Annotated in this window: 48 protein-coding genes (1 of these 48 running past the window's edge); 24 read left to right on the top strand and 24 right to left on the bottom strand. The window is 66.5% G+C overall.

Annotation, left to right across the window (positions count from 1 at the left end; genetic code table 11):
- From KHO22_RS16370 to KHO22_RS16385, 4 genes are all read left to right on the top strand, one after another.
- Positions 1–416, top strand: the end of a protein-coding gene (locus KHO22_RS16370; RefSeq protein WP_211948206.1) for an indolepyruvate ferredoxin oxidoreductase family protein. It extends 3,151 nt beyond the left edge of the window; only the last 416 of its 3,567 coding nucleotides appear in the window; the start codon falls outside the window, past its left edge; its stop codon occupies positions 414–416.
- A gap of 73 nt (positions 417–489) precedes the next feature.
- A complete protein-coding gene (locus KHO22_RS16375; RefSeq protein ID WP_211948207.1) occupies positions 490–1,470 on the top strand; it encodes a tripartite tricarboxylate transporter substrate binding protein in 981 nt (326 codons plus the stop codon).
- A gap of 55 nt (positions 1,471–1,525) precedes the next feature.
- Positions 1,526–2,506, top strand: coding sequence for a Bug family tripartite tricarboxylate transporter substrate binding protein (locus KHO22_RS16380; protein ID WP_211948208.1), 981 nt, complete (start codon positions 1,526–1,528; stop codon positions 2,504–2,506).
- Between the two features lie 116 nt (positions 2,507–2,622).
- Positions 2,623–3,951, top strand: a complete 1,329-nt coding sequence (locus KHO22_RS16385; protein ID WP_211948209.1) for an MFS transporter — start codon at positions 2,623–2,625, stop codon at positions 3,949–3,951.
- A gap of 62 nt (positions 3,952–4,013) precedes the next feature.
- Here the strand turns inward: KHO22_RS16385 and KHO22_RS16390 are convergent, their stop codons facing one another.
- On the bottom strand, positions 4,014–4,355 hold the full coding sequence (locus KHO22_RS16390) for a hypothetical protein (protein WP_211948210.1): 342 nt from the start codon (positions 4,353–4,355) through the stop codon (positions 4,014–4,016).
- A gap of 353 nt (positions 4,356–4,708) precedes the next feature.
- Between KHO22_RS16390 and hpnJ the strand changes: the two genes are divergently transcribed.
- The 4 genes from hpnJ to KHO22_RS16410 all read left to right on the top strand — a co-directional run bounded on the left by hpnJ (position 4,709) and on the right by KHO22_RS16410 (position 9,136).
- Positions 4,709–6,130, top strand: a complete 1,422-nt coding sequence (hpnJ, locus tag KHO22_RS16395) for a hopanoid biosynthesis associated radical SAM protein HpnJ (RefSeq protein WP_211948211.1) — start codon at positions 4,709–4,711, stop codon at positions 6,128–6,130.
- Between the two features lie 320 nt (positions 6,131–6,450).
- Positions 6,451–7,614, top strand: coding sequence for a porin (locus tag KHO22_RS16400; RefSeq protein WP_211948212.1), 1,164 nt, complete (start codon positions 6,451–6,453; stop codon positions 7,612–7,614).
- Between the two features lie 93 nt (positions 7,615–7,707).
- A complete protein-coding gene (locus KHO22_RS16405) occupies positions 7,708–8,175 on the top strand; it encodes a hypothetical protein (RefSeq protein WP_211948213.1) in 468 nt (155 codons plus the stop codon).
- A gap of 112 nt (positions 8,176–8,287) precedes the next feature.
- Positions 8,288–9,136 carry an IclR family transcriptional regulator domain-containing protein gene (locus tag KHO22_RS16410; RefSeq protein WP_211948348.1) on the top strand — a complete coding sequence of 283 codons (849 nt, stop codon included), beginning with the start codon at positions 8,288–8,290 and terminating at the stop codon, positions 9,134–9,136.
- Between the two features lie 134 nt (positions 9,137–9,270).
- Here the strand turns inward: KHO22_RS16410 and KHO22_RS16415 are convergent, their stop codons facing one another.
- The 4 genes from KHO22_RS16415 to KHO22_RS16430 form a co-directional block, all read right to left on the bottom strand.
- A complete protein-coding gene (locus KHO22_RS16415) occupies positions 9,271–10,053 on the bottom strand; it encodes a flagellar brake protein (RefSeq protein WP_420839609.1) in 783 nt (260 codons plus the stop codon).
- A 214-nt stretch (positions 10,054–10,267) separates the two neighbouring features.
- Positions 10,268–10,849: an RNA 2',3'-cyclic phosphodiesterase gene (gene thpR, locus KHO22_RS16420; RefSeq protein WP_211948215.1), complete on the bottom strand. Its 582-nt coding sequence runs from the start codon at positions 10,847–10,849 to the stop codon at positions 10,268–10,270.
- A 19-nt stretch (positions 10,850–10,868) separates the two neighbouring features.
- Positions 10,869–11,402, bottom strand: a complete 534-nt coding sequence (locus KHO22_RS16425) for a methylated-DNA--[protein]-cysteine S-methyltransferase (protein WP_211948216.1) — start codon at positions 11,400–11,402, stop codon at positions 10,869–10,871.
- The gene (locus KHO22_RS16430; RefSeq protein WP_211948217.1) at positions 11,399–12,940 is read right to left on the bottom strand and encodes a DNA-3-methyladenine glycosylase 2 family protein; all 1,542 of its coding nucleotides are present in this window, start codon (positions 12,938–12,940) and stop codon (positions 11,399–11,401) included. The genes KHO22_RS16425 and KHO22_RS16430 overlap by 4 nt, the downstream gene beginning before the upstream one ends.
- A 141-nt stretch (positions 12,941–13,081) precedes the next feature.
- On the opposite strand from KHO22_RS16430, the gene KHO22_RS16435 reads away from it, so the two are divergent.
- Positions 13,082–15,907: a M16 family metallopeptidase gene (locus tag KHO22_RS16435; protein ID WP_211948218.1), complete on the top strand. Its 2,826-nt coding sequence runs from the start codon at positions 13,082–13,084 to the stop codon at positions 15,905–15,907.
- 141 nt (positions 15,908–16,048) lie between these two features.
- Positions 16,049–16,426: a PHA-granule associated protein 4 gene (locus KHO22_RS16440; RefSeq protein WP_211948219.1), complete on the top strand. Its 378-nt coding sequence runs from the start codon at positions 16,049–16,051 to the stop codon at positions 16,424–16,426.
- Between the two features lie 92 nt (positions 16,427–16,518).
- Here KHO22_RS16440 and KHO22_RS16445 read toward each other — a convergent pair whose 3' ends face one another.
- The 3 genes from KHO22_RS16445 to KHO22_RS16455 form a co-directional block, all read right to left on the bottom strand.
- Positions 16,519–17,067, bottom strand: a complete 549-nt coding sequence (locus KHO22_RS16445; RefSeq protein WP_211948220.1) for a hypothetical protein — start codon at positions 17,065–17,067, stop codon at positions 16,519–16,521.
- The gene (locus KHO22_RS16450; protein WP_211948221.1) at positions 17,067–18,224 is read right to left on the bottom strand and encodes an acyl-CoA dehydrogenase family protein; all 1,158 of its coding nucleotides are present in this window, start codon (positions 18,222–18,224) and stop codon (positions 17,067–17,069) included. The genes KHO22_RS16445 and KHO22_RS16450 overlap by 1 nt, the downstream gene beginning before the upstream one ends.
- Positions 18,225–18,334: 110 nt before the next feature.
- Positions 18,335–20,116: an OPT/YSL family transporter gene (locus KHO22_RS16455; RefSeq protein ID WP_211948222.1), complete on the bottom strand. Its 1,782-nt coding sequence runs from the start codon at positions 20,114–20,116 to the stop codon at positions 18,335–18,337.
- 137 nt (positions 20,117–20,253) lie between these two features.
- On the opposite strand from KHO22_RS16455, the gene KHO22_RS16460 reads away from it, so the two are divergent.
- From KHO22_RS16460 to KHO22_RS16470, 3 genes are read left to right on the top strand one after another with little or no spacing between them, the layout of a single operon-like run.
- The gene (locus KHO22_RS16460; protein WP_211948223.1) at positions 20,254–21,939 is read left to right on the top strand and encodes an FAD-dependent oxidoreductase; all 1,686 of its coding nucleotides are present in this window, start codon (positions 20,254–20,256) and stop codon (positions 21,937–21,939) included.
- The gene (locus KHO22_RS16465) at positions 21,929–22,102 is read left to right on the top strand and encodes a hypothetical protein (RefSeq protein ID WP_211948224.1); all 174 of its coding nucleotides are present in this window, start codon (positions 21,929–21,931) and stop codon (positions 22,100–22,102) included. The genes KHO22_RS16460 and KHO22_RS16465 overlap by 11 nt, the downstream gene beginning before the upstream one ends.
- Positions 22,103–22,146: 44 nt before the next feature.
- On the top strand, positions 22,147–22,605 hold the full coding sequence (locus KHO22_RS16470; RefSeq protein WP_211948225.1) for a MarR family winged helix-turn-helix transcriptional regulator: 459 nt from the start codon (positions 22,147–22,149) through the stop codon (positions 22,603–22,605).
- Here the strand turns inward: KHO22_RS16470 and KHO22_RS16475 are convergent.
- Complete coding sequence (locus tag KHO22_RS16475) at positions 22,602–23,057, bottom strand: YccF domain-containing protein (protein ID WP_211948226.1); 456 nt, start codon at positions 23,055–23,057, stop codon at positions 22,602–22,604. The two genes, KHO22_RS16470 and KHO22_RS16475, sit on opposite strands and share 4 nt — an antisense overlap.
- A gap of 393 nt (positions 23,058–23,450) precedes the next feature.
- On the opposite strand from KHO22_RS16475, the gene KHO22_RS16480 reads away from it, so the two are divergent.
- A complete protein-coding gene (locus KHO22_RS16480; RefSeq protein WP_211948227.1) occupies positions 23,451–24,383 on the top strand; it encodes a 2-hydroxyacid dehydrogenase in 933 nt (310 codons plus the stop codon).
- Positions 24,384–24,408: 25 nt separating this feature from the next.
- On the opposite strand, the gene KHO22_RS16485 is transcribed toward KHO22_RS16480, so the two are convergent.
- The 5 genes from KHO22_RS16485 to zwf are packed head-to-tail and all read right to left on the bottom strand — an operon-like array spanning position 24,409 to position 29,692.
- Positions 24,409–25,779 carry a sensor histidine kinase gene (locus KHO22_RS16485; protein ID WP_211948228.1) on the bottom strand — a complete coding sequence of 457 codons (1,371 nt, stop codon included), beginning with the start codon at positions 25,777–25,779 and terminating at the stop codon, positions 24,409–24,411.
- On the bottom strand, positions 25,779–26,477 hold the full coding sequence (locus KHO22_RS16490) for a response regulator (RefSeq protein WP_211948229.1): 699 nt from the start codon (positions 26,475–26,477) through the stop codon (positions 25,779–25,781). The genes KHO22_RS16485 and KHO22_RS16490 overlap by 1 nt, the downstream gene beginning before the upstream one ends.
- 27 nt (positions 26,478–26,504) lie before the next feature.
- The gene (locus KHO22_RS16495; RefSeq protein WP_211948230.1) at positions 26,505–27,539 is read right to left on the bottom strand and encodes a glucokinase; all 1,035 of its coding nucleotides are present in this window, start codon (positions 27,537–27,539) and stop codon (positions 26,505–26,507) included.
- An 8-nt stretch (positions 27,540–27,547) separates the two neighbouring features.
- Positions 27,548–28,228, bottom strand: coding sequence for a 6-phosphogluconolactonase (gene pgl, locus KHO22_RS16500; RefSeq protein WP_211948231.1), 681 nt, complete (start codon positions 28,226–28,228; stop codon positions 27,548–27,550).
- A 15-nt stretch (positions 28,229–28,243) separates the two neighbouring features.
- Entirely contained in the window at positions 28,244–29,692 is a 1,449-nt protein-coding gene (gene zwf, locus KHO22_RS16505) for a glucose-6-phosphate dehydrogenase (RefSeq protein ID WP_211948232.1), read from the bottom strand.
- Between the two features lie 257 nt (positions 29,693–29,949).
- Here zwf and edd point away from each other — a divergent pair, with 257 nt between their 5' ends.
- The gene (gene edd / locus KHO22_RS16510; protein WP_211948233.1) at positions 29,950–31,785 is read left to right on the top strand and encodes a phosphogluconate dehydratase; all 1,836 of its coding nucleotides are present in this window, start codon (positions 29,950–29,952) and stop codon (positions 31,783–31,785) included.
- Here edd and KHO22_RS16515 read toward each other — a convergent pair.
- The 3 genes from KHO22_RS16515 to KHO22_RS16525 form a co-directional block, all read right to left on the bottom strand.
- Positions 31,782–31,955 (bottom strand): hypothetical protein, encoded by a 174-nt coding sequence (locus tag KHO22_RS16515; RefSeq protein WP_211948234.1) that lies wholly within the window; start codon positions 31,953–31,955, stop codon positions 31,782–31,784. The genes edd and KHO22_RS16515 overlap by 4 nt on opposite strands.
- A gap of 215 nt (positions 31,956–32,170) precedes the next feature.
- Positions 32,171–33,076: a helix-turn-helix domain-containing protein gene (locus KHO22_RS16520; RefSeq protein ID WP_230426898.1), complete on the bottom strand. Its 906-nt coding sequence runs from the start codon at positions 33,074–33,076 to the stop codon at positions 32,171–32,173.
- A 100-nt stretch (positions 33,077–33,176) separates the two neighbouring features.
- Entirely contained in the window at positions 33,177–34,424 is a 1,248-nt protein-coding gene (locus tag KHO22_RS16525) for an MFS transporter (protein WP_211948235.1), read from the bottom strand.
- A 299-nt stretch (positions 34,425–34,723) separates the two neighbouring features.
- Between KHO22_RS16525 and KHO22_RS16530 the strand changes: the two genes are divergently transcribed.
- A complete protein-coding gene (locus KHO22_RS16530) occupies positions 34,724–36,850 on the top strand; it encodes a TonB-dependent receptor family protein (protein ID WP_211948236.1) in 2,127 nt (708 codons plus the stop codon).
- Between the two features lie 70 nt (positions 36,851–36,920).
- Here KHO22_RS16530 and KHO22_RS16535 read toward each other — a convergent pair whose 3' ends face one another.
- Together KHO22_RS16535 and KHO22_RS16540 are read right to left on the bottom strand one after the other, a co-directional pair.
- Positions 36,921–38,522, bottom strand: coding sequence for a peptide chain release factor 3 (locus KHO22_RS16535; protein WP_211948237.1), 1,602 nt, complete (start codon positions 38,520–38,522; stop codon positions 36,921–36,923).
- A gap of 122 nt (positions 38,523–38,644) precedes the next feature.
- The gene (locus KHO22_RS16540) at positions 38,645–39,646 is read right to left on the bottom strand and encodes a YihY/virulence factor BrkB family protein (protein WP_230426899.1); all 1,002 of its coding nucleotides are present in this window, start codon (positions 39,644–39,646) and stop codon (positions 38,645–38,647) included.
- A 230-nt stretch (positions 39,647–39,876) separates the two neighbouring features.
- Here KHO22_RS16540 and KHO22_RS16545 point away from each other — a divergent pair, with 230 nt between their 5' ends.
- Together KHO22_RS16545 and KHO22_RS16550 are read left to right on the top strand one after the other, a co-directional pair.
- A complete protein-coding gene (locus tag KHO22_RS16545) occupies positions 39,877–40,050 on the top strand; it encodes a hypothetical protein (RefSeq protein WP_211948359.1) in 174 nt (57 codons plus the stop codon).
- Positions 40,051–40,758: 708 nt separating this feature from the next.
- Positions 40,759–41,157: a hypothetical protein gene (locus KHO22_RS16550; RefSeq protein WP_211948238.1), complete on the top strand. Its 399-nt coding sequence runs from the start codon at positions 40,759–40,761 to the stop codon at positions 41,155–41,157.
- A 120-nt stretch (positions 41,158–41,277) separates the two neighbouring features.
- Here the strand turns inward: KHO22_RS16550 and KHO22_RS16555 are convergent, their stop codons facing one another.
- From KHO22_RS16555 to KHO22_RS16565, 3 genes are all read right to left on the bottom strand, one after another.
- The gene (locus KHO22_RS16555) at positions 41,278–42,648 is read right to left on the bottom strand and encodes a sigma-54-dependent transcriptional regulator (protein ID WP_211948239.1); all 1,371 of its coding nucleotides are present in this window, start codon (positions 42,646–42,648) and stop codon (positions 41,278–41,280) included.
- A gap of 101 nt (positions 42,649–42,749) precedes the next feature.
- Entirely contained in the window at positions 42,750–43,211 is a 462-nt protein-coding gene (locus KHO22_RS16560; RefSeq protein WP_211948240.1) for a hypothetical protein, read from the bottom strand.
- A gap of 532 nt (positions 43,212–43,743) precedes the next feature.
- A complete protein-coding gene (locus KHO22_RS16565) occupies positions 43,744–45,102 on the bottom strand; it encodes an NCS2 family permease (protein ID WP_211948241.1) in 1,359 nt (452 codons plus the stop codon).
- Between the two features lie 413 nt (positions 45,103–45,515).
- Here KHO22_RS16565 and KHO22_RS16570 point away from each other — a divergent pair, with 413 nt between their 5' ends.
- Positions 45,516–45,719: a cold-shock protein gene (locus KHO22_RS16570; RefSeq protein ID WP_006159057.1), complete on the top strand. Its 204-nt coding sequence runs from the start codon at positions 45,516–45,518 to the stop codon at positions 45,717–45,719.
- A gap of 1,527 nt (positions 45,720–47,246) precedes the next feature.
- Positions 47,247–48,341, top strand: a complete 1,095-nt coding sequence (locus KHO22_RS16575; protein ID WP_211948242.1) for a replication protein RepA — start codon at positions 47,247–47,249, stop codon at positions 48,339–48,341.
- Positions 48,342–48,433: 92 nt separating this feature from the next.
- On the opposite strand, the gene KHO22_RS16580 is transcribed toward KHO22_RS16575, so the two are convergent.
- The gene (locus KHO22_RS16580) at positions 48,434–48,637 is read right to left on the bottom strand and encodes a cold-shock protein (protein WP_042880443.1); all 204 of its coding nucleotides are present in this window, start codon (positions 48,635–48,637) and stop codon (positions 48,434–48,436) included.
- Positions 48,638–49,014: 377 nt separating this feature from the next.
- On the opposite strand from KHO22_RS16580, the gene KHO22_RS16585 reads away from it, so the two are divergent.
- A complete protein-coding gene (locus tag KHO22_RS16585; RefSeq protein WP_211948351.1) occupies positions 49,015–49,674 on the top strand; it encodes an AAA family ATPase in 660 nt (219 codons plus the stop codon).
- Positions 49,675–49,677: 3 nt separating this feature from the next.
- The gene (locus KHO22_RS16590; RefSeq protein WP_211948243.1) at positions 49,678–50,688 is read left to right on the top strand and encodes a ParB/RepB/Spo0J family partition protein; all 1,011 of its coding nucleotides are present in this window, start codon (positions 49,678–49,680) and stop codon (positions 50,686–50,688) included.
- A gap of 64 nt (positions 50,689–50,752) precedes the next feature.
- Here the strand turns inward: KHO22_RS16590 and KHO22_RS16595 are convergent, their stop codons facing one another.
- Entirely contained in the window at positions 50,753–52,315 is a 1,563-nt protein-coding gene (locus tag KHO22_RS16595) for a phage integrase family protein (RefSeq protein ID WP_211948244.1), read from the bottom strand.
- Between the two features lie 599 nt (positions 52,316–52,914).
- On the opposite strand from KHO22_RS16595, the gene KHO22_RS16600 reads away from it, so the two are divergent.
- Both KHO22_RS16600 and KHO22_RS16605 read left to right on the top strand, forming a co-directional pair.
- A complete protein-coding gene (locus tag KHO22_RS16600; protein WP_211948245.1) occupies positions 52,915–56,118 on the top strand; it encodes a response regulator in 3,204 nt (1,067 codons plus the stop codon).
- Positions 56,111–57,334: an RtcB family protein gene (locus KHO22_RS16605; protein WP_211948246.1), complete on the top strand. Its 1,224-nt coding sequence runs from the start codon at positions 56,111–56,113 to the stop codon at positions 57,332–57,334. The genes KHO22_RS16600 and KHO22_RS16605 overlap by 8 nt, the downstream gene beginning before the upstream one ends.
- The last annotated feature ends 337 nt before the right edge of the window (positions 57,335–57,671 follow it).

Raw genomic sequence — 57,671 nt, forward strand, 5'->3', positions numbered from 1 at the left:
ACTTCCGCCTGGTGCACCACCTGGCGCCGCCGCTGTTCGCCAGGAAGAACCAGGACGGCGTGCCGCTCAAGGCTGCCTATGGTCCCTGGGTGCGCAAGGCGTTCGCGGTGCTGGCCCGCTTCAAGGGCCTGCGCGGCACCGCGCTCGACCCGTTCGGCTACACCGCCGAGCGCCGTGAAGAGCGCGCGCTGATCGCGGAGTACCGCGGCTGCATCGAGGCGCTGCTGCCGAAGCTTTCCGCGCAGAACCTGGAGCTGGCGCTGGAGATCGCGCGGCTGCCGATGGACATCCGCGGCTATGGCCACGTCAAGGCACGCAACCTCGCCGCCACCGGCGCGCGCTGGGAACGGCTCAAGGCGCAGTGGGACGGTAGCGACGTCCGCAACGAAGACATCAAGCCGACCGTGGCGGCCTGAACCAGACTGGTGTAGAGAGGCCCCCGCTGCAAGGCGGCGCGGGGACCATCCAACGATAACGAGGAGACAACCCATGAAATCCGTACTGCACCGCGCCGGCCGCACCCTTGGCGCCATTGCGCTTGCCGCCTGTGCCGCCAGCGCCCTGGCCCAGGGCGCCTACCCGAACCGCCCGGTGCGCATCATCGTGCCGTGGCCGGCAGGCGGTGGTGTCGACACCGTCACCCGCACCGTGGCCGAAAAGCTGACCGCGAGCCTGGGCCAGCAGTTCGTGGTCGACAACCGTCCCGGCGCGACCGGCAATATCGGCGCCGGCGCGGCTGCCAAGTCCGCGCCCGACGGCTACACGCTGCTGGTCGCCAGCGCGCCGATGGCCATCAACGCGAGCCTGCAGAAGAACCTGCCGTTCGACCTGGGCAAGGACTTCGCGCCGCTCGGGCTGATGGCGAGTTCGCCTTACATGCTGGTGGTCAATCCGTCCGTCGCGGGCTCGGTCAAGGATCTCGTCGCCCGGGCGAAGGCGGAGCCCGGCAAGCTCAGCTACGCATCGGTAGGCCCCGGCACGCAGCAGAACGTGGTCAGCGAAGTCTTCAAGGACATGGCCCGCGTCGATATCGTCCACGCGCCGTACAAGGGCGGCCCGCAGGCGCTCACCGACATGGTGGGCGGCCATATCCACATGATGTTCCACGGCGTGCCGGCGGTGATGCCGTTCGTGAAGGGCGGCCAGCTCAAGGGCATTGCAGTGGCCAGCAAGCAGCGCCTGCCCCTGTTCCCGGAGATCCCGACCATGGCCGAGGCCGGCTTCCCCGGCATCGAGGCGAGCGAATGGTACGGCCTGGTGGCTCCGGCCGGCACGCCGAAGGACATCGTCGCGCTGCTGGGCAAGGAGATCGAGAAGGCGCTCAATGCGCCCGGCGTGCGCCAGCAGCTGGCCAGCAAGGGGTATGAGCCGGCTGCCGGCGGCTCGCCCGACCAGTTCGCGACCTTCATGGCCGCCGAGCAGAAGAAATGGGCGCTGGCCATCAAGCAGACGGGATTCCGGCTGGAATAACGCACGGGTGTCCCGCCGCCGCGGCGGGATACCGGCAAGAAGCGAGGAGACAGTTATGACATTGCAGACGCGATGCAGGCGGCAGGTGCTTGGCGCGATCGGACTCACGGCCATGATGATGACCGGAGCATGGGCGCAGGGCGCCTATCCGGATCACGTCGTCCGCGTCATCGTGCCGTGGCCCGCCGGCGGCAGTGTGGACATGGCCACGCGCGTGGTGGCCGAGCAGCTGTCCGGCGGCCTCGGCCAGCCGGTGGTGATCGAGAACCGCCCCGGCGCGGCCGGCAACATCGGCGCAGCCGCTGCCGCGAAGGCAGCCCCGGACGGCTACACCCTGCTGGTGGCGACCACGCCGATGATCATCAACCGCAGCCTGCAAGGCAGCACCGTGGTGGACCTGTCGCGCGAATTCGTGCCGGTCGGGCAGTTGGTCAGCCTGAACTATGTCATGGTGGTCAACCCCGCAGTGGCCGGCTCGGTACAGGAGCTGGTGGCGAAAGCCAAGGCCAGTCCCGGGCACTTCAGCTACGCCTCTTCGGGGCCGGGTACGCAGCTTCACCTGATTGGCGAATCCTTCAAGCGGGCGGCCGGCGTCGATATCGTGCACGCGCCGTACAAGGGCGCGCCACCCGCGCTGGCCGACCTGGTCGGCGGCCATGTCCAGCTGATGTTCCCGGGCCTGCCGGTGGTGGAGCCGCTGCTGCGCTCCAGGCAGCTCAAGGCGCTCGCGGTGGTCAGCACGCACCGCCTGCCGCAGTTGCCCGACGTGCCGACGCTGGCCGAGGCTGGCGTTGCCGGCATCGACTCCAGCGAGTGGTATGGCCTGGTGGCGCCCGCCGGCACGCCGCCGCAGATGGTGGCCAGGCTGAGCGGGGAACTGGCCAAGGTCATGCGCAACCCGGCCGTCCGGCAGCGCCTGGCCAGCCAGGGCTTCGAGCCGGTCGGCAGTACCCCGCAGGCATTCGCGGGCCTCATCGAGGCGGAGCAGAAGAAATGGCCGCTCGCCGTGCGCCGCGCGGGGCTTCAGCCCGAGTAGCGGAACCGGAACCAGGTCAAGTGGACGGAACCGCCCGAGGCCCGTCATCGATTTCAGATTGAGACAACGCGGCAGCCGGACAGGACTCACCGGCCTGCCGCGCCAGGAGAGTTGCAATGCCCCTCGACCCCACCACCATGGCCGCACCGACGCACCCGCCGGTATCCAGCCAGGACGCGGACCAGAAGAAACCCATGTCGAAGGCGTCGGCCATTACGGCCATCACCATCGGCGGCGCGCTGGAGCTGTATGACTCCGGCGTCTACAACTTCTTCGCCATGCTGATCATTCCGCTCTACTTTCCCGTGGGCAATCCGTTTGGCCAGCTGCTGCTGTCGTTCGGCACGTTCGGCGCGGGCTACCTGATGCGCCCGCTCGGCGGGCTGGTGATCGGCGCCTATGCCGACCGCCGCGGCCGCAAGCCGGCGGTGCTGCTGTCGATGTGGCTGATGGCGTTCAGCGCGCTGATCCTGGTGGTGACGCCGCCTTATGCCCAGCTCGGCATCATGGCCCCGGTCCTGATGATCGTGGCGCGGCTGATACAGGGCTTCGCGATCGGCGGCGAGATGGGTTCGGCCACTGCGATGCTGATGGAGTACGCGGACGAACGTTCGCGCGGCTTCTACACCAGCTGGCAGACCGCCAGCCAGGGCATTGCCGCCGTCTTTGCCGCACTGGTGGCACTTGTGCTCAGCCATTCCCTGAGCCCGGCTTCCCTGGAGCACTGGGGCTGGCGCGTGGCCTTCCTGATCGGAATCCTGGTGATCCCGGTCGGCCAGGTCATTCGCCGCCGCCTGGAAGAAACGCTGGAGCCGCCCGCGCGCAAGAAGGCCGCCGCCGGCGGCTGGCAGCTGATGCGCCAGTACTGGCGCGAACTGGTGGCCAGCGTGCTGCTGATGACCGGCCTGGCCGCCGCCGTACACCTGATCGCCTACTACCTGCCCAACTACGCCACCTTCCAGCTCAACATCCCGCGCGGCGACGCGGTCTGGGCCGGCTTTGTCGCGGCGGGCATGATGGTGATCTTCGGCCCCATCGCCGGCTGGATGAGCGACCGGTTCGGGCGCCGCACCATCGTGTGGTGGTCGCGCCTGGCGCTGCTGGTGATGGCGTACCCGGCCTTCGTCGTGATCAATGCCTTCCCGTCCCTGACCTGCCTGCTGGTGGTGGTCGGCTGCCTGGCGATCCCGATGGCGATGACCTCGCCCGCCACGCTGGTGCTGGTCAGCGAGGTGCTGCCGCAGCGCCTGCGCGCCACCGGCATGGCGGTGACCTACTACGTGGCGATCGCGGTGTTCGGCGGCTTCGCCCAGTTGTTCTCGACCGTGCTGATCCACATGACGGGCAGTCCGAACGCGCCTGCGTTCTACCTGATCGGCTGCGGCCTGGTCTCGCTGCTGGGGCTGGCGATGGTGCCCGAGACGCTGGGTCGGAAGCTTTCATGACGCGCGCGGCAAGCGTCCCGGCGGTGAGCCGCCGGGCGCTTGCTGCCGGTGTCATGACACGTTCAGGGGTCCGTCTCCAGTATCACGCCGGCAGCGCGAATCACTTGCAGGTAAGCGAACGTATCGCCGACGGCGGTGGTTGCCTGCTCCGCAAGCCGCCACACGCGCGCAGATTTTTCGGCGCTGGCCATCATCGATTCGAGCGCTGCCGAATGCGCGAATCCATGAGCGGCCGCCGCGCCGAGCACGGCATCCAGGACGCGTCGCGCAGCAGCCCGGGCATCGACCGCCGCCCGGGGAGCCTGGTAGGCGAGAAAGCCCGCCATCAGCAGGAATTCGGCCGGACTGACGTGCTGGCCATTGCCCACAGGCACGCCGGCTGTGCTGTCGTGATTGAGCGCCACACATCACCTCCCGCATTGGTGCACCAAGCGCCACGCTGATTCCTTCGGACTCGACCAAATATAGTACAGAGCGCTTCGCTTATGCCGGATGAAGGCGGCATGCGATCACGGCCCGATCACCGCTCTTAAGTGCCCTTTCCATTAAGCGTGGCGGTCGGCAACCGGTACATGTGACCGGCCGCCCTCCATGTCATCGCGCCATGCCTGCGGACCGGCCAACTTTTTCGCGATGTCCAGCCCGCAAGTCGTAGTATTCTTGAGCCGCATCCTGCTCCCCCTGTGATTGCCGCGGTTTCGCGAGTTCATACCGGTGACGATCGCAGTCAAGCCGACTACTTTCTTCGAGGACATTTATGAAAACGCTGTTTCTGCAGGCACCTTCATATGACGGCTTCGACGGGGGAGCGGGCTCGCGCTTCCAGACGAAGCGAGAGATCCGGTCTTTCTGGTATCCGACGTGGCTCGCCCAGCCCGCTGCAATGGTCCCGGATAGCCGCCTCGTGGATGCTCCCGCAGACGGCCTGTCGCTGGAAGCGACCCTGGACATTGCCGAGCCGTACGAACTGGTCATTATTCATACGAGCTCTCCGTCGTTCCCCAGCGACATCCAGTTCGCGGAACATCTCAAGCGCCGCAAGCCCGCGATCCTGATCGGAATGGTCGGCGCAAAAGTCGCCGTTGATCCTCACGGCTCGCTTACCGCAAGCGACGCACTGGATTTCGTGTGCCGTGAAGAATTCGACTTCACCTGCCGCGACATCGCGCAGGGGCTGCCTTTCGCGTCGATCCTCGGGCTCAGCTATCGGCTGCCCGATGGCGCGATCATGCACAACGACGCCCGGCCGATCCTGGAAGACATGGACCAGCTTCCATTCGTCGCACCCGTCTACAAGCGCGACCTGACGACCCGGAATTACTTCAGCGGCTACCTCAAGCATCCCTATGTCTCGCTCTACACGGGGCGCGGCTGCAAATCCCGTTGCACGTTCTGTCTCTGGCCGCACACCGTCGGCGGGCATCGCTATCGCACGCGTTCGGTCGAGAACGTTCTGGAAGAGGTCAAGTGGATCCGGGACAACATGCCCGAGGTCAAGGAGATCATGTTCGACGACGATACCTTTACCGACCTGAGGCCGAGAGCGGAAGAGATCGCCCGCGGCCTGGGCAAGCTGGGGGTGACGTGGTCGTGCAATGCCAAGGCGAATGTGCCCTATTCCACCCTCAAGGTGATGAAAGAGAACGGCTTGCGGCTGCTGCTCGTCGGCTACGAATCCGGCGACGACCAGATTCTCGTGAACGTCAAGAAGGGCCTGCGGACCGATATGGCGCGCCGCTTCAGTGACGATTGCCGCAAGCTCGGCATCAAGATCCACGGCACGTTCATTCTCGGGCTCCCAGGCGAGACGCACGAAACGATCAAGAAGACCATCCAGTACGCCAAGGAGATCAACCCCCACACCATCCAGGTGTCACTCGCGGCGCCCTATCCGGGCACGGTCCTGCACAAGCAGGCGGTCGAGAACGGATGGCTGAATGACAGCAAGGTCATCACCCTCCTCAACGACTCCGGCACCCAGGCTTCGACCATCGGCTATCCGCACCTGTCGCGCGAAGAGATCTACCTTGGCGTGGAGGAATTCTATAAGCGGTTCTATTTCAGGCCATCGAAGATCTGGGAAATCGTCCGCGAGATGCTGATGAGCTGGGACATGATGAAGCGGCGCCTGCAGGAAGGCGTGGAGTTCTTCAGGTTCCTCCGGGCGCGCAAGGCATAGGGCGCCAGTGCGCGGACCGGCCAGTACGCGCCCTGGTCCGCGCAGCGACAAGTTCGATACAAGAGGCGCCTCTCCCTCCGAGGCATCCGACACCGTTGGCCGGCAGCAAGCCGGGCGCGTCATGGCCCGGCGGCGGTGCCCGCTACGGCTGGCCGGCGACCGTCGCGAGGACGCAACGCTCCTGCGCGACCTGCTGGCAGGAGACGGATCGTACGCCTAAGCTCGTACAGGCTCCCGAAGGCCTTGCGAGCGCAGTGATTGCAGCACAAAGAATGCTGACAAGTCCGCCCGGACCAGAGAAAAAAGACAGGAGATCGAGCATGTCACTGAAAAGAACGGCCCTTGCATCCCTGCTGGCGTGCCCCCTGGCCGCCGTTGCGCAGTCAAACGTCACACTCTATGGCGTGGTAGACGCCAACATCGAATACGTGAATCACGTCGGCGCCGTGCCGACCTCGGCCAACCAGTTCAATCCAGGCACCGGCCATGATGTCTTCCGGCTCACCTCCGGCGGCCTCTCAGGCTCTCGTTGGGGCATGCGCGGCATGGAGGACCTGGGCGGCGGGCTCAAGGCCGTGTTCGTGCTGGAAAGCGGCTTCGGCACCGACAACGGCGCCTTGCAGCAAAGCGGACGGCTGTTCGGCCGGCAGGCGTTCGTCGGCGTGCAGGACGAACGCTTTGGCCAGCTCAGCCTGGGCCGCCAGTACACCTCGATGTTCGAGGCGCTCGCCAACTTCTCGCCGACCGCCTACGCGACGCAGTATGAGCCGGTCGTGATGCAGTCCGGCCCGAATTACCGCGAAGACAACACCGTCAAGTACACCGGGAAGTTCGGTCCGGTCGCGGCCCTTGCACACTGGTCGTTCGGCGCGGGGGTCGCGCTGCCGGCATCCGTGGGCCTGCCCATTCCGATCGGCGGCAACGGCGAAGTCCCGGGCCAGTTCCGGCGCGACACCGCCTATGGGGCGGCCCTGGTCTACACCATCGGCCCGTTCGCCGCGACAGCGGGCTATGACCAGTGGAATCCCACCATCGGCACCGGCAGCGGGACGGTCAAGAAGGCCGTGGTGGGTGGCAGCTATGCGATTGGCCCGGCCAAGATCATGGGCGGCTACCGCTGGGGTCAGAACAGGAACGCCAGCGACACCCTGATCCAGCGCGATGACTACTACTGGATCGGCGCGAACTACCAGGTCACGCCGGCGGTGCAGCTCACGCTGGAATACAGCTACGACAACGTCAAGAACCTGTATGGCAACACCGGCGTGCCGAACCCGTGGCAGATCTCCTTCGTGGCCGACTACTCGTTCTCCAAGCGCACCGACGTCTACCTGACCACGGCCTATGCGAAGAACGCCGGCCTGATGCTGGAATCGCTGGCAACCTTCTATGCCAACAGCCTGGCGCTCGGCAACAACTACGTGCTTGGCAACGGGCAGAGCAATATGCTCGGCGTGGCCCTGGGCGTGCGGCACAAGTTCTGATGCGGGCGGAGGGGCGCGGCCGGGCCATCGGTGCACCGGTAGAATCGCTGCTTTGACCGCCGGGCCGCGCGCCCGGCACGCGCGGATCCGAACGTGCCCTTCATCCTGCTCGGCCTTGCCCTCATCGGCGCCCTGATCTACGGGTACATCCGTCTCTACCATGCCGTCGCCGCCGCGTTCGGCGCCCTTGCGGGTGCCGGCGCCGTCGCGCTTGCCGTTGCGCTGCTGGCCGCACTGGTCGCGCACGGCGTGCGGCGCTGGCGCGCCATTCATGGCGTGCGCATCCGCGGCGAGCGCATCCTCTCGCTCGACGGCACGTGGGGCACCCTGCGCGTCGATGCGGAACGCAAGCTCGGCACGGTGACGCTTGGCGACGCGCAATCGCGCTTCATCTTCGCCGACATCGCCGGCGCCGAGCCGGTCTCCGATGCGGGCGCCTGGTTGCTGGCCCTGCGGCTCGAGCACAATGCCCGGCCGCTCTGGCGCATTCCCATGCCCACGCGCCATCACGCGCGGCGCTGGGCGAAGATCTTCTCGCTCGCAGCCCAGCAGAAGCTCTGACGAGCACCCGCGCTGGTCGGCCGGGAGCGCTGCCTTCCTGCGATAGCGAAACCGCTGGCCCGCGGCGCCAACTCCGTTTAAGATTGCGCGATTATCGAACAAGACAAGCATGATGGAGACTACCCGCCCCCTTGGCATCGGCCAGGCCCAGGCCGATACGGTCCGAGTTGCCCACCCCCAGTCCGACCTGCTCGGCAGTTTCTCCGGCGATCCGAACTTCATGCTGTCGCTGGCGCGCGGCCTGACCGTGCTCGAAGCATTTTCCGAACGCAAGCGCCCGCTGACGATCTCGCAGGTGGCGCAGCGCACGCAGCTGTCGCGCGCGTCGGTGCGCCGCTGCCTGTACACGCTCGAGCAGCTTGGCTACGTCAGCCAGCAGGACGGGCAGTTCGCACTGCGCCCGCGCGTGCTGCACCTGGGGCATGCGTATTTCTCGTCGACGTCGCTGGTGTCGCTGTCGCAGCCGATCCTCGACAACCTGAGCGCGCGCATCCACGAAACCTGCACGCTGGCCATCCTGGATGGCACCGACATCCTGTATCTGGTGCGCTCGGAAGTGCAGCGCGTGGTCAACTACTCGCTTGGCATGGGCAGCCGGCTGCCGGCCTATTGCACGTCCAACGGGCGCCTGCTGCTGGCGCACCAACCGGCGTCGGTGCTCGACGGCTTCTTCGAGCATGCGGACCTGCGGCCGCGCACGCTGCAGACCAAGGTGTCGCGCCAGGAACTGGAGAGCTGCTTCGAGCGTGCCCGGGAGCTGGATTACGTGATCGTCGATGAAGAGCTGGAACCGGGCCTGCGCGCGATCGCGGTGCCGGTGCGCTCGGCCGCCGGCATCGTGCTGGCGGGCATCAGCGTGAGCGTGCGCGCGGCCAAGGTGACGGAGGCGGAGATGGTGACGCGTCTGCTGCCGCCGATGCGCGAAGCCGCCGCGGCCATCGGCCGCCTCATTACCTCCTGATCACGGCCGGGCGCCTGCCGGGGCCGGACCGCTGCGGGTCATGGTCGCGCTCCTTGTCGCCGTCGCACGACCGGCACGGTGCCGCGATGCGAGCGGGCAATGCAGCCACCCACAATGCACCATAAGCCGCCGCATCAGCCGCGGTGCGCAAGCTCCAGCGAGAACACCAGCCGTTGCAGGAAGTTCTCCATGCGGCCGTCCGGGTTGACGAAGGCGCAGCCGTAGTGGTGGATGGCGCTGTCGTCGTTTCCCACCAGCCAGTGGCCCACGACCTGCAGGTCGATGTCGAGCTTGCCCAGCTCGCGGAAGTCCAGCCGGCAGCGGCTCACCATGGTGCCGACCGGCAGCCGGTCCTCGCCGACCGTCCTGGAACGCAGGCCCACGCCGGAAAGCGACAGGTCGGCGACATCGAGGGCCAGCACGCTGTTGTCCGGATTGCGGATCTCGCAGCGGTAGCCCTTGGTCACCAGCGTGCGCGCGCGGAAATGGCGGCGGCGCTGGAAATGGTAGAGCTTCTCGGGAAACTCCACGATGAACGCAGGACCGTCCTCGTAGCGCGTGGCCGACGGACGCCCGACCATGAAGTTGACCGGCACGCCGCGCAGCAGGCCCGAGAACGCGTTCTCGTCCGAAGTCATCAGCGAATGGCGTTCGGCATCGGCATTGCACCAGTCGAAGATAAAGGTGCGGTTGACCGGATCCATGTGCAGGACCGAGGTCACAAACTGATGGCCGGTACGCGTGCGCACCGTGAGCAGGCACTTCTGCCAGGACAGGTCCCGCAACACCGTGCCGATCTGCGAGGTATGGGTGAGGCGGTAGCGCTCGTCAGGCTGCGCCATGCCCGCCTCCGCATCGATTGCGTCTTGCGGGCCGGAACCGGCTTGGGTGGATTCGGGGGAATCTTGGAGGCTCATGGAATCACGCAACATCAGAATGGCAGCACCGCGCGTCGGAAGGGGGCGTCGCGGCAGGATCGGCTTGCGCCCGAGCGCCGCACATATTAAGGGGACGCTGCATTCGACGGCAAGACTCATGGCATGGGCTTCGGCATTCTGTGGCGAAACTTGAGCACAGACTTTTGAGGGGTAGCGTTTGCGCCGCTTTCGCGCTGCGGCGGGCGGATTCCGCTCACGCAGAAACGGGTACGCCCGCCATGCTGTGCGCGTCATCGGGGGCCATCAGGGGCCACGCGCCGATCGCCTCATGCGTGGCACCGTGCCGGTCCAGGCGGCTCTCGAACAGTATGAAACGCCGCGCCTGCCACGACGGCACGGCAAGCTCCCGGTGCGCGGCGACCCAGTCGCGCAGCAGGGCGTCAGGGACCGTGGGGCGGCACCGCGCGAGTGTCAGGTGCGCCCGGAACTGCCGCCGCTCGGGCGCGATGCCCGCGGACTGCAGGGCATCAGTCAGGGCCCCATAGAGCGCGTCGAGCGCGGGACAGGGCGCAAGGCCGGCCCACAGCACGCTGCCCTGCTGGCCGCGGAAGCGGCCGGCGCCCGTCACGCGCAGCGCAAAATCCGCCGCGCGCAGCGCGTCGAGCGCAGCGGTGATGCGTTCGGCCTGCCCCGCATCGCACTCGCCCAGGAAGCGCAAGGTCAGGTGTACCTGCGCCGCAGGCGCCGGGCGGATGCCGCGTGCCGCCGGCACGATGCCCACCAGATGCGCCGCGACCGTCCGCGGCGTTTCCACGGCGATGAACAGGCGGGCCATGCTGGCTGCGCTGCCGCGCCTAGGCCAACGCGAGCGCGGACTGCTGCATGATCGGCAGGCGCGCGGCCGCGGCGTGGCCCTCCAGCCTGAGCAACGCGCGCTTGCGGTCGGTGCCGCCCGCATAACCGGTCAGGTCTCCGTCCGCGCCAAGCACGCGATGGCACGGCACGATCACCGACAGCGGGTTGCGCCCCACCGCGCCGCCGACCGCGCGGACATGGCCATGCGGCAGTCCGAGCTGCCGGGTCAGTTGGCCGTAGGACACCGTCTCACCGAACGGAATGGCGCGCAGCGCCTCCCACACACGCATCTGGAAGCCGGTCCCGGCCAGCCGCAGCGGCATCGAGAACGCTTCGAGCGATCCGTCGAAGTAGGCCGCGATCTGCGCGGCCACGTCGTCGAACAGGCGCGCGGTGCCTTCGGGCACAGCCCCCGGCACCGCGCCGTGCGGGTAGTACTTCTGCCCGTCGAAATAGACCCCCGTCAGGAGGCTGCCATCCGCGCGCAGCAGCATGGCGCCAAGCGGGCTGTCGATCAGGCGGTAGCTGGTCATGTTGTCACCTCGGTCGTCACCTCGATATCGGAATTGGCAGCAGTCATGTCCGCCAAAGGTACCACTGCGCCGTCGCCCTGTGCCTTCATCGCTTCATAGCGGTGCCACAGGTGGACGGCTGCGTAAGCGCGCCACGGCGCCCACTGCGCGGTACGCGTCTGCATCGCGCGCACGGTGTTCACGCCAAGCACCTTGCGCAGCGCATAGTCGGTGCCCGGGAACGCGTCGGGCCAGCCGAGCGCGCGCATGGCGACGTATTGCGCGGTCCAGTCGCCGATCCCGTCGATCCCGCGCAGCGCGGCCACGGTCTGCTCGGGCGCCGTGTGGGGCTCCAGCGGCAACGCGCCGCTGGCGACGCGCTGCGCGAGCGCACGCAGCGTGCGCACCTTGCCCGGCGACACGCTGGCGGCGGCCATGGCGGTGTCAGGTAGCGCTGACAGCGCCGCGGCCGATGGAAAGCAATGCGTCAACGGCACGCACCCGCCGATGGGCATGGCTGGCGCTGGCAAGGCGTCTCCCGCCGCCTGCGCGAGCCGCGCCAGAATGCGCCGTGCCTGCACCACCGAAATCACCTGCCCGATCACGGCGCGCACCGCGATCTCGAAGCCATCGACGCTGCCCGGCAGGCGCATGCCCGGCACATCGGCGGCCAGCTCGCCGAGATGGCGGTCGACGATATCGGGCCGGCAGCCGAGGTCGCACAGCCGGCGCACCTTGCCCAGCGCCTGCGGAATCACGCGTGCGAGCGACGCCGACAGGGTCACGCGCAACACCAGCCGTGCGGGCACATGATCCAGCCGCAGCCAGCCGCGATGCACCACGCCACCGGCCTCCACCGCCAGCGTGCGGGCATAGGCGCCATCGCGCACCTGTTCGATGCCATCCACCGCGCGCACCGCCAGGAAGCCCAGCAGCGCAGGCCATGCCAGCGGCGGCCGGTAGCCCAGTTCGAACACCAGCCGGTCGGCCACGCCTTCCGACGCCCGCTTGCGCAATGCCACGGGCGTCAGGCCATAGCGGGTGCGCAGCACATCGTTGAAGCGGCGCACGCTGCCAAAGCCCGCGGCCAGCGCCACCTCGGTCACGGGCAGCGCGGTATCGGTCAACAGGCGCTTGGCCAGCAGCAGGCGCTGCGTCTGCACGTACTCCAGCACCGACACGCCGAACTGCGCCGTGAACAGGCGATGCAGGTGGCGTTCGGTCACGCCGATGCGGGCGGCCAGCGCGGCCACGCCGGCATCGGCCATGAAGCCCTCGTCGATCAGCGTGGCCGCGGCCTGCGCGAGGCGGCCCGAAAGATCGGCCAGCCCGTGGCCGGGCGCGAGTTCGGGACGGCAGCGCAGGCACGGACGGAAGCCTTGCTTCTCCGCCGCCGCGGCGCTTTCGTAGAAGGTGCAGTTCTCGCGCTTCGGGGTACGCACCGCGCACACGGGCCGGCAATAGATGCCCGTGGACGATACGCCGACAAAGAAGCGGCCGTCGAAGCGGCGGTCGTGCGAGGCCACGGCCTTGTAGCAGGTATCGGGATCGAGTTCCATGCAGGCATGCTACCGCTTCAGGCACGCGCGCACCCGCTGGATTCGGACATTCCCCTCTGGCCAGCGGCCGTGCCATGGAGCACAGTCCGTACTACGGAGTCCGGCTAGAATCACCAGCCTGCGATGTTTCCCGGAGATTCCATGCGCCCAGCCAAACCGCTTCCGCTGACCTGCTCGCTCGCGCTCGCGGGCCTGCTATGGCTGGGCCTGCCAGCGGCTGCCGCGGCGGCCCCGGCCACTGCGGCCACGTCGGCGCAGGCGGGTGCAAGCGCGGTCGAAGTCACCTCGGTCGAGGGCATCACCGAGTACCGGCTGCCCAATGGCCTGCGCATCGTGCTCGCACCCGATGCGGCCAAGCCGACCACCACGGTCAACATGACCTACCTGGTCGGCAGCCGGCACGAGAACTACGGCGAGACCGGCATGGCGCACCTGCTGGAACACCTGCTGTTCAAGGGCACGCCGGCGTTGCCGGGCAAGTCCATCCCGACCGAGTTCGCGCGGCGCGGCATGTCTTCCAACGGCACGACGGCGCAGGACCGCACCAACTACTTCGAGACCTTCACCGCCAGCGACGACAACCTCGACTGGGCGCTGCGCATGGAGGCGGACCGCATGGTCAACAGCGTCATCTCGCGCGCCGACCTCGACAGCGAGATGACGGTGGTGCGCAACGAGATGGAAATGGGCGAGAACAGCCCGGGCCGCATGCTGATCCAGCAGATGATGGCCGCCTCGTTCCGCTGGCATAACTACGGCAAGGCGCCGATCGGCGCGCGCAGCGATGTCGAACAGGTCGGCATCGACAACCTGCGCGCGTTCTACCGCCGCTACTATCAGCCAGACAATGCCGTGCTGGTGGTCGCCGGCAAGTTCGACATGGCCTGGACGCTCGCGCGCATCGAGCGCTATTTCGGCCCGATCGCGCGCCCGGCGCGCGTGCTGCCGCCCGAGCACACCATGGAGCCCCCGCAGGAAGGCGCGAAGGAACTGGTGGTGATGCGGCCCGGCGACAGCGGGCTGGTGGCGGCGCAGTACCACGTCAGCGCCGGCGCCCACCCCGATACGACAGCGCTGGCGATGCTGACCATCATTCTCGGCGACACGCCCGGCGGGCGCCTGTATAAGGCGCTCGTGGAACAGAAGAAGGCCACCTCGGTCGGCACCTCGTTCAGTGCGATGAAAGACCCGGGCACGCTGCTCTTCATGGCCGAAACATCGAAGGACCAGCCCATGTCGGCGGCGCGCGCGGGGCTGATCACGCAGGTCGAGGGCTTTGCCCAAGCGCCGGTGACGCCCGACGAGCTTGAACGCGCGCGCGTGCGCATGCGCAATGCCTACGAGCACTACATGAACGATCCTGGTGCGCTCGGCATTGCGCTGTCGGAGGCCATTGCCAAGGGCGACTGGCGCCTGTTCCTGATCGCACGCGACCGCATCGAGACCGTGACGCTCGAAGACGTCCAGCGCGTCGCGCTCAACTACTTCCAGACCTCGAACCGCACGGTGGGGCTGTTCATGCCGCAGGACAAGCCGCCGCGCGCGCAGATTCCCGCGACACCGGACGTGGCCGCGCAGGTGTCCGGCTACCAGGGCAAGCCGGCGCTGGCGGCGGTGCCGGCGTTTGATCCGAGTCCGGCCAATATCGAGGCCCACACCCGGCGCCAGACCCTTGCCAACGGCATGCAGCTGGCACTGCTGCCCAAGCCCACGCGCGGCGGCGTGGTCAACGGCACGCTGATCGTGCGCATGGGCGATGTCGAGAGCCTGCAGGGCCTGACCACGGTAGGCGGCCTGACGGCATCGATGCTCAAGCGCGGTGCCGGCAGCATGGACCGCCTGCAGCTTGCCGACCGCATCGAGGCCTTGCGCGCGCGCGTGATGGTCTCGGGCGGTTCCGAGCGCGTCACCGTTGGCTTCGAAACCCGGCGCGAACAGCTCCCCGAACTGCTGGCGCTGGTGCGTGACATCCTGCGCACGCCGACCTTCCCGCAGGCTGAATTCGACACGCTGCGCAGCACCACCATTGCCGATATCGAAAGCGTGCGCCGGCAACCGGGCGTGATGGCCTCCGACGCGCTGGGCCGCCATGGCGACCCCTACCCTGTCGGCGACCCGCGCCACGCGCCCACGTTCGACGAGAGCATTGCCGCGCTCAAGGCCGCCACGCTGGAGCAGGTGCGCGATTTCCACGCGCGCTTCTACGGCATGGGCAATGCGCAGCTGAGCCTGGTCGGCGACTTCGACGCCGACGCGGCCACCGCCCAGGCCGGCGAGCTGTTCGGCGACTGGCGCGCGCAGCAGCCGTTTGCGCGCGTGGACAGGCCCTTCGTGCCGATCACCGCGGCGGACTTTACCCTGGCCACGCCCGGCAAGGCCAATGCGGTCTACGTGGCAGCCGAACCGATCGACCTGACCAGCGACGCGCCCGACTATGCGCTGATGCTGATTGCCAACCGCGTATTTGGCGGCGGCTCGCTGCGCAGCCGGCTGGCTGACCGCCTGCGTCAGAAGGAAGGGCTGAGCTATGGTGCGTCGAGCTGGATGAATGTGGGTGCGCTGGACCGCGCCGGCCGCTTCGGCCTGCAGGCGCAATACGCCCCGCAGAACCTGAAGCGCCTGCAACGTGCCGTGGCCGAGGAGCTGGAGCGCTTCGTGCGCGACGGCATCAGCGCCCCTGAGCTGTCCGAAGCCGTCAGCGGCATCCTGCAGGAAGGCATGGTGGGCCGCAGCAGCGACGGCGCACTGGCCGGCGCGCTCGCCAATCAGCTTTACCTCGGCCGCACCATGGCCTACACCGAAGAACTGGAAGCGCGCTTGCGTGCGGCCACGCCCGAGGCGGTGAATGCGACGATTCGCAAGTACGTGCGCCCGGCCGGGCTGTCGCAGGTCTACGCGGGCGACTTCGCCGCCGCGCCGACGCCCGATGGCACCGCGGCGGGCGAGGCGCCGGCCGCACGTCCGTAGCCATTGTCACGCAGGCGACAAGGAGACGGGCCAGAATGGGCCGACGCGCCGGCATCCGGGCGCCAGAACGGGGCACGCCCCTTGCCGTGCCCTGGTGTTGACTGTATATTCGTACAGTATAAGTAGAGACAAGAGGTGTGGATGTCAAACGTGCGGGCTGGCAGCAAGGCGGAAGCGCTCCGGCTTCTCGCCGCGGAAGGAGTGCTGGGGCTGGAGCTTGACTACGAGACCGGATGGCAGGACGCCGTCGAACTCGGCAGGCTCGGGGAGAAGCGCGGCATCAAGGTGCAGTATCGCGGCCAGGAAAGTATCGCCGTACGCTCGCGCGAAGCGCTGATCGAGGGCCTCACCAAGGTCAAGGCAACGTTCCGGCAACGTAACCTTTACTGTCAGTTCGACCTGGGCACGCTGACGGACCACGAATTGCTCGATCTGGAAGCCAGGGCCACGCGGCTTGGCGATTACATTCTCGCCGGACACCTGCTGCGGGACGTGGACTGCGTCTGGCCCGCCGAATAAGGCGCGGGCGCCAGTTCCGGGTCCCTCCAGAAACAGACATGCCGCCAACCGGCGGCATGTTTCCTTCCAAGTGCGCAATCGGGTAATAGTGCTCAGTGCCAGATGCGCGCGGCATTGGCCCAGCGCGCGGCGGCTGACTGCACCATCGCACTGCCGGCCACTTCCTGGGCGGCGTCTGTGCATGAATTGGCAGCCGGCTGCATCGCGGTATGCCACAGCACCGCCGACACCAGCGTCTGGCAGTGGCGGCGCTCGCTGTGGGCGAGCGCCAGCAGGCGCTCATAGCCATCGATCACGATGAGCCGGTCGCCGGCCTGTGGCCGCATTTCCAGCGCATACAAGTGGTCGCATTCGCAATGCATGCGCCCACCGCTCACCGCCACCACGATTGCCCCGGGAAGGGCGATGCCGCTGTCATGCACATCTTCACGCAGGCGTTCCAGGTGAGCATGCGCGCGCGGATCGCGCGCTGCCGCCAGGTCGCCGGGCATGGCGCTGAGCGCCATCAGCTCGGCTGGCGACACCGCCAGCGTGTAAGCCGGGAAGTCCGTCCGGTAGGTGGCCACCACGGCGCGCAGGCGACGCGCGCCACGGCCATCCGGAAGGCTGCCCAGCTCGCGTCCCGCCGCCGTGACTGCCATCAGTCGCGCAGCAGGTGCTTGGCGATGATGAGCTGCTGGATCTGCGTGGTGCCTTCATACAGGCGCAGCAGGCGCACGTCGCGGTAGAAGCGCTCTGCCTTGTACTCGGCGATGTAGCCTGCGCCGCCATGGATCTGCACGGCACGGTCGGCGATGCGGCCGACCATTTCGGTACAGAACATCTTGGTGCACGAGGCCAGCATGCTGACCTCGGGATCGCTCTTGCCGGCCGGCTTGGCATCGTAGCGCTGCGCGCAGTCGCGCATCATCGACAGGCCCGCGTACAGCTCGGCCTGGCTGTCGGCCAGCATGCCCTGGATCAGCTGGAAGTCACCGATCGGCTTGCCGAACTGCTTGCGTTCCTTGGCATAGGCCACGGCGTCGGTGATCAGGCGGTGCGCCATGCCGCAGGCCAGCGCCGAAAGGTGCAGGCGGCCGCGGTCGAGCACTTTCATCGCGGTCTTGAAACCTACGCCGGGCACGCCGCCAATGATGTTGGCGGCCGGCACGCGCGCGTTCTCCAGCACCACGTCGCAGGTCTTGGTGCCGCGCTGGCCCATCTTCTTGTCCGGCTTGCCCAGCGAGATGCCCGGGGTGTCGGCCGGCACGATGAACGACGAGATGCCCGAAGCACCGGCACCGCCCGTGCGCGCCATCAGCGTGAAGGCGCCGGCGCGAGGCGCGTTGGTGATGAAGCGCTTGGTACCGTTGATGACGTAGTGGTCGCCATCCAGCTCCGCCCTGGTCTGCAGAGAAGCCGCGTCGGAACCGGCGTTCGGCTCGGTCAGCGCGAACGAGATGATCAGCTCGCCGCTGGCGATCTTCGGCAGGTAGGCCTGCTTCTGCGCTTCAGTGCCATCCATCAGGATGCCCTGCGAGCCGATGCCGACATTGGTGCCGAACACCGAACGGAACGCGAAGGCGGTGTGGCCCAGGTCATAGACCACATCGCATTCCTGCGACATCGACAGGCCGATGCCGCCGTAGTTTTCGGGGATGGAGATGCCGAACAGGCCCATTTCCTTCATGTCGGCGACGATGTCGGCCGGCACGTCGTCGATCTCTTCGAGCGTGTCTTCCGCCGGCTTCAGGCGTTCGTCGATGAAGCGCTGCACCGAAGCGCGCAGCAGGGCAAAGGATTCCTGGTCAAGGGCCATGGTGGTTCTCCGATCAAGCCAATTCGACAGTATGGGCGCCAATGGTACGCGCGCCATCTGATTTGACAATCCATCCGATATTGAACAGAAGCGTCAAGAAAATTTGACATTCAGCCACGTGTGACGGCAAGCAGTCCTGCCATGCCGATGGCCATCGCCGCGAGCGCGTCGCCGGCGATCATCCCGCCGCCGATCAGCGACATGGTGCTCATGTCCTCCGGCATGGACCGGCTCGGCCGGCGTGCGCCGAACCGTTCGGCGAGGCCCGCCACGACGCCGCCCGCCGCCATCCAGGCCGCGGCAGGCAGGTTGACGAATCCGCCGAACGACGAGGCATAGGGAGAAGGCAGCAGGACAGCGTCCAGCGCGAAATCCACCGTCCGTCCCGCTTTGCCGGACACTGCGAAACGCCGGTATCCGGCTTGCGCCCGCAGCGCCTTGCGCAGCACTTCCGTCACTAGGCCGATCGCGATCCCGATGATGACCGCAAGGTGCTGATAGCCGCGCGCCTCGGCCAGCCCGCGCAGCACGCCGACAATCTTGTAGGTCATGGCGGAAGTCCAGCGCGCCGGCTGCTGGTCGGCCGTGAGCGTGGTCTGGTCCAGCGCCAGCACCGGATACGCCTGCATGAACAGCCGCGCCAGCGCCACGGCGAGCAGCGCGCCGACGATGATCCCGGCCACCTGGTAGCCGAACTGCACCATGCGGCTGCTGCCGAGGCGCCAGCCGGTGGAGCGGTCCTGTTGCATGTCGCAGGCCTCGGCGGTGGACACCAGCAGCACGGTCGCGGCGATCAGGCCGACATGTGGCGCGCGCAGCCCGGCAGCGGCCATCAGGATCACGCACAGCACGAATGCCGACGAGATCGGGTTCTGGTCCACCATGCCCACGGAAATACCATTGACCAGTGCGAACACCAGCACCAGCAGCACCGCCATGAGCTGGTAGCCCGGCGGCTGCCCGAACCAGGCCACGCCCGCGGCCACCACGGCCGCACCCCAGAGCAGCACCCATGCGGCCACCCAGCGCATGTCGGCCCCGCTGGCTTGCCGCGTCGCGGCCGCAGCCCCGCCCCGCCACTGTCGCCATGCACGTGCCAGCAGCAACGAGACGTCGACCACCGCCGCACCCACGATCATGCCCAGCGCGATCAGGAAGGTGATCTTGCGGAATGGATCGCCCGGGGCCAGCCAGCCGATCGAGACGAAGGTCGGCGTCATGATCCAGCCCGCGAGGCCGCCCGTCAGCGCCGCGATGCCGATGCGCGCGCCGACGATCATCCCGGCCCCCAGGGTCGAGGCTGACACATCGAATGCCGCCAGCGGCGCCAGCCGGGCCAGCCAGAGCCCGCTGGCCAGCCCTGCCGCCATGCCGCCAGCCAGGCGCGACACCGAACGGCGCAGCAACAGCGGATCCGTCAGCGCGCGCAGGATATTGGCCACGGCCAGACCTGACGGGAAGGTCAGCTGCATGCGATCGACCAGCAGCGGCGTATAGAGCATGCCAACGCCGACGCCATACATGCCGATGCACAGCAAGTATCCGAGCAGTTGCCATAGCGGCGGCTGCGCCAGCCCGAGCCAGCTCATTGCCTGGATCACCACGGCCATGCCGCCCATGCCGGCGACCGACGCCGCCGCGGTCTGGATGTAGTTGGCCCCGTGCCGGCCCGGTGCCCCGTAGCCGCAAGTCACGACCGAGCCGAGGATGCCGGCCAGCACCTGCCCGCCGACGAAGAAGCCGAGCGAGAAGTTCATGTACGCCGCGGCAATCCCGCCCAGCGGCCCAAGCACCAGCATGCCCGCCGCGCCGAGCAGCAGATGGTATTGCCAGCTCCCGGGCGCGGGCAGCCAGTTCAGGCGGGGAGCGGCTTCTGACGGAACGGAAGGCATGACAAGGGACAGAGTGCCGGACAAGTGCTTCAGGCAAAGCATAGGCGAGAGATCCGTCCGGCGGGGTTTACACTAGTTTCGTGCGCAACTATCTCGCCGATATAGTTGCGCACACAACCACATTGCAGAGCTTGTCCATGCCAGACCTTTCCGCCCCCGCCTGCACGGCAATCCCCGCGCCGCCGGCCACCGAAGCGCGGCCGTGGCCGTCTTCCGTTCCGGTGCTGATCGCCGGCGGCGGGCCGGTCGGGCTTGCCCTGAGCGCACTGCTCGCGCGGCACGGCATTGCCTCGCTCGTGGTGGAGGCCGATGACGGCTACTGCGCGGGCAGCCGCGCCATCTGCATGTCGCGCCGCTCGCTGGAGATCCTCGGATGGGTCGGCGCCGACCAGGCCACCGTCGACAAGGGCCTGCCCTGGGTGGGCGGACGCAGCTACTACCGCGATGCCGAGGTGCTGCATTTCCGCATGCCGAGCGAACCCGGCGAGCGTTTCGCGCCCATGGTCAATATTCAGCAGTACTACCTGGAGGCCTTCGCCCACCAGGCCGCGCTGGCCTGCGGTCCGCACGCCGACGTGCGCTTCGGCGCGCGCGTGGCTGCCGTGCGCCACGAGGCCGACGGCGTCGGCGCGGACCTCGAGACCACGCAGGGCATCCGGCAGGTCCGCGCCCAATGGCTGGTGGCCTGCGACGGCGGCCGCAGCACCGTGCGCGAACAGCTTGGCCTGCGCATGGCGGGCACGCAGTACGAAGGCCGCTACGTGATCGTCGATATCGTGCAGAAGACGCGGCGCGACGTGGAGCGGCTGGCCTGGTTCGATCCGCCGTCCAATCCGGGCTCGACCATCCTGATGCATCGCCAGCCCGATGACGTCTGGCGCATCGACTACCGGATCCGCGACGACGAGGACCCGGTCGAAGCCGTCAAACCCGAAAACGTGCTGCCGCGCGTGCAGAGCCACCTCGACATGATCGGCGAGACCGAACCGTGGGAACCGCTGTGGATCTCGATCTACAACGCCAAGTGCCTGACGCTCGATGCGTACCGGCATGGCCGCGTGCTGTTCGCCGGCGACGCGGCGCACCTGGTGCCGATCTTCGGTGTGCGCGGGCTCAACTCGGGGCTCGACGATGCCGGCAACCTGGCCTGGAAGCTCGCCTGGGTCATCCAGGGCCGCGCCGACGCGAGCCTGCTCGATTCCTACTCGACCGAACGCGTCCATGCCACGCGGCAGAATATTGCCTACGGTGCCAAGAGCACTGAGTTCATGGCGCCGCCCAATTTCGCTTTCAGCCTGATGCGCGAGGCGACGCTGCGCCTGGCGCTCGACCAGCCGGCGGTGCGCTCGCTGATCAACCCGCGCCAGTCGGCACCGATCGCTTATACCGCCGCGGGCTCGGCACTGAACGGCCCGTCGGACTTCGGCAACGACTGCCTCGGCGCCGCACCCGGCATGCCCGCGCCGGAAGCGCGCCTGGACGGCGAACACCTGACTGCCAGCTTCGGGCGGCGCTTCACGCTGCTGTGGTTCGGCAATAGCGCGCCTGTACCGGCTGAACTGGCGGCATTTGCGCAGACGCATGCCACGAATCTGCAGCTTCGCGTGGTGGTTCCCGCCGGCAGCACGCCGCAGCCCGGCGCGCTGGCCGATCTCGATGGCCACGCCTTCGGGCGCTATGGCGCGCAGGCGGGCACGCTGTACGTGATCCGTCCGGACGGCTATGTCCTCGCGCGCTGGCGCGCGCCGCAAGCGGAGCAGGTCCGCGACGTCCTCGCCCCCTTCCTGCAACCCCCCGCTGACGGAGTCCGCCATGCAAGCTGAAGAACTCGATCTCGCCTACACCCGCCTGTGCGAAGCCGTGGCCGGCGTTGGCCAGGACAAGGCGCCGCTGCTGCTCGCCATGGTTTGCCTGGGCCTGATGAGCCGACAGGAAGCGCTCGCCCCCGTGCTCGACCTGATCGAAACCGCCGAGGCGCGGGTGTAAAGTTCCCGCGGGTGTAAAGTCCCGTCTCCCCGCACGGATCCGATATGAAAGCCCTGCCCCGCCTGGACCAGTTCCTGACCTACCGCCTGCATCAGGTCAACAAGCTCAGCGACAAGGACAGCGCCTACGCTTACCTCGAGCAATGCGGCCTGCTGCTCAGCGAAGGCCGCTGCCTGGCCGCCATTGGCGCGTTCGCGCCGCTATCGGTCAATGCGCTGGCGCAGAAGGCCAACCTGACCAAGGGCCAGGCGAGCCGCTCGGCGCAAGCGCTGGTGGATCGCGGCCTGGTCAGCAAGTCCGCAAGCGAGGCCGACGGGCGCGGCGTGGTGCTGGCACTGACGCCGCAAGGCAAGCCCATGTATCGGCAGGCCATTGCGATGATCGCCAGACGCAACGAGGAGATCTTCGGCTGCCTGAACGAGGAGGAGCAGGCGGTGCTGGGGAGTCTGCTCGACCGGCTGGTTGCCCACGCCATGCGCGACAACCAGTCCGGGGACGCTTAGCGCCTCAGTCCATCCACGTGCGCACGCGCCCCATCGCGCCGCGCGGCCTCGGCCACCTCATTGCTCACCACCGTCTGCCCGATCGGTGCCAGCGCGATGCCGGCGAGCTTCAGGTGCTGGATGGCGAACGGAATGCCGATGATGGTCACGAAGCAGGCGATGGCCGACATCACGTGGCCGATCGCCAGCCAGATCCCGGCAAAGAGGAACCACAGCACATTGCCGACCATGCCGAGTGCGCCGGTGCCGATGTCGTCGCGCTGGTTCAGTTCGCGCCGGCCGATCGCCTGCTTGCCGAACGGAAAGAACGTGAAACTGCCGATCACGAAGCAGGCCTTGCCCCATGGGATGCCGACGATCGAGCAGAAGGCCAGCAGCCCCGCGAGCCACCAGGCCAGGCCCATGAAGACGCCGCCAAGGATGAACCAGAGGAAATTGCCGATCGCGCGCATGCATGAATTCCGGAAGTGAAGGACAGCGCGATGATACGCGCGTGCCAAAGCGTACCCGTTTCTGCGTGCATGGCAAAAGCGTCGAGACGCCCGGGATTTGCTGCCGCAAGTGCCGCGCCGGAGAGCACAAACGCCGCCTTTTCCTGAAGCGCGGCGCCACCATGCGTACCCGTTTCTGCGTGCGTACCTGTTTCTGCGTACGCTGTTCCTGGTCAGGCGTACCCGTTTCTGCGTGCCCGCCATTGGGCACATCTTCTTTACCGGACACATTCGCGCGGCACCCTGGCAGGGACAGGGCCGGCCGGCGCATATGGCGCAGCGGCGCTAGAATGTGCGCCTCGTCTCCCTTCCGCCATACGCCGTGACCACGGCAGTGCCCCGCAGTCTCCCGTCATGAAGCCCGTCCTGCTTGTCCTGAACCCGATGTCGCCACAACACCTCGCCAGCCTTGGCGAGCGATTCACCGTGCACTACGCGCCCGATGCGGCCGCGCGTGCCGACGCCGTAGCCACGCATGGCAGCACGGCGCGGGCGGTGCTCACGATGGGCTCGATCGGCCTGACGGCGACTGAAATCGACGCCATGCCGCGGCTCGAACTGGTCTGCGCGCTGGGCGCCGGCTACGAGAACATCGCGCACGAACATGCCCGCGCGCGCGGCATTGCCGTGGCCAACGGCGCCGGCACCAATGACAGTTGCGTGGCCGACCACGCCATGGCGCTGCTGCTGGCCGCGGTGCGCGCGGTACCTCAACTGGACATCGCCACGCGCGCCGGCCAGTGGCGTGACACGCTGCCGCTGAGTCCGAATTTCTCGGGCAGGCGGATGGGCATCGTCGGCCTGGGGACCATCGGCCGGCGCATCGCGCGGCGTGGCGAAGGGTTCGACCTGGAAATCGGCTATCACAACCGCACGGCGCGTACCGACACGACGTACCGGTATTTCGACAGCGTGAGCGCGCTGGCGCAGTGGGCCGACTACCTTGTCATCGCGACGCCCGGCGGCGCCGGCACGCGTCACCTCGTGGACGCCGGCGTGCTGGCCGCACTGGGCCCGAACGGCTTTCTCGTCAACATCGCACGCGGCAGCGTGGTGGACACCGCCGCGCTCGCGCAAGCGCTGCACGCGGGTACGGTTCGCGGTGCCGGCCTCGATGTCTACGAGAGCGAACCGGCGCCCCCCATGGTGCTGCTGGACTGCCCGAACCTCGTCTTGACCCCGCACATGGGCGGCTGGTCGCCGGAAGCGATCCAGGCGTCGGTGGACCAGTTCCTCGAGAATGCCCGCCGCCACTTCGCCGGCGAGCCGCTGCTGACGCCGGTCTGAGCGGCTTACCTGCTCGCTTGCCTGCTCAGGCGGCCGGGAACGTCACGCGTACGCGCAGGCCCGGAGCCGCGTCCTCCAGCACGAGGCGGGCGCCGTGCGACTGCGCGATCTCGGCCACGATGGCCAGCCCGAGTCCGCTGCCGCCCGTCGGGGCATCGGGCAGGCGGTAGAAGCGGTCGAATACGCGCCCGCGCTCGGCTGCCGGAATGCCCGGCCCGTTGTCGCTGACCACCAGTTCCACCTCATGGCCGCCTTGCACGTGCCTCACCTGCACGTCGACGCGGCTGCCGCGCGGAATGTACGCCAGCGCGTTGTCGATCAGGTTGGTCAGCAGGATGCGCAGGGCATCGGCATCGCCGCGTATACGTATGGGGCATGCGGGGCGTATGGGGCGTATGGGGCGGGCCGCCGGCAGGCTGTCCGCGTCCATGCCGAGGTCGATTTCCCGGTCGAGCGCGGCCTGGGCCATGTCGGCCACCACGCCGGCGGCCAGATCGGGCAAGTCCAGCGGGTCATGGGGCAGCGTCACCGCGCCGGGCTCCTGGCGCGCCAGCGTCAGCAACTGAGCCACCAGATGGGTCAGGCGCTCCAGGCCCTGGCGCAGCTTGCCGAGCGCCTCGCGCCGGGCCTGCGGATCTTCGGCGCGCTCCACCAATTGCGCCTGCAATTGCAGTGCCGTCAGCGGCGTGCGCAGCGCGTGCGCGGCATCGGCCACGAATGCGCGCTGGGTGTCCAGCGCATGCGACAGCCGCGCCAGGAGCTGGTCGAGTGCGTGGCTGAGCGGCGCGATCTCGTCCGGCATCGGGCGCACGGCCAGCGGCGCGAGCGAGCTGGCGTCGCGCGCCCGCACTTGGGTGGCGATCTCGCGCAAGGGCCGCAGGCCGCGGCCCACCGCCATCCATACCAGCCAGGCCAGCAACGGCAGCAGGAGCAGCAGCGGCGCCACGGTGCGCAGCGCCATGCGCGCGGCCAGCGTCCGTCGCGCACTCATGGGCTGCGCGATCTGCACCACGGCGGGACCCAGCTGCATGCTGTAGAGCCGCCATTCGCCTTCGGCGGTGCTGACATTGGAGAAACCCAGTTCCGCCCGCGCCGGCAGGGCCGGATGCGCGTGCGAGAGGTACAGGCTGCGGCCGGAGCCATCCCAGATATGGATGACCACGTCCTCGTCCGCGTGCAGCAGGTCGGCGCCGGCCCCACCCTCGACGAAAAACGGCGGCGCCACCGGGACGGCGAACTGGCTCGGCAGCGCGGCCGCGACCTGCTTCATCTGGTAGTCGAACAGGGCATTGGCTTCCTGGCGGGCCTGCCCGTAGATCAGCACGGTCGCCATGGCGATGCCGGCGAGCAGGCCGGCGGCAAGCCACCACAGCAGGGTTCGCTGGATCGAGCGCATCAGTGTCCTGCTTCCTCTTCGAGCCGGGGCACGACATAGCCCACGCCACGGATATTGCGGATCAGCGCGGCGCCGAACTTCTTGCGCAGCGCGTGGATATAGACCTCCACGGTGTTGCTGCCCACCTCGTCATCCCAGCCGTAGAGGCGCTCCTGCAGCTGCGCCACCGACCAGACCTTGCCCGGGCGCGCCATCAGCGCCGACAGCAGCGAGAATTCGCGCGCGGACAGCCGCACCGGCTCGCCGCTCAGCGTCACTTCCCGCGTCGCCGGGTTGAGCGAAATGGTCCCGTAGCTGAGGACCGGCTCGGCCCGGCCTTCGGCGCGGCGCGCCAGCGCGTGCATGCGCGCGGCCAGTTCCTGCAGGTCGAACGGCTTGACGAGGTAGTCGTCCGCGCCCGCATTGAGCCCGGCCACGCGATCTGCCACCGCGTCGCGCGCGGTCAGGATCAGCACCGGCGTGGACACGCCGCGCGCGCGCAGGGCACGCAGCACGTCGAGGCCCGGGAGGCGCGGCAGCCCGAGGTCGAGCAGGACCACGTCATAGCAGGCCGCGTCGGCGCAGCCACCGGTGGGCGTCGCGGCAGCAAGTCCGGCCTCGCCGTCCTGCACCCAGTCCACGGCAAACCCTTCCTGGCGCAGCGCGAGCTTCACGCTGTCGCCGATCATGGCATCGTCTTCCACCAGCAACACGCGCATGTCTTTTCCGATCTCTTATCCGATCTCTTATCCGATCTGTGGCTGGCCGGGATGGAGCGCATCCGCCAGCGCGCGCGCCAGCCCCGGCAGCGCGGGATAGCTGGCGGTGATCACATACACCGGCAGCTTGTCGAGGTAGCCCTGCATGCGGCCCTTGGCGACGAAGCGCGCGTTGAACGTGGACGCCTGCAGCGCCGGCACGAAACGCGGCAGGATGCCGCCGCCCAGGTAGACGCCGCCGAGCGCGCCCAGCACCAGCGCCACATCTGCCGCAACCGAGCCGAGCAGGCCGAAGAAGACCGCCATGGTGCGCTCGCAGAGCGGATCGTGTCGCTCGAACGCCCCCGTGGTGACCTGCTCCGGCGTCAGCGGCACGTCGGGGGGCGTACCCGTTTCTGCGGACAGCGCGGCGTGGATATGCGACAGGCCCATGCCCGACAAAAGCCGCTCCGCCGACACGCGTCCGAGGGTGCGGTGCGCGGCTTGCCAGGCGATCCACTCGTCGTCGGTCACGGGCATCAGCTCGATATGGCCGCCCTCGCCCGCCAGCGCGACCGCGACCCCGGCGGCGGACGGCACCAGCCCCGAGACCCCGAGCCCGGTGCCGGGTCCCACCAGCGCACGCGGCGCAGTGGCCACGGCCTGGCCGGGCCGCACCTGCACGAGATCGCTCGCGCCGAGGTAAGGCAAGGCCAGCGCCAGCGAGGTGAAGTCGTTGATGGCGACCAGCCGCTCCAGGCCCACCGCCCGCCGCGTAGCCTCGATCGAGAAAGCCCAGTCGTGGTTGGTCAGCCTGACCTGGTCACCCGTGACCGGGTTGGCCAGGCCGATGGCCGCATGACGCGGCAGCGTGGCACCGGCGGCGCGCAGCCCGTCAAGGTAGTGGCGCATGGCCGCTTCGAGCGACGGATGGTCCGCCACCTTCAGCGCGGTCACCGCGCCGATCTGCATGGGCGCGGTTTCGAGCGCGAAGCGCACGTTGGTGCCGCCTACGTCGGCAAGCAGGCGCGGGTAGGTGCGCGGGTAGGTGGTATCGCCGACAGGCACGGCCGAAGCAGTCATGGCATCGCTCACGCGCGGAAGATATCGAAGCCGCGCCGCTGGTTGGCCAGCAAGATGCTGACTGGCAAGGCGGGCGCAGGCCCTTCCTTGGCGCGGTCCAGTACCTTGCCTTTCTCCTCGCCGGCGACGGCCAGGAACGTGCGCTCGGCGCCCAGCAGCGCGGCCAGGTTCAGCGTCACGCGGACATGCGGCGCGGCCGCCGGATGCGTGACCAGGTAGCCGGGCCTGGGGTCGCTCAGCGCGGCCTGCAGTTCGGGCGCGTCGGGAAAGAGCGACGCGGTATGTCCGTCCTCGCCCATGCCCAGCACCACGACGTCGGGCTGGCGGAACGCCTGGTTCAGGCGCGCCACCGCGCGCGCCGGCTCGGCGACCTCGTCGGCGTCAGCGATCAGCGGCACGAACGCGGCGCTGGCCGCGGCCTCGCGCAGCAGGTGCGCGCGGACCATCCCGCCGTTGCTGTCGGGATGGTCGGGCGGCACCACCCGCTCGTCGACCAGCGTGACGGTCACGGCTTCCCAGCGCACGGGCCGGTAGCGCAGGCGCTCGAACATCGGCACCGGCGAGCGCCCGCCCGACACCGCGAGCACGGCCCAGCCGTTGACGCGGATCGCCAGGTCCAGCGCATGGCCGACGGAGATCGCCAGCGCTTCGGCCTGGTCCATCAACGTTGCATGTTCGAACTCGCGCATGGCCGTGTCTCCGGGTCAGGCTTCCTCATGCCACAGGGCGTCGTCGCGCGACATCAGCGCCGACGAGGCGGCCGGGCCCCACGTGCCGGCGGTATACGGCTTGGGCGGCACGTTGCTCTCTTCCCAGGTGTCGAGGATCGGCTCCACCCAGCGCCACGCCTGCACCTGCTCGTCACGCCGCACGAACAGGCCCAGCCGGCCGCGGATCACGTCGAGCAACAGGCGCTCGTAGGCACCGGCGCGGCGCACCTTGAACGAGTTGGCGAAATCGAGATCGAGCGACGTCGGCGTCAGCTCCAGCGTGTCGCCGGGCTGCTTGACCAGGAAGTACAGCCGGATGCTCTCTTCGGGCTGCAGCTGGATCACCAGCCGGTTCTGCGGCGACAGCGTCAGCGGGCGCGGGAAGATGGCGTGCGGCACATCGCGGAAATGGACCACGATCTCGGCCACGCGCGACTGCATGCGCTTGCCGGTGCGCAGGTAGAACGGCACGCCTTCCCAGCGCCAGTTGGCGATCTCGGCCTTGATCGCAACGAAGGTCTCGGTACGGCTGTCGGCGGCGATGCCCTTCTCGTCGAGGTAGCCCGGCACCGGCTTGCCGCCAATGGCCCCGGCCCGGTACTGGCCGCGCACGGTCTTCTCGGCCACCGCCTGCGGCGTGATCGGCTTGAGCGCCTTGAGGATCTTGATCTTCTCGTCGCGGATGGCGTCTTCCGACAGGCTGGCCGGTGGCTCCATGGCCACCATGCACAGCAGTTGCAGCAGGTGGTTCTGCACCATGTCGCGCAGCGCGCCAGTCTGGTCGTAGAAGTCGCCGCGCGTCTCGACGCCGAGCTCCTCGGCAATGGTGATCTGCACGTCCTGCACCCATTCGCGCCGCCACAGCGGCTCGAACAGCGCGTTGCCGAAGCGGATCGCCATCAGGTTCTGCACCGACTCCTTGCCCAGGTAGTGATCGATGCGATAGATCTGATCCTCGGCGAAGAACTTCGCCACGGCAGCGTTGATCGCTTCCGAGGATTCGAGGTCGTGCCCCAGCGGCTTTTCCAGCACGATGCGCACATTGGGCGTGTTCAGCCCGGTGCGCGCCAGCTGTTCGCAGATCGGCACGAACAGGTGCGGCGCGGTGGCCAGGTAGCACACCACCACTTCAGGACGGCGCGACAGTACCTTTTCGGCGAGCGCGTCGAAGTGCGCCGGCACGCGTGCATCGGCCTGCACGTAGCAGATGCGGGCCAGGAACGCGGCCCATGACTCGGGCGGCGCATGCGCCAGGCCCGGGCGCACGCCCTGCTCCAGCGAATCGAGGTAGTCCTGCTGGCTGAGCGGCTGGCTGCCGGTGGCCAGGATACGGGCCTGCGGATGCAGCAGCCCGGCATGATGGGCGTCAAAAAGGGATGGCAACAGCTTGCGCCGCGCCAGGTCGCCGGTGCCGCCGAACAGCACCATGTCGAAATCAGGCATGCTCACCGTGGACTCCTTGAAGGATGGCGGTCAGAACACTGCGAGCGCTGCGAGCGCGGCCCTGCCCGATGCGGCCCCATGGATTGAGTGTCTGCCCGCGGCGCATAAGTTCCGGGCAGTTTACGTGAGTCGGCGCCGCTTGGCGAGGCGCGCGAGCCACAAGCGTACCCGTTTCTGCGTGACCCGAGCCGGTCCCGTGGCGCGTGCAGCGTGCCGCGAAGTGCGCTAGGCTGGAAGCAACCCCGCAGGAGAATCCTATGCCTCGTCACCCAGTCCTCGAACGGGTCACGGCCCGCATCGTCTCGCGCAGCGGCCCTTCCCGGCAGGCTTACCTCGACCGCACCCGCGCCATGGCGGGCCAGAAGGTCGAGCGCACCCAGCTTTCCTGTACCAACCTTGCGCACGCCGTGGCGGCCATGCCGGACGAGGCCAAGATCCGTCTCAAGGCCGACGAACGGCCGAATCTGGCGATCGTCTCGGCGTACAACGACATGCTGTCGGCGCACCAGCCGCTTGCAGCCTTTCCGCAATGGCTGAAGGAAGCGGCGCTGGAGGCTGGCGGCACCGCGCAGTTCGCCGGCGGCACGCCGGCCATGTGCGACGGCGTGACCCAGGGGCAGGACGGCATGGACCTGTCGCTGTTTTCGCGCGATGTGATCGCGCTGGCCACGGCGGTAGCGCTGTCGCACCAGATGTTCGACGGCGCGCTGTACCTGGGCGTGTGCGACAAGATCGTGCCAGGGCTGGTGATGGGCGCCCTGTCGTTCGGCCACCTGCCCGCGGTGTTCGTGCCCGGCGGGCCGATGACCACCGGCATGAGCAACGACGAAAAGGCGCACGTGCGCCAGCTCTACGCCGAAGGCAAGATCGGCCGCAAGGAACTGCTCGAAGCCGAGACACGCTCCTACCACGGCCCCGGCACCTGCACGTTCTACGGCACGGCCAACTCCAACCAGATGCTGATGGAGATGATGGGACTGCATCTGCCGGGCACGGCCTTCATCAACCCGAACACGCCGCTGCGCGAGGCGCTCACGCGCGAATCGGCACGGCAGGCGCTGCGCCTCGTGCATGGCGGCGAGCGCTATACGCCGGTAGCCGAGGTGCTGGACGAGCACGCCTTCGTCAACGGCGTCGTCGGCCTGCTGGCCACGGGCGGCTCGACCAACCACACGCTGCACCTGATCGCCATGGCGCGCGTGGCCGGCATTCTGCTGACGTGGGATGACTTCGACGAACTGTCGGCCGCGGTGCCTCTGCTGGCGCGCGTCTACCCGAACGGCAAGGCCGACGTGAACCAGTTCCAGGCCGCGGGCGGGCTGTCCGTGGTGATCCGCGGGCTGCTCGAACTGGGCCTTCTCCATGACGACGTCAACACCGTAGTCGGCCGCGGGCTGGAGGCCTACACGCGCGAGCCGGTGCTGCGCGAAGGCAAGCTTGAATGGATCGACGGGCCGACCGCCACGCTGGACGACACCATCGTGCGCGGTGCCGCGCAGCCATTCCTGCCGGACGGCGGCATCAAGCTGCTCGATGGCAGGCTTGGGCGCGCCGTGATCAAGACCTCCGCGGTGAAGCCCGAGCACCAGGTGGTGGAAGCGCCCGCCATCGTGTTCGAGCACCAGGACGACGTCATCGCTGCGTTCAAGCGCGGGGAACTGGAGCGCGATTTCGTCGCGGTGCTGCCATGGCAAGGGCCGGCGTCATGCGGCATGCCCGAGCTGCACAAGCTCACGCCGACGCTGACGGTGCTGCAGGACCGCGGCTTCCACGTCGCGCTGGTGACCGATGGGCGCATGTCCGGTGCCTCGGGCAAGGTGCCCGCGGCCATCCACGCCTGTCCGGAAGCGCTGAACGGCGGCGGCATCGGACGCGTGCGCAGCGGCGACATGGTGCGCGTCGACGCGCCTGCCGGCGTGCTGACCGTGCTGGTGCCCGATGCCGAGTGGGATGCGCGCGAGCCCGTGCGCCCCGACCTCAGCCCCAACCGCCACGGCGTCGGACGCGACCTGTTCGCGACTTTCCGACGCAACGTCAGCGACGCCGAGGCCGGAGCCTGTACGCTGTTCGCCGACGAGGACGCGCGCGCTTAGCCTGCCCGCCGCAGCGGGTTCGCGCGCGGGTCCGGCGTGGCCGTGGGGGGCACGGACCCGGGCGTGACGCCCGGGTCCGGCATGCGCTCTTGCTGGATCGGCACGGCGATCTTGCAGCCGGCGTCCTCCAGCACATGCTTGCTGTCGGCGTCGATATTCCAGTTCCTCAAAAGCGGCTCCTGGCTGTTGGGCGTACCCGTTTCTGCGTGCGCGCGTCGCGATAGCGCTCGGTGTCAACACACCTCCGCGAAGTCTGGGATCAGCCTCCTGAACCCTATGCGATCTCGGACATTCGCCGGCAAACGACGCAATCGCAACCCTGCTTTTCAGAGGGCAAGCGCAAAAGGAAATGGTTTCCGGCACCTGCGGCCGGCGGCGCGTCCGATCAACGCGCGCGGGCGGCGCGCCATGCGCCGGGCGTGATGCCGAACGCGCTACGGAAGCGGTTGTTGAAGTGGCTCGCCGAGGCAAAGCCGGCGCGCGCCGCCACCTCGTTCAGCGGCAGGCGCGCATCGCTCAGCAGCCGCATGGCGCGCTGGAGCCGCGCGCGCAGGATCCACGCATGCGGCGGCATGCCGAAGCTCACGCGGAACATGCGCGCGAAATGGTATTCCGACAGGCCCGCGAGCGCGGCGAGTTCGCCGAGCGTCGGGTTCTGTTCCGGATGGGCCTCGATCCAGTCGCGCACGGCGCGGCGCGCCGTGACGGACAGCCCGCCGCGCCAGTCGGTGCCGGGCCGGTGCGCGGCATGGCTGAGCAGCAGGTGCGTGACGGCGTCATGGGCAAGCGCGTTGCCCGTCATGCGCGCGTCGGGCGCCTGCCAGTCGAGCGCGGCCAGGCGCTGGCCGAGCGCGAACAGGTACGGGTCCTGCGCGAACGTCAGGTCGCGCAGCTGCAGGCCGCGCGGCTCGCGGTCGAGCAGCCGGATGCAGTGCCAGGCTACGTACTCGGGATCGAAATAGAGATGCAGGAAGCGCTGCGTACCGCCCACGTGCCAGCGTGATTCATGATCCGCGGGCAGCACGCAGAGGCGGCCCGGAGCGCCGAGGTTGCCGGGCTGGTCGAGCCGATACGTGGAGTGGCCGCCTTCGAGGTATACCGACAGCGTGTGATGGCCCGGCTGCGCGTACGCGGTGTCGTCATGCCGGTTGCGCCACAGTGCCAGGCCGAGTCCGTCTCCGAGTGCGGTGGCGCGCTCCAGCGACGCGCGCGAGCCCGTCAGCGCGTTGAACACCGCATGGTGTCGCAGCGGATCGGTGCCGGATGGGAGGCGGGTGTCAGGGGCGGCCATGCGCGTCGGATGTGTCCGGGGGACTATACGCGATCCACCGCGGTGGCGTCCGTGACGTCGTGGCGCCCACGCAGAAACGGGTACGCTCGCATGCCGGCGCTCAGCCCGGATGGTCGTGCAGGCGGTCGCGGTGGGTCAGTGCCGGGAACATGCGCATCCACAGCGCCACCACCAGCAGCGTGCCCACGCCGCCGAGGACCACCGCGCCAATCGGGCCCAGCAGCGCCGCCGTCACGCCGGACTCGAACTCGCCCAGCTGGTTGGACGCGCCAATGAAGACCGAGTTGACGGCGCCCACGCGCCCGCGCATGTCGTCGGGCGTATCGAGCTGGACCAGCGTCGAACGCACCACCACGCTGATCATGTCGGACGCGCCGAGCACGACCAGCGCGGCCATCGACAAGGGCAGCCAGTGCGACACGCCGAACACCAGCGTGGCCGCGCCGAATACCGCCACGGCGCCGAACATCACCTTGCCCGCGCGGCGGTTGAGCGGATGCCGGGCCAGCCACAGCGCGGTGACCAGCGCACCGATGGCCGGCGACGAACGCAGCAGCCCCAGGCCCCACGGGCCGGTGTGCAGGATGTCGCGCGCATAGATCGGCAGCAGCGCCGTCGCGCCGCCGAGCAGCACCGCGAACAGGTCCAGCGAGATCGCGCCGAGCAATACCGGCCGGCTGCGGATATAGCCAAACCCCGCAAACAGCGTCTTCACGCTCACCGGCGCGGTCAGCCGCTGGACGGGCTGGCGCAACGTCAGGCCGCTGACCAGGACAGCTGCGACCGCGAACAGCGTGGCGCTCAGCCCATACACCACGCCCGGCCCCGCGACATAGGCAAAGCCGCCAATGGCCGGGCCGATGATGATGGCGGCCTGCCCCGCCGAGCTGGCCAGCGCCACCGCGCGCGGCAACTGGCGCGGCGTCACCACGCTCGGCAGCAGCGCCTGCAGCGTCGGCGTCTCGAACGCGCGCGTGGCGCCGATCAGCGCGACGAACACGAAGATGTGCTCGGGGTTGATCCGGCCCGAGAGGCTTGCCACTGCCATCGCCACGGCGATCAGCGCTTCCAGCGCCTGGCAGGTCCGCACGATGCGCCGGCGGTCGAAGCGGTCGGCCACGTGCCCGGACATCAGGATCAGGACCACCGACGGCAGGAACTGCACCAGCCCCACCAGGCCGAGCATGAACGCGTCGCGCGTCAGGTCGTACATCTGCCATCCGACCGCCACGGTGAAGATCTGGTAGCCGATGGTGGTGCACAGGCGCGCGAACCAGAAGCGACGGAACGAGGTATCGCCGAAGACGCTGTCAGACGCTTCGGCAGTAGTGGCGGCAGGGGAAGACATGGACTGGAGATCGCCGGCGGCAGGCCGGACAGGACAACGTCGGAAGGCGCCGCATCAGGCAGCGCACGCGCGCGCTACGGCAAAGCGGTCATTTTAAGGCGAGGCACGGTTCTTCGTGCCTACAACAGCCGACATTCGCCCACGATTCGGTCAACCATGTCGCAATGTATCAAACATGATGCATGGAAACGACCCCCCTGTTACGTGAATTCGCGTTTGCGAATCATTCGCATTTATAATCGCGCCCAGACGCAACGCATTCTCCACTTTGCGCTGCACGTTTTCCAGGACCTCTCATTTTGCAGCCCGCTTTTCGCCCTACCGGGGGTGCGCTCGGCGCCGCCCTGCTTTTCGTTTCCCTGTCTGCCCAGGCCGCCGATGCCCAGAAGAATGCCGCCGAGACCACGTTGAACTCGGTGACCGTGGTCGGAAACTGGCTTGAAAACCCCAACGCCGCAAAAGTGCTGGAGCATCCTGGCGCGCGCACGATCGTCGACCGCGAGACCTTCGTGGAAAGCGGGGCGACCAATGTGCGCGATGTGCTGCGCCGCATTCCCGGTGTACAGGTTCAGGACAGCAACGGCACCGGCGGCAGCGACATCTCGCTCAACGTCGGGGTACGCGGCCTGACGTCGCGCCTGTCGCCGCGCTCCACCATCATGATGGACGGCATTCCGCTGGCGGTCGCGCCCTATGGCCAGCCACAGCTGTCGATGGCGCCGCTGGCGCTGGGCAACCTGCAGGACGTCGACGTCGTACGCGGCGCCGGCTCGGTACGCTACGGTCCGCAGAACGTGGGCGGCATCATCAACTTCGTGTCGCGCGCGATTCCGCAGACTTTCGCGGCCGAAGCATCGGTCGAGAGCGACATCTACTCGCACGGCGGCAGCGTGAAGACCACGCCGAGCGTCTTCGTCGGTGGCACCAACGAGCAGGGACTCGGTGGCGCGCTGCTGTACTCGGGCACCTACGGCAACGGTTATCGCGAGAGCAATGACCACGTCAATATCGACGACCTGATGCTCAAGGGCGCGTACCGGATCTCGTCGACCGACCAGATTACGGCAGGCTTCCACTACTACGAGGCGCTGGCCGGCATGCCCGGCGGCCTGACTGCGGCCGAGTACGCGGCCAACCCGTTCCAGTCGACCCGGCCGTTCGACAACTTCAGCGGCCGCCGCACCGACTTCAACCTCAAGTACAGCCACGCCGACGCCGATCGCAAGTGGGAAGTGCTGACGTATTACACGGACAGCTTCCGCGGCAGCAATATCCAGAGCCGACCGGCTTCCAACGGGACCGTCACGCTCAACGGCGCGCCGCGCAACTACCACACCTTCGCGATCGAGCCGCGCTACGCGCAGGTGTTCCGCAGCGAGAGCATCAGCCACGAAGTGGGCGTGGGCTACCGCTTCCTGCGCGAGGCATCCGAAGAGCAGGCCACGCGCACGGCCAGCTACCTGCCCGGCAGCACCTTCGACGCCGCCAACGCGCCGATGAAGCTGACCTCGGGCAGCGTCGGCGGCACGACCGCCAACGCGGTCTATATCGACGACACCATCGATATCGGCAACTGGACCATCACGCCGGGCCTGCGCTACGAGTTCATCCGCTCATACGCGACCGCGCTCACGCCGGGCAAGCCGGATGTGCGCTCCGATGTCAGCGCGAATGAGCCGCTGCCCTCGCTGTCGGTGATGTACCACGTGAACGACAAGTGGAACGTGTTCGCCAATGCGGGCGTGTCGTTCGGCCCGATGCAGTACTTCCAGATCGTCCAGAGCACCAACAACCTGCAGCCCGAGAAGGCCAAGACCTATGAACTCGGCACGCACGTGGAAGGGCTCAACGGCTGGGCCGGCGAGCTGACGCTGTTCAACATCGACTTCTCGCAGGAACTGCAACTCAATAATGGCGAGTGGACCAACCTCGGCGCCACCACCCACCGCGGGGTCGAAGCCGGCCTGCGCTACGACTTCAGCAAGATCGCGCCGACGCTGGCCGGGCTGTCGGCCTACGCCACGTACACCTACACGTCGGCCACGTTCAACCAGGGCAACTTTGCCGGCCGCGACCTGCCGTTCTACTCGCGCCACGTCGGCACCGTGGGCATGCGCTACGAGCGCAACCGCTGGTCGTTCAACGTCGATGCCTTTGCGCAATCCAAGCAGCGTTCGCCGGGCGATCCGTCCACGAGCACCGTCTACCAGACGGCCGAAAGCGCCAACGGCGCGCTGGGCGACATTCCGGGCTATATGCTGACGAACATCCGCGCCGGCTATGACATCGGCAAGCATGCCAAGGTCGCGTTCGGCATCAAGAACCTGTTCGACCGCCGGTATTTCACGCGCTCCAACGACCAGAACTTCGGCAAATACGTCGGCATGCCGCGCACGTTTCACGTGCAGGCAACGCTGTCGTACTGATCCGGCAGTCCCGGCAAGGCAAAACGGCCCGCATTGCTGCGGGCCGTTTTGCCTTCTGAACGGGCTGACGTCAGACGATCTCTCGCGTTTCCAGGAACTGCACGTTGGGGAACTTCTCCTGCGTGAGCCGCAGGTTGACCATGCTGGGTGCCAGGTAGACGTGATCGCCGGCGCCATCGAGCGCCACATTGTGGCCGGCCTTGGCAATCAGCTTCTCGATCTCGCCCGGCTCGCCCCTGAGCCAGCGCGCGGTCGCGCATTCGTGCGATTCGAAGATGGCGTCGACACCGTACTCATGCTCGAGCCGGTGCGCCACCACGTCGAACTGCAGGATACCCACCGCGCCCAGCACGAGGTCGTTGGACACCAGCGGGCGGAACATCTGCGTAGCGCCCTCTTCGGCCAGCTGCTGCAAACCCTTCTGCAGCTGCTTGACCTTGAGCGGGTTGTTCAGCCGCGCGCGGCGGAAGAATTCCGGTGCGAACGACGGGATGCCCGTGAACTTGAGCGGCTCGCCTTCGGTAAAGACATCGCCCAGGCGGATGGTGCCGTGGTTGGGCACGCCGATGATGTCGCCCGCGTAGGCCTCTTCCGTCGTGTTGCGGTCCTGCGCCATGAAGGTGATGGCGTTGTTGATCGCCACGGTCTTGCCCTGCGCTACGTGCAGCAGCTTCATGCCGCGCTCGAAGCGGCCCGAGCATACGCGCACGAAGGCAATGCGGTCGCGGTGGCGCGGGTCCATATTGGCCTGGATCTTGAACACGAAGCCGGTGAACTTGGCTTCCTGTGGTTCCACCACGCGCGTTTCGGTCTGGCGCGCGAGCGGCGGCGGCGACAGTTGGCACAGCGCATCGAGCAGCGACTGCACGCCGAAGTTGTTGATCGCCGAACCGAAGTAAACCGGCGTCTGCTTGCCCGCGAGGAATGCGTCCTTGTCGAAGGTGTGCGAAGCGCCGCGCACCAGTTCGATCTCGAGCCGCAGCTCATCCGCCTGGCTGCCCAGGATGCGGTCCAGTTCCGGGTTATCGAGCCCGTCGAGAATCGCAGCGGTGCCCTTGTCGCCGTGCGGGTCGAACAGCTGCACCTTGTCGTCGATCAGGTGGTACACGCCGCGGAACGCCTTGCCCATGCCGATCGGCCAGGTCATGGGCGCGCACTGGATCTGCAGCACGTCCTCGATCTCGTCGAGCAGCTCGATCGGCGAGCGGCCTTCGCGGTCGAGCTTGTTGATGAAGGTGAGGATAGGCGTCGCACGCAGGCGGCAGACATTGAGCAGCTTGATGGTCTGCGCTTCCACGCCGTTGACCGAGTCGATCACCATCACGGCCGAGTCGACCGCGGTCAGCGTGCGGTAGGTATCTTCGGAAAAGTCCTCGTGGCCCGGCGTGTCGAGCAGGTTGACGATGTTCTCTTCGGCCTTGCCGTCGGCAGCTTCGCGGCGGTACGGGAACTGCATCACCGACGAGGTCACGGAAATGCCGCGCTGCTTCTCCAGCTCCATCCAGTCCGATGTGGCGTGGCGGTCGGCCTTGCGCGCGCGCACCTCGCCGGCCACCTGGATCGCGCCGCCGAACCACAGCAGCTTCTCGGTCAGCGTGGTCTTACCCGCGTCAGGGTGGGAAATGATGGCAAAGGTGCGACGACGCGCAATTTCGGAAACGAGCGAGCTCACGGCAGCGGATAGGATCGGGAGGATTGCAGGGCCCGGCATGCGGGGGCCGGCCGGGCAACAGCGAGGACCGCACGCGGGCGGTCGGGCCGGCACTGCGGGCACGCACGAAAGGGAATGGGGCGCTATTTTACCGGTTCGCCGCCCTGCCCGGGAAACGCCTCCGCCTGCTGGCCGCGCAAGCTGCCGAACTGCAGCGCGTACTGGCGCGTGAGTTCGGCGCCGAAAAAGAAAATCTGTGCGGAGTAATACACCCAGAGCATGAGCGCGACGACCGAACCCGCGGCGCCGTACGAAGACGCCACCGCGCTGTTACCCAGGTAAATGCCGATCACGCGCTTGCCGACCGAGAACAGCAGCGCGGTGATGATCGCGCCCATGCTGACGTCGCGCCAGGCAATGCGTGCATTGGGCAGCATCTTGAAGATCACGGCGAACAGCGCCGTCACCACGGCGAACGAAAACCCCGTGGAGAGCACGTCCGCCACCGGCGCGAACCAGGACTGCGTCCACAACTGTCCCCAGAAGCGATCCACCACGGCCAGCGCGGCGTTCACGATCAGCGATACGAGCAGCATCAACGCCAGCACCAGCACCAGGCTGAACGACAGCAGGCGCGAGCGCAGCAACTGCTGCCAGCCCGCGGTGGACGGCACGGGCACATGCCAGATATCGTCCAGGCTGCTCTTGAGTTCGGCAAAGGCACTGGTCGCGCCGACAAAGAGGATGCCGGTGGCGATCATGGCGGCCAGGCCGCTGCCGCCGGCACGATGCGTGGCGGCCAGGATGCCCTGGATCGCGCTGGCGCCCTGCTCGCCGACCAGGCTTTGAAGCTGCTCGAAGATCTCGCCGCGCGCCGCCTCGGCGCCGAAGAACAGGCCCGCAATCGAGATCACCAGCACCAGGACCGGAGCCAGCGAAAACAGCATATAGAAGGACAGCGCGGCGCCCTTGCTGGCCGCGCGGTGGGCGAACCAGGACTGCACGGCGGCCGTGACCACGCGGACCGTGCGCTCGCCGGTGTGGCGGTCCGGCAGGTAGCGCCGAAGGCCCGGGGACGGACGGGATGGATGATCGCCAGGGGGGCGATTCTGGTTGTCCGGCAGGTTATGTTCTTCGGCAGCCATGCTCGGGAAACCTTCGCAGCACTACGGACAGAACGCAGCGTCCGCGGCAATGCCTTGTGCCTGGCGCAGCGGACGCGGCACCTGCGTTCATGATACTGCGCATCGGCGCGCTTTACCGAGCCTGGGGGCCGTGCCCGGCAGTGCGGGGCCAACCTGCTACAGTAAGATCAGGCACGCCTGCCAGCGCCTGCGACGCGACCTGCACCGCAAGGACTGCGAAAGGAGGCACAGTGATCCACAACATCCCGGCGCGGACCCTGACCGCCATGCTGCTGCTCGGACTGAGCCTGCTGGCCGGCGGCTGCGAGCGCAGCCAGCCCGGCCCCAAGCCGATTTCGGGCACTCCGGCGAGCGGTGCAGGCCAGTCTCCGCCCCCGGCGCAACCCTCGTCCCCGGCACGCTGAGGTGCCTGCCCGGATAGTCCCGCAGGACATCTGGCGTACCCGTTTCTGCGTGCCCGACCCCGGCAGTGTGCAAGTGACACCGACACTGCCCCTGTATCAGCGCTGCAACCGCGCCGGAATCGCCGGGCTGCGGGCCTGCCGCGGTGTAATCCCGCGCGGGGCGGGGATCACGGCATGTGAATCCTGTGCACGCGGGCCGTGACTGCGCGCGACGCGGGATGCCGGCGTTGCAGCGGCGTAACCGATTTGTCGTTAGCCGCGGCGCGAGTCGGCCAAGAACCCGCCGTGCCTACCTGACAGCCGCATAAAACAAGCGTTTGCGGCCATTGGCACACTTGTCGCTCTCTGCCTGACAGGGAGACGTAAAAGCCATAGGGTAGTGACTTACAGAATGCAGGAGGAGCCCCAGCCATGCGTCATCCGCCAGCACGCATGACGGCACGCCGACGCTCGCACCGGTTGGCAGGACCGCCACCGTCCGTCATCGACCTGTTGTCGGCGCCGTTGCTGCCGTATCCGCGTTTGCCCGTGCAGCCCGTATCGCCTTGCGCGCTATGGAGCCGGGCGCTCGCGATTTTGGCGTACCGGCGCCGGACGGGACACTAGACCTGGGCCACGGCGCACCGCCAGGGAAGCGCCGCAAGCCAGCAGGAACTTGTGCTCCGTCCCCCGGCGGGCACTTTTTTCCACCCAAGGGAGGAGCCACCCATGAAAGCCGGATGCCTTGCCGCCGCCCTGGCTCTGTTCTCGACCGGCGCCGCCGCGGCCAGCTATGCCTATTTCGACCGGCCCGACAATGCCAGCGCCAATTCACATGCCGCCGTCAGCAACGATATCTATGTGCGCGGCTTTGGGTGGGCGTGGGGCGATCTGCAGTTCAAGCAGGACCCGGGCGCCGCGACGCCGAGTGAGCGGCAGGCACGTGACGGCCTGGACCGCCGCGACGCAGCGCCCGGCCGCCACAACAACGGCGGCGGCAATGCCCAGCCGCGCAATACGCGCGGCAAGATCAGCATGAACCTGGCTGCCACGCCGGCGGCCGGGACAGACGACACGGCCGGGCCGGGCCGCAAGCCTCCCGTGCCGGTCACCACCGTTGTGCGCTGACGTGCCGCAAGGCATGGGGAAAGGGGAACCGGCGAGCGGACGTCGCCAGTTCCCCTTTCCCTGGAGCGCCTGAGGTGCGCGAGTCTTGCCTCGCGAACTGCAGCGCGATGGGTTCTTTTGCTACTCGCCTGCGGTCGGCTGCGTTTCCACGCGGATGTTGTGCTTGTGCATGAGCCGGTACAGCGTCACGCGCGACACGTTCAGCTCGCGCGCGGCAGGCACGACGTGGAAGCCGTGACTGGCCATGACGCTGCGGATCGCCTCGCGTTCGGCTTCTTCGCGAATGGCATCGAGCGTCTTGCGCGGCAACTCCGTTCCGCCGTGCAGCTGCAAGTCGTCCGCCGTGATCTTGCGGTTGTCGGTCATGACGATCGCACGCCGCACCCGGTTGATCAGCTCGCGCACATTGCCCGGCCAGGCGTACTGCATCATCGCCTGCGTGGCGCATGCGGAGAATCCGCGGATACGCCGGTGGGCCTCGTGGCCGTGCTCGGTCAGCACGGCATTGGCCAGCAGCAGGATGTCCTCGCCACGCTCGCGCAGCGCCGGAATGGTCAGCGTGAGCACGCACAGCCGGTGGAACAGGTCCGAGCGGAAGCGGCCGTCGGCCTGCGCCGCCACCAGATCCACGTGCGTGGCCGAGATGATGCGCAGGTCCAGCGGAATGGACTGGTGTCCGCCCAGCCGGGTGATGGTGCCCTGCTGCAGGAAGCGCAACAGCGCCACCTGGCTTTCGAGCGGCAGGTCGCCGATTTCATCGAGGAACAACGTGCCGCCCTGCGCCTGCTCGATCCAGCCGATCTTGCGCTGGTTCGCACCGGTGAAGGCACCCTTCTCGTAGCCGAACAGCTCCGACTGCACCAGGTGCGACGGAATGGCACCACAGTTGATCGCGACAAAGGGCCCCTTGCGCCGGCTCGAGGCTTCGTGGATCGCCTGGGCAGCGAGTTCCTTGCCCGTGCCCGACTCGCCCGAGATGAATACCGGCGCTTCGTTGTGCGCGACTTTTGCCAGTGAACGGAACATCGCACGCATGGGCGCGCATTCCCCGATCATCGCGCCGTGCGGCGCCATCTCGGTGGTGCGACCGTGATGCAGGCAGGCCATGCCGTGTGCGTGCTTGAGTGTGTACAGCAGCTCGTCATGCGAGAACGGCGTACGCACGTAGTCGACGCAGTAGTCGCGGATCAGGAGGCGCACGCGCGGGTCCGCCAGCCGCGCGTCGGTGGTGATCGCCACCCACGTCACGTGCTGGTGTTGCAGGCTCTGCTCCAGTTGCGCGAGTTCGGCATCGCTATATTCAGCCTGCAGGTCGATCACGCCCGCCATGGGCGCGCTCCCGCGCACGACACGCTCCAGGTCGCGCACCTGCTGGATGCGGCGCACGTCCCAGCCCGGCCCAAACTGGGCAGGGGTAAAACCAAAATCCTCATGACGCGACACGACCACGACCTGCGCAGCGCGTGCCGGCGCCTTGCACAGTCGGTCCATAACGATCTCCCGGACGTTGGGCTTATTGTTCATCCCGGCTTCCCGGCGCATCAACTCCGGCCCTCCCGGCCGGTGCGCACGCCGCGGACTCGACGTCGGTATCACGAACTGGACTGACTATGCGTTGGCTCGCCCATGACAGCGAGAGCATCGCTGCCCAGGTGCAGTTTCTCCTGGAGACGGCGGCGGACTGCATCGCGCTCGCGCATCAACTCGACGCGCGGCGCCTCGGGCGTCTGCCCGGAATACTGGTAGTACAGGGCCTTGTAGGTCTGCTGGCTCAGGATCCATTCCTGCAGCAGTTCGCGCTGGCGGACAAGCTCGGCCTCAAGCAGCCGATGTCGCCGCAGCAGGTTCTCGATGGCCTGGCGCGCGGTCGAGGACAAAGCGCCTTCCTCGAGCAGCGCGGTCACGTCGGACACCGCCGCACCGTCATGGCGGATCGCGCGGGTCGCTGAATCACCTGTGGCTTCTCCCAGTACGGCCCAGGTGCGATGCATAGAACGATTGGCGGACTCGCTGATGGGCCCGATGGCGGGTCGCCGGATTTCTCCTGCGGTCATGATCTGATCCCCGTTGTACAACACCCCCGGCACTACACGTTCGCGTTTACCACTCTTCTGTCTTGAAATTGTTGTTTGTCTGGCGCACGTCTGTCCGCGCGCTCTGTCTTCGTGGTGGCGATGCCGTATTGGAATACGGTCTGATCGGATGTGTCCCACGACGGGCGGACTTGCCGAAGTTGTATCACGGCGCTCGTCGGCGCCTTGCCCGGATGAACCGGAGTCGAGAAGGGGCGCGTCACGCGCCCCCCGTTTGCCACGCCTCTAGTTCAGTGCATTTGCAGCGGTTTGTCCAGCCCCGAGTGGGGGATGTCCGACCAAACTCATGCTGGACTCATCCTTTGGGATGAAGCGCGTATGAAGCGTCTCACCCGCCTCATCTTTCGCGGCGACACGCTTCTGCTGCAATTTGCCATATCGTGGCTGCCCCGCAGAAACGGGTACGCTTGGTCTCGCCATGCACGCAGAAACGGGTACGCCCAGGGCGTCGCAGCGTGCATTGCGGACAGGCAATGGCTGCGGCCGCCCGGTGTCAGTGCCCCGGCAAATAGTAGAACTTGAAGATGAACACGGCTGCGATGATCCACACCATCACCGGCACTTGACGGGCATGCCCGGTCAGCAGCTTGAGCACCGCATAGGTGATGAAGCCGAATGCCACGCCGTTGGCCACTGAGTAGGTAAACGGCATGCCAAGCGCCGTCAGCACGGCAGGAACGACTTCGGTCGCGTCATTCCAGTCGATATCGAGCAGCTCGCGCAGCATCAGGCAGGAGACATAGAGCAGTGCCGGCGCGGTGGCATAGGCGGGAACCGTGCCGGCCAGCGGCGCGATGAAGAGGCAGGCGAGGAACAGGACCGCGACGGTCACGGCGGTGAGGCCGGTGCGCCCGCCGGCCTGCACGCCCGATGCGCTTTCGATATAGGCCGTGGTCGACGACGTGCCCAGGAACGAGCCTGCCATGATGGCGGTGCTGTCTGCCATCAGTGCCTTGTTGAGGCGATCCATGCGGCCGGCCTTGAGCAGGCCGGCGCGATTGGCAACGCCCATCAGCGTGCCAGTGGCATCGAACAGTTCCACCAGGAAGAAGACCAGCACCACGTTGATAATGCCAATCGACAACGCCGCGGACACATCGAGCTTGAACAGCGTCGGGCTGATCGACGGCGGCGCGGAAAACACGCCGTGGAATGTATTGCCCGCGAAGAGAAAGCTCAGCACCGTGGTCAGCAAGATGCCGATCAGGATGGCGCCCTTCACCTTTAGCTGGTCCAGCGCAACGATGACGAAGAAGCCGACGATCGCGAGAACAGCGGACGGCTGGTGCAGGTCACCGATGGTGACGAGCGTGGCCGGACTGGCCGTGACGATGCCCGCGTTCTTCAGCGCGACGATTGCCAGGAACAGGCCAATGCCGGCCGTGATCGCTACGCGAATCGAATGCGGAATGCCATTGACGATCATCTCGCGCACGCGGAACAGCGTCACCAGCAGGAACAGGCAGCCGGAGATGAACACGGCGCCCAGCGCGGCTTGCCACGCGAAGCCCATGCCCTTCACCACCGTATACGCGAAGTAGGCATTCAAGCCCATGCCGGGCGCCATGGCGATCGGATAGTTGGCGTAGAAGCCCATGATCAGCGTGCCGATCGCGGCAGCCACACAGGTGGCCACAAAGACCGCATCCTTGGGCATGCCGGCATCCCCGAGGATCGAGGGGTTCACGAAAATGATGTACGCCATCGTGAGGAATGTGGTCATCCCCGCCAGGACTTCCGTGCGCACATCGGTCTGGTGTTCGGACAGCCTGAAGATCCGCTCGAACAGAGAGAGCGCGGGCTGGCTTGCGGCTGGGCCGCCCGCCTTGGAAGCGGGTTCCGGTATCGACATCAAGGGTCTCCTGAAAGGCTATCGTTATGGCATCGGCCTGCTGCTTGCGCAGCGGGCGCAGGACCGAAGTCCCGGCGGCCATGACAAAGGCGAGCCCGGCGCGCAGGTTACGGCAAACGTACTCTGGTACAGATTTGCCGCTCACGTGCCTGCGCCGACGCATGAACGATATGCAAAGGGCGTGATGATCCCACAGCGCCGGAATGTGATGCCAGCCCCGACTACGGGCCATCCCGGGCTTGACGGTAGCATCGAACCCCCGTATAAATCGCACTAGATTCAAGCGACGAGGCAACAGTTCATTCGTTAGCCACCGTCTGGTACTTCGGTTGTCCATGGTGTCCTTTCCTTGAGTTCCGTGTAGAGTGGCGTATAAGCCATTCTTTTATTTTATTTTTTCTGGAAAGCAAATCATGCAAACCGGTATCGTTAAATGGTTCAACGACGCCAAGGGCTTCGGCTTCATCAAGCCGGACGCAGGCGGTGACGACCTCTTCGCCCACTTCTCGGAAATCCGCTCGGACGGTTTCAAGTCGCTGCAGGAAAACCAACGCGTTTCGTTCGAAGTCAAGAACGGCCCGAAGGGTCTGCAAGCCGCGAACATCACCCCGCTGTAAGCTGGCACGCGGCGCGTCATACGCGCCACGACAAGAAACCCGCCCCAGAGGCGGGTTTTTTTGTGCCCGGCGCCGGCGCATACCACTGCCGGCGCCTTTCTCGCTCCCCTTCCTAGGCCCATATTGGCCAGACCTTCCCCTGCTCTGGCGCATTAGTCCGCGGAGAGGTCCCGCCCGCAGAAACGGGTACGCCCATGGCCGGATCCATTCGTTCCAAACCAGCGCATTGCGCCGCACAACGCGGGAATGGGTACGCCTTGCTGGTCTCTCATCCGCAGAAATAGGTACGCCACGCGCCAGGCTTGATCGCGGACTCTGCATCCTCCTCGCAGAAATGGGTACGCAGGAAGCGGGTTGCGTGGGAGTGCGTTGGGTTCCAGGGCTGCGTAAGCGGTCCGGACTGCCGCTCCCGACCGCATCACAACCGCCCGCAGAAACGGGTACGCCCGATGTTGCAGCGCGGAATTCATCCCTCCAGGAATCCCTGTCAAAGCACCACGCAGAATTGGGTACGCTTTTTCTTGTTTCGCCCTAGACGAAGACGCGCAGAAATGGGTACGGCTGGCAGCTGCGTCGAGTGATGCCGCCATTCCAGGGCGACGTTCAACGGAGCAATCCACGCAGAAACAGGTACGGTTCGGGTTTCCGCCGGCGATCACGTATACGTCGAAATGTGAGCACTAGCTTTTACTGTAAAGCCTATGTATAATAGAAATAGCCGCTGGAGATTCTGATGCAAGCAAGGGATCGTTCGCAGAATCAGGTACGCTAAAGCCCCAACGCGGCAGGCATCAGCGCCGCAGAATTGGGTACGGAAGGGCCGGCACAGTCGAATGCCGTGGGGCGCAGAATCGGGTACGCCGCAGAATTGGGTACGCTGAGGCGCACCGAAGGCTGCTCGGGGTCCGAGCGCAGAATCGGGTACGCTTTATCCCAGGCGGACGCAGAAGCGGGTACGCAAGAGGGCCGAAAGCTGATGGGTATACTTGGAGGCGAACCCATTTCTGCGGGGATAACTCCGTGAAACAGGCTCTCTCGCCCAACAAAGCACCTAAAGCTGCGCTTTCATCGCAGAAACGGGTACGCTAATGTCCCGTCCTTCTGTGGAAAAGCCTGTGGGAACAACAGGTTATCCACGCAGAATCCGGTTCGGCCCTTGCGCTGAAACAGGTTCGGTCTTGCGCAGATTCGGGTTCGGCGCTTCGCAGAATCGAGTACGGTTATGCGCAGAATCTGGTTCGCCGACAGTTAAAATCGGCTTTGAAATCAATGCCCTGACCTCTCCGTATACGGTTTACAAGTAGTTAACCCGTATCTGTATCGTTTACTTGTAGCCAAGGACTGGCCATCCGTGGACAACCCCTGCGGGTTGCCCACCGACCGCCAGCCTGCCATCAACAAGGTAAACACGGGGCCTCAACCCCATCGGCATCCACGTAAACACCGCAGGAACGTATACGTACCCGTTTCTGCGTGACAAGGTTTACGGGTTCGCGTAAAAAGGCGGGTAATCCGAAGCACGCCAATATGCCCATCAAACGCTCCCCGGTCGCCGCGGGGGATCGCTCCGTCCTGAATATGGACGGCGAGCCATCCCGCATCATTGTTCCTGGCAACGAGAACAACCTGGTTCCGTCCGAGAAATTTCAACGTCTGTTCGACGAGGCGCAAGCCATGGAGCGCGAAGACGCGTGGCAAAGCGGCGAAGTCGGCTTTCTCAGTCGGGCCAGCGTGCAGGTGACCCTGCCGTATCGCGCACCCAAGGGCGCGCCTCCGGTGTGGACGCGTACCAGCGGCAATATTTCGCTGATGATCCAACCCGGCTACTTCACGCAGCAGCGTTCGGAGCGCGCGAGCAATGGCCGGCAGAAGCTGGTTTCCGAGACGGTATCGCTGGGCTATCCCTATGGGTCATATCCGCGTCTGATGCTCGCTTGGATCGGCAAGGAAATCATGGCCAAGAAGAAGCGCGGGGAATTCACCGGAACGGTGGAAGACCGTCGCATCTCGCTGGGCAATTCGTTGTCGGAATTCATGTACAACCTCGGCATTCCGATGGCGACGGGCGGCAAGCGCGGCACAATGACGCTGGTCCGACAGCAGATGATCCGCCTGTTCTCGGCGACCATCGCGATCGTCCAGAACAAGTCCATGCCAAGCCAGAACCAGAACAGCAGCCATGAGCCGCTGTCCATCGACCGCGTCGGTTACCTGCTGGCCGACCAGCTGTCGACGTGGTGGGATCCCATGCAACCGGGGCAGGGCTCCATGTTCGAGAGCTTCGTGGTGCTCTCTGAGCCGTTCTTCAACGAATTGGTGAACCGTCCAGTACCGGTCGACATGCGGGCGCTGAAGGCGCTCAAGCAGTCGCCGTTTGCGCTGGACGTTTACTCGTGGCTGACGTACCGCTTCTTTACGATCCAGCGACGCACCGAGATTCCGTGGGAAGCGCTGCAAATGCAGTTCGGCACGGAGACCGAGAGCGAGCGCAAGTTCCGCGCACTGTTCCGCAAGGCCCTCAAGGACGTGCTGGTGGTCTACCCAGGCGCCAAGGTCGACGCGGATTCCTCGAAGGCCCTGATCCTGCAGCCGTCCCGAACCAGCGTGCGCAAGCTGGGCTGATCAACGCGCGGTCAACAAAAAAGGCAAGCGCGAGGCTTGCCTTTTTTGCATTCGGGCGGTGGCCACGCAGCAAGCTGCGTGGCGCACGCTCATCAGGCGGGCTTGATAGCCGATGCCTGCAGACCCTTCGGGCCTTGCTTGACCTCAAAGGTCACGCGTTGACCGTCCTTCAGGGTCTTGAAGCCAGCGCCCTGGATCTCGGAGAAGTGCGCAAACAGATCCGCACCGCCGTCGTCCGGGGTAATGAAGCCAAAGCCCTTAGTTTCGTTGAACCACTTGACCGTACCGGTTGCCATAGGAATTTCCTTTTGAAGCAAGTTCTTTACACCACGCAAACAACCGTTCAAGCACGTTGAATTCTCGTAGATACCGAACGGAAGCCGACGAGGTTGACACGACTTGACTCGACTGTAGGGCGCATCATAACCAGATTTGTCCTGGTCTGTCATGTGCGCCGTAGAGCGCACTACAAATACTTTAGGCGGACTGTCTGCCGCATTTCAAGCAGAAATATCAAACATTGACGGTTTCACGGGTCTCGGTAAATGGAAGGCGATCCTCAGCTTAACTACAAATTTTATAAAAAATTAGAAGCTGGTTGATGCGCCACCTGGATTTGGCTAAAGTGGCGCCTAAAGTTAACCGCGCTTTCAGCGCTGAAAGAGAGGTCCTTGTGGCAGCAAAAATCATCACAGTCTTCAACCAGAAGGGCGGGTGCGGCAAGACTACGGTGAGCATGCATCTGGCCGGAACACTGGGCCTGCGCGGCGCCCGGTCCATGCTTGTCGATATGGACGAACAAGGCACTGCGACACGATGGGCGGCCCAGGCCAGCGATGAGCGCCCGTTCCCGGCCTCGGTGATCGGTTTGGCGCCCTCCGGTGGCGCGATGCACAGGGAAGTTCGCAAATTCGTGAATGACTACGACTATATATTCGTCGACTGTCCGCCAGCCGTGCATTCCGCAGCGCCATCCAGTGCCCTGCTGATTTCCGACCTGGCCATTATTCCCGTGGTCCCGTCGCCGCCTGACTTGTGGGCCGCAGTCGCAGCGAAAACGCTCGCGCAACATGCCCAGGTTCAGAATGAAACGCTGTTGATTCGCGTCATGGCGAACATGGTGCAGCGTCGGGTCTCGATTGCGCGCCAGGCGATCGAGATTCTTGGCGACGATGGGGAGGTTCCGCTTCTGAATTCCATGATCGGTTCACGATCGGCATTCCGGGAGTGCCAGGCAATCGGATGCACCGTCCATGGTGTTGCCGGCGCGCGTGAAGCCGTGCAGGAGGTCGACATGATGGTCGATGAAGTGTTGTCTTTGATTGAGCATTAAGGCATGGCTACAAAACTGAAAAGCCTGAAGGCAGGCATGCTGGCCGGAATGGCGGCGGAAAAGACCCGTAACGATTCCATGGACCGCTTCGCACGGGCGGAAGCGGCAATCTCACAGCATCCGAACGGGCTGTTGCAGGCTCGCATGCAGGAACAGACGACGCCTTTCAGCGCTGAAAGTGCGGAAACCGAGAGTTCTCGCCCCCTGGTCCGGATTCTCCTGTCGCACCTGCATGACAACCCGCTCAATGCGCGCCGCATCTACGACCCCGCCGTCGTGCAGGAGCGCGCAGCGTCGATTGCCACGCACGGGCAGAAGACGCCAGGCCTGGCCGCACCGGATCCGTCGCGTCCTGGTCATTACATCCTGATCGATGGCCACTATCGCAAGCGAGCCCTGGCATCAGCCGGCAAGCTGGAGATGGAGTGCTTTGTCGAAAATGATCTTAGTGATCTGGACTTCTACCGCCTGTCATTCATGCTCAACGAGCAGCGGTCGGACCAGTCGGCACTCGACAACGCGATCGCCTGGCGCCAGTTGCTGGATGAGGGCAAGGTGCAGAAGGAAGAGGATATTTGCGAACTGACCGGCATCTCCGCCGGCACGGTGAACAAGACGCTCGCCTTGCTGCGGCTGCCGGAATCGGTGCTCGGCGTCATGCGCGAACGGCCGAACGCCATCGGCATCGCGGCGGGCTATGAGCTGACGCTCTATTTCAAGCTCGCCGGCGAGGATCGCACGCGAGAACTGGCGACGCGCATCATGACCGATGGCTTGTCCAGCAGAGAAGTGGAATCGATCCGCAAGCATGCGCAGGAAGGCAAGTCGCGCAAGGTGAAGGAAATCAGTCGCCAGTACAAGATTCGTACCGATGCTGGCCAGTTGCTCGGCACCATCAAAGAATGGGACTCTGGCCGGGTCATGCTCGATGTGCAGCTCAGCGACCGCAGCGCGCGCGAGGCGCTGGTCGAAGCACTCAAGACGCGTTTCGGGCTGGACAAGACGCTGCTCTGAAACAAGCTGGCCCCGATGCCGCGCACGGCGAGGGCGGTGTGATGGCCCTCGCCTGTATCCGGCTTCATGCCGCTGCGGACCGAATTTTTCTGGGTGTGAACGCTGGCAGTTCCTTCGGCTGCGTCCCCGCGTAGGTCTTCCACGCCGCCCGCAACAACTGATCGAGACCACTGGCTCCATAGCCAGCAGCGGGGCCCGCCAGGCGCTTCGCGGTGCCACGGCGAGTCGGCGGATAACCGGTTGGGCCCAGGAGCGCCGCGCCAGGAGGAGGGGAGGCCGTCAGGCCCCTCCGTACCCAATGCTTCTGCAATGACGCAAGGGTATCCGGGGCAATGGCGCGGGATCGCGACTTAGCCTCATGCCAACTCAGGCAAGCTTCAAATTCTTTCACTTGCAACGCCTCGCACGGAATGCTGGCAAGCTCGCTGAGCCTGAAGCCATCCCTGACCAGCAGGGCGGCAGCGAGCGCCGCCTGCCACTTCGGTTCGACTTGCCTGCCCAACCAGTCCAGGAATCCGTCGATGTCGCTGCGCGCGAGTCCGCCAGGTCCGTCTGATCCGACCGCGCCAGCGTCGGCCTCTGGCGTTTCGACGATATCGATGCTGCCCTCGAACAGCCCAGCCTTCGACAGCGACTTCAGCATTGCACTGATCACCCGTAGCGCCGCAGCCTGCGAACTGGCGCCCAACGGCCCCTCGAAAGGACGCCAATGCACGCGATCCCGGGGGCTTGCCGGCCCGCACCAGAACGCGGCCGGCTCCGGCGCCCGCAAGAACGCTGCATATCTTTGCAGGGATTCCACGGTGATATCGGTTAGCCGCAGACGCTCTCTCGCGAGCCAGAGGAGCAGTCGTTCGGCTTCCTTTCGGTAGCTGCTTCGCGTATGCGGCGACCTCGGCTTGGCGTCCAGCCATTGCCGCACGAGTTCTAGGTCCGATCTCGCGGTGCCCGAAGTCGGAAGGTCTGACGGCTGCTGTTGCATATGCTCCAGCGGCACCGGATACGCCATTTGTGGACCCAGTGGAAGCGGGATGATGGCGGGGCGCCGCGAGACTTCAGAGGGCGCCACGACATACGCCTCAATAAGTGCCTTATTATCATCTTTTGGCGGTCTGCGCTGCTCAATCATCCATCTTGTAATCACTTCCGCCGACTTTGGGCCAATCCGCGGTACCGCACGCCACCAACTACTACCGCGAGCATTGGCCAGACTGGCAAGATCGGAAATCTTGTGAATGCCGGCCTCGGTGAGACGGCGGGCGAGGCTGGGGCCAAACCACAGCCCGACTTCGTGCCCCGACGCCGGGCGGCCCTGTCCCAGGCCTTCCAGCGAGGAGAGGGCATCGACCCTGCGCGTCATGCCCACGTCGGAGCGACCGCGAAGCGCCTCGAACATCTCGGCGATCTCCGGGCGGTCATGCTGCAGGGCAAACTGGACGAGACGATCCCGCAGCGCCAGGATGCGCGCAATCGCCTGGTTCTCGGTCAGCGCATCGTCATCGTCCGGATCGGACAGATAGCGGTTGGCGATGTCGACCGGCCGCATGCCCTGCGCGTAGGCGCGCACGACGGCGAATTCCGTCCGGGTCAGCTTGGTTGCGGCCGATGCGCCGTGATCTTCACTCATCGCAGGTTCTCACGTAAGTGACTGAACTATAACAACTTTATTCAAAGTGGATTCCGAGCAGGCCACTTTTGCGGCAGCAAAGTCAATGTAAATTATTTTTGTGCGAGTCACCACACTTTATTTGTCCTTTTTGCCGAGCGGACACGCCACTGCAGGGCTTCCCCGTCGGCTCCCCGTGCTTGGGCGCTCGCTCGGATGAGGCTCGCAAAGAGCGAAAGCGTACCCAATTCTGCGTGCCCGAATTGCCCGGCGCCGCGCTCCCCGGGGGCTCTAGCGGCGGCCGGGGAATGCCCGATACCCGTCGCGCGGACGGGCCCGGATAATGCGCTCCGACGCCCCGCTGCCCGCGGGCGACATTGAACCTATCGCCAGTCGCCAGTCGCCAGCCCAGCCCAGCCCAGCCCAGCCCAGCCCAGCCCAGCCCAGCCCGGCGTCGGCTCGGCCCCCGTACCCTGGCCAGCTGATGCCAGCCTCCGCCTCCACGCTCCATTCCCGTGAATCCAATCCATTCCATGCCGGGCCCGGCCCCCCAAGGTCTCAGGCGCCTCTGGCAGCGCGCCGGCAGGTTTGCTGCCCCTGACGTACGCAAGACGGCAGGCATGACCGTTGCCGCCGTGGGGCTCATCCTGCTGCTGAGCATCCATGTCATCGGCACGTTGCACTCCCAGGAACGCAGCCGCGTGGAGGCCGAGCGCCAGGCTGCGCTTCATGCCGTCACGCGCATGATCGGGATGCTGAGGGAGGACAGTGAAACGCGGCTGCGGACGATTATCGAGAACCCGTACCAGATCGAACTGGCACGCCAGATTGCCAAGGCGCCCGACAACCCGATACTGCGCGATCGATATGAGGCGTGGATCACGCCCGTGTTCCGCAGCAGGGGCTTCGAAGGCTACAGCCTGATCTCGCCGACTCGCATGATTGTTGCGGCAAGCAGCCGCGCCTACGTCGGCAAGCCGGTATCGACTGGTGTCGTGATCGAGGCCCTGGAGCGCGCGGAGCACGAGGACTTCGTCGTGACACGGCCGAACCAGTCCCCCATGCCGATCCTCACGCCCGAGGGCGAGCAGCCCGCCGGTACCTTGTTCCAGCAGGTTTGTGCCCGCATCGGCAATGTGGGGGACCCGGTCGGCTTCCTTTGCCTGCGTACCGATCCGCGCGCCCGCCTGTTCGAGATTCTGCGTGTGGGTTGGTCAGGCAAGAGCGGCAAGGCTTATGCCATCGATGCAGCGGGCCGCTTGTTGTCGCCCGGCCTGCCTGGCGGCGATCCGTTGCCGGACGGTGCGGCGAAGCAAGCGGCGCCGTTCGGCCTCTGTGCCAGAGTCCCGGCGCGACCGCGCGGAGGTGGCCCGGCGATGGCCGCGGAGGGAAGCGGAGAACTGACCGCAGTCGCGGCGGCACTGCGGGGCGGCACGGAGGGTGAGACGCGCGTCCTGGACCACTATCTCGACTATCGCGGCCGCCCTGTCATCGGCGTCGGGCACTGGTTCTCCGACAGCGCGATGGGCGTCATTGTCGAACTCGACACGGACGAGGCGTACCGCTCGTTCCATCTGGCGCGCCAGGCGATCGTCGCGCTGACGACGATTGCTGTCTGCCTGATGCTTGCCCTGACGGCGTTGCACTGGCGCAGCCGGCGCGAAATGCGGCAGAACGCCCAGCGGTGGGAGGCGTTCCGCAAGAACGTGCCGGCGGGTCTCGCCTACATGAGCCCCGGCGGCATGGTCGAGATGGCCAACGACACCTATTGCGAACTCGCCGGCCTGCCGCTCAACGACATCCTGGGCAGGAACGCGTGGACGATCTGGCCGGACCGGAGTGTTGCGGGCATCAGCGAGCGCGGCCACGCCGAAGTGCTGCGCACGGGGAAAACTCACGTCGAGGTGTATACAATTGACCAGCGGCCTCACCGTCAACGGGTCTATCGTGTCGCAAAGTTTCCGTTGCGCAGCGAGGATCAGGCCAGGGTCATCGGCGTCGGTACTGTGGTCACCGATATTACCGAGCAGGAGCGCACGCGCAAGGCGCTAGAGAATCTCGCCAGCACGCTCGAATCGAAGGTGGCTGAGCGCACGCGCGAACTGATGGAGGCTCGTGAATCCGCCGAAGCGGCCGCACGGGCCAAGTCGCAGTTCCTCGCGAACATGAGCCACGAGATCCGGACACCGCTGAACGGCATCAGCGGCATGACGCACCTCGCCATGGCGGAGTCGGACGTCGGCAGGCAGGGGCGTTATCTGGCGCGCATCGAAGAGTCGTGCCAGCACCTGCAGCGCATTGTCAATGACATTCTCGACTTCTCCAAGATCGAGGCCGGCATGCTTGCGGTCGATGCCGCGAGCTTCGCGCTGGCGCGCCTGCTGGACCACGTGCTGTCGCTGTTCCGCGAGCAGGCACGCAAAAAGGGCATTGCCTTGTGTACGGAACTGGACTGCGCACTGCCGCTCCATGTGATCGGCGACTCTCAGCGTATCGGCCAGATCCTGATCAACCTGCTTGGCAATGCGCTCAAGTTCACCGATACCGGCCACGTCCGCCTGCGCGTGCACGCGTGCGGTGGCGACGACAACGTCGTGGCCGTGCGCTTCGAGGTCAGCGACACCGGGGTCGGGATACCCGCGGAAGCGCTGCGCGCGCTGTTCAGCCCGTTTCACCAGGCCGACAGTTCGGCGGCGCGGCGCTTCGAGGGCACGGGCCTTGGCCTGGCCATCAGCCAGCGCCTGGCCGAGCTGATGGGCGGTTGCATTGCCGTACAGAGCCAGGTGGGTGTCGGCAGCGTGTTCGCGCTGGAGATCGGCCTGGGCGTACCGAAGCCGGCGACACGGCAATCCGGCATCGCCAGCATGAACACCGCGATCCCGGCGCGTGCCACGGGCCCGGGAACTCCGCGCGATGACGATACGCATCCCGTTGCGCCCGCTGCGGCGCCGCATGAACTGCGCGGGTGCGCGGTGTTGCTGGTGGAAGACAATCCGATCAACCAGGAAGTCGCGCATGCGCTGCTGACGCGGGCAGGCATGCAAGTCACGCTGGCGGACAACGGCGAGCAGGCCCTGCACCTGCTCGCCGAAGGGCGGTTCGACCTCGTGCTGATGGACGTCCAGATGCCGATGCTCGACGGGCTCGAAACGACCCGCCGCATCCGCAGCGATGCGCGGCATGCCTCGCTCCCGGTGGTGGCGTTGACGGCAAGCGCGCTGGAGGCAGACCGCCAGCGATGCCTTGCCGCAGGCATGGACGACTACGTCTCCAAGCCGATCGAGCCATCGCAGCTCTACCAGGTCATGGTGCGCACGCTTGGCCGCGGCAAGGCGGCACTACCGCAAGCCGTCGCGGCGGTCCCGGCCGAGCCTGCGCAGCCGGTCCGCGAGCCCGCGTGCTTCGCATCGCTGCGCGCGATCCGCGGGCTGGATATGGAACGCGCACTTGCCCGCTTGCTGGGGCGCAGCGAAATCTATCTTGGCCTCGTGCACCGCATCCTCACCGAGCGCATGGATTTTCACCGGCATCTGCGTCAGGCGGTCGCCGAAGCCCGGTACCGCGATGCCAGCCTGCTCGCGCATAACATGCAGGGGATCCTGGCCACACTTGGCGCCGCGGAACTGGCGTCCATGCTGCACACGCTGGAGCGCGAGTTGCTCGGCGAGAGACCCGGCGAAGCACAACTGTCGGGGTTCATGCATCGATATGAACTGCTGTTGGCGTCGCTATCGAAGGCGCTTGAGCCAGGCGATGCGGCCGCGCAAACTGAGGGCCTGGTCGAGGTTGCAGAGGCCGCGCATTCAGGAAACGGAAATGAGTGAAACCGACTATCAGCTCATGGAGCTCGCCCACGGCAAGCCCGTGAAAATGTGGACGCAGGGCGTGGCCGTCGAGGAAGACGCGCGCCGCCAGTTGCGCAACACGGCGAGCATGCCCTTCATCTATCGCCATCTGGCGGTGATGCCGGATGTCCATCTGGGCAAAGGCTCGACGATCGGCAGCGTCATCCCGACGCGGGGCGCGATCATCCCGGCAGCGGTCGGTGTCGATATCGGCTGCGGCATGATGGCCGTTCGCACGACGCTCAAGGCTGCCGACCTGCCCGATTCGCTGGCCCGGTTGCGCAGTGCGATCGAGAAGGCCGTGCCGCATGGCCGCGCGCCAGGCCGCCGCGATCCGGGCGCGTGGAGCCAGCGTACCCCGCATCACGTCGACGACGTATGGAAGACGCTCTCGCCTGGCTTCCGGCGCCTGGCGCAGAAGTACCCAAAGCTCGAGCGCACCAACAACTACGTGCACCTGGGCACGCTCGGCACGGGCAACCATTTCATCGAGGTGTGCCTGGACGAGGCCGGCAGCGTCTGGTTCATGCTCCACAGCGGCTCGCGTGGCGTGGGCAATGCGATCGGTTCGCTGTTCATTGAGCTCGCGCAGCAGGACATGCGCCGGCATATCGCGAACCTGCCTGACCGCGACCTTGCGTACTTTGAAGAAGGCAGCCTGCACTTTGACGACTATGTCGAAGCCGTGGGCTGGGCACAGGAGTATGCACGCCGTAATCGCGAAGTGATGATGGCCGCCGTCATTGCGGCCGCGCGCGGCGTGATTCAACAGCCGTTCGGTATCGACGAACATGCGGTGAACTGCCATCACAACTACGTGCAAAAGGAGCGCCACTTCGGCGAGGAGGTGTTCGTGACCCGCAAGGGTGCCGTGTCGGCGCAGAAGGGCCAGCTGGGCATCATCCCCGGATCGATGGGCGCCAAGAGCTTCATCGTGCGCGGCCTTGGCAATCCCGAGAGCTTCTGCTCATGCAGCCATGGCGCCGGCCGCGCGATGAGCCGCACGGAAGCCAGGCGCCGCTTCACGGTGGCCGACCAGGTCAAGGCTACCGCGCACGTCGAATGCCGCAAGGATGCGGCGGTGATCGACGAGATCCCCATGGCCTACAAGGACATCGATGCCGTCATGGCCGCGCAGCGCAGCCTGGTGGAGGTTGTCCACACGCTGCGGCAGGTGGTGTGCGTGAAAGGGTAAGGCAACGGCCGGCAGTTCGCAGGGCTGCCGACCATCAACAGAGCAATGGGCAATGTTGCTGCCTGGCCCCGGGAGCGTCGATCAGGTGGCAAGCCCCGTTTCACCCAGCCCGTTTCATCCAGCACCGATTCAAGCCGATCCTTCAGCAGCCCGAGTAGGCAGAACACGCTGAAGCTCGCCCCCCGCTCGCTCGCATTCCATTTACGACCACCACCATACCTCCCGCGTATCAACCCGATACCCAATCAGTGTTGGACGATCCGCGCGGCATTTGTCTATCCTCGGTTCGCGCCCCCGGCACGAAACGGCAGCGGGATGTGCGCCACAGGGGGCCTGT

The sequence above is a fragment of the Cupriavidus yeoncheonensis genome (genome assembly GCF_905397275.1).
In the GTDB taxonomy this organism is placed as follows: domain Bacteria; phylum Pseudomonadota; class Gammaproteobacteria; order Burkholderiales; family Burkholderiaceae; genus Cupriavidus; species Cupriavidus yeoncheonensis.

Coding starts and splice junctions, on each gene's coding strand:
- KHO22_RS16375 (WP_211948207.1), top strand. CDS start 490: ATGAAATCCGTACTGCACCGCGCCGGCCGCACCCTTGGCGCCATTGCG.
- KHO22_RS16380 (WP_211948208.1), top strand. CDS start 1,526: ATGACATTGCAGACGCGATGCAGGCGGCAGGTGCTTGGCGCGATCGGA.
- KHO22_RS16385 (WP_211948209.1), top strand. CDS start 2,623: ATGCCCCTCGACCCCACCACCATGGCCGCACCGACGCACCCGCCGGTA.
- hpnJ (WP_211948211.1), top strand. CDS start 4,709: ATGAAAACGCTGTTTCTGCAGGCACCTTCATATGACGGCTTCGACGGG.
- KHO22_RS16400 (WP_211948212.1), top strand. CDS start 6,451: ATGTCACTGAAAAGAACGGCCCTTGCATCCCTGCTGGCGTGCCCCCTG.
- KHO22_RS16410 (WP_211948348.1), top strand. CDS start 8,288: ATGGAGACTACCCGCCCCCTTGGCATCGGCCAGGCCCAGGCCGATACG.
- KHO22_RS16415 (WP_420839609.1), bottom strand. CDS start 10,053: ATGAGCCTCCAAGATTCCCCCGAATCCACCCAAGCCGGTTCCGGCCCG.
- thpR (WP_211948215.1), bottom strand. CDS start 10,849: ATGGCCCGCCTGTTCATCGCCGTGGAAACGCCGCGGACGGTCGCGGCG.
- KHO22_RS16425 (WP_211948216.1), bottom strand. CDS start 11,402: ATGACCAGCTACCGCCTGATCGACAGCCCGCTTGGCGCCATGCTGCTG.
- KHO22_RS16430 (WP_211948217.1), bottom strand. CDS start 12,940: ATGGAACTCGATCCCGATACCTGCTACAAGGCCGTGGCCTCGCACGAC.
- KHO22_RS16435 (WP_211948218.1), top strand. CDS start 13,082: ATGCGCCCAGCCAAACCGCTTCCGCTGACCTGCTCGCTCGCGCTCGCG.
- KHO22_RS16440 (WP_211948219.1), top strand. CDS start 16,049: ATGTCAAACGTGCGGGCTGGCAGCAAGGCGGAAGCGCTCCGGCTTCTC.
- KHO22_RS16445 (WP_211948220.1), bottom strand. CDS start 17,067: ATGGCAGTCACGGCGGCGGGACGCGAGCTGGGCAGCCTTCCGGATGGC.
- KHO22_RS16450 (WP_211948221.1), bottom strand. CDS start 18,224: ATGGCCCTTGACCAGGAATCCTTTGCCCTGCTGCGCGCTTCGGTGCAG.
- KHO22_RS16455 (WP_211948222.1), bottom strand. CDS start 20,116: ATGCCTTCCGTTCCGTCAGAAGCCGCTCCCCGCCTGAACTGGCTGCCC.
- KHO22_RS16460 (WP_211948223.1), top strand. CDS start 20,254: ATGCCAGACCTTTCCGCCCCCGCCTGCACGGCAATCCCCGCGCCGCCG.
- KHO22_RS16465 (WP_211948224.1), top strand. CDS start 21,929: ATGCAAGCTGAAGAACTCGATCTCGCCTACACCCGCCTGTGCGAAGCC.
- KHO22_RS16470 (WP_211948225.1), top strand. CDS start 22,147: ATGAAAGCCCTGCCCCGCCTGGACCAGTTCCTGACCTACCGCCTGCAT.
- KHO22_RS16475 (WP_211948226.1), bottom strand. CDS start 23,057: ATGCGCGCGATCGGCAATTTCCTCTGGTTCATCCTTGGCGGCGTCTTC.
- KHO22_RS16480 (WP_211948227.1), top strand. CDS start 23,451: ATGAAGCCCGTCCTGCTTGTCCTGAACCCGATGTCGCCACAACACCTC.
- KHO22_RS16485 (WP_211948228.1), bottom strand. CDS start 25,779: ATGCGCTCGATCCAGCGAACCCTGCTGTGGTGGCTTGCCGCCGGCCTG.
- KHO22_RS16490 (WP_211948229.1), bottom strand. CDS start 26,477: ATGCGCGTGTTGCTGGTGGAAGACGATGCCATGATCGGCGACAGCGTG.
- KHO22_RS16495 (WP_211948230.1), bottom strand. CDS start 27,539: ATGACTGCTTCGGCCGTGCCTGTCGGCGATACCACCTACCCGCGCACC.
- pgl (WP_211948231.1), bottom strand. CDS start 28,228: ATGCGCGAGTTCGAACATGCAACGTTGATGGACCAGGCCGAAGCGCTG.
- zwf (WP_211948232.1), bottom strand. CDS start 29,692: ATGCCTGATTTCGACATGGTGCTGTTCGGCGGCACCGGCGACCTGGCG.
- edd (WP_211948233.1), top strand. CDS start 29,950: ATGCCTCGTCACCCAGTCCTCGAACGGGTCACGGCCCGCATCGTCTCG.
- KHO22_RS16520 (WP_230426898.1), bottom strand. CDS start 33,076: ATGGCCGCCCCTGACACCCGCCTCCCATCCGGCACCGATCCGCTGCGA.
- KHO22_RS16525 (WP_211948235.1), bottom strand. CDS start 34,424: ATGTCTTCCCCTGCCGCCACTACTGCCGAAGCGTCTGACAGCGTCTTC.
- KHO22_RS16540 (WP_230426899.1), bottom strand. CDS start 39,646: ATGGCTGCCGAAGAACATAACCTGCCGGACAACCAGAATCGCCCCCCT.
- KHO22_RS16550 (WP_211948238.1), top strand. CDS start 40,759: ATGAAAGCCGGATGCCTTGCCGCCGCCCTGGCTCTGTTCTCGACCGGC.
- KHO22_RS16555 (WP_211948239.1), bottom strand. CDS start 42,648: ATGGACCGACTGTGCAAGGCGCCGGCACGCGCTGCGCAGGTCGTGGTC.
- KHO22_RS16560 (WP_211948240.1), bottom strand. CDS start 43,211: ATGACCGCAGGAGAAATCCGGCGACCCGCCATCGGGCCCATCAGCGAG.
- KHO22_RS16565 (WP_211948241.1), bottom strand. CDS start 45,102: ATGTCGATACCGGAACCCGCTTCCAAGGCGGGCGGCCCAGCCGCAAGC.
- KHO22_RS16570 (WP_006159057.1), top strand. CDS start 45,516: ATGCAAACCGGTATCGTTAAATGGTTCAACGACGCCAAGGGCTTCGGC.
- KHO22_RS16575 (WP_211948242.1), top strand. CDS start 47,247: ATGCCCATCAAACGCTCCCCGGTCGCCGCGGGGGATCGCTCCGTCCTG.
- KHO22_RS16580 (WP_042880443.1), bottom strand. CDS start 48,637: ATGGCAACCGGTACGGTCAAGTGGTTCAACGAAACTAAGGGCTTTGGC.
- KHO22_RS16590 (WP_211948243.1), top strand. CDS start 49,678: ATGGCTACAAAACTGAAAAGCCTGAAGGCAGGCATGCTGGCCGGAATG.
- KHO22_RS16595 (WP_211948244.1), bottom strand. CDS start 52,315: ATGAGTGAAGATCACGGCGCATCGGCCGCAACCAAGCTGACCCGGACG.
- KHO22_RS16600 (WP_211948245.1), top strand. CDS start 52,915: ATGACCGTTGCCGCCGTGGGGCTCATCCTGCTGCTGAGCATCCATGTC.
- KHO22_RS16605 (WP_211948246.1), top strand. CDS start 56,111: ATGAGTGAAACCGACTATCAGCTCATGGAGCTCGCCCACGGCAAGCCC.